Genomic DNA, 40,654 nt, shown 5'->3' on the forward strand with positions numbered 1-40,654 from the left:
GGAGCAGGAGTTCGGCAACTCCGTCATGGACGAGACCAACCTGATCACCAAGGGCGGCAACTACGGCTGGCCCGCCTGCGAGGGCACGTCCGGGACGTGCGGCACCGCCGGGTTCATCGCGCCCAAGCGGACGTACTCCACGGCGGACGGCTCCTGCTCCGGCATCGCCATCGTCCGCGACGTGCTCTACGTGGCCTGCGAACGCGGGACGCGGATGTACCGCGAGGTGATCAGCGGCAGCGACCTGACGAACGTCCAGGCGTACTTCAACGGCACCTACGGCCGGCTGCGCACGGTGGAACCCGCACCCGACGGCGGCCTGTGGCTGACCACGACCAACAACGGCGACAAGGACAGCATCCCCGACAACAGCGACGAGAAGCTCTTCCACGTCACCCTCGGCGGGTAGCCACGCGACCCACCAGCTGGCCGGAACGCCGCAAGGGACCCGACCTCCCTTGCGGCGCTCCGCGCCTCCCAGCGCAGCGAACTTCCACGCGCTTGAACGCAAGCGACAGCCTCACCCAATGACCAGCACACCGGTCCGGACAAGACACCACTTGTCAGGTCTGGACCAATTACACGGCGATGATTGACACCCATGGAACCCGGGGTGAAACTAGTTCAAAGAGCCTTGCCTTCCCCGCACCGCCGCCCGACTCGATGACGATTCGATGGCCCACAGGTCCGTGTCACAGCAACCTGTAACGGCAAGAAACCACTTGGGGCCGGGCCCTGATCCGCCGACAGCCTGAGTGCTATAACGACAACGCCAACAAGCTTGGAGATCTCCATGCGCACGCACAGACGTGATGTTGCCCGGCGATCGCTTGAGGCCACGTGCCGCCCTGCTATGAAACCTCGGCTAGCACCCAGCGTACTCCTTGCTTCCTCCTCTTTGAGGACCGCCACCCGCCGCTCAGTTCGCCGCGGTGAAACGAATCCGTAAACCGCTCACTGCCCGGACGTGCCATCGATCAGCAACGTGACTGTCCGCTTGGGAATTGTCGAAACCCGAATGACGTCCACTCCACCCACCGCGAGTACGAGGACAGAAAGATGAACGGATTCAGAGCGGTCTGCGCCGCCATCACGGCACTCACGTGCGCGGCCGTACTGCCGGCGGTGGCCGGCGCTGCGAACGGGGGCGCAACCGCCGCGGCGGCATCCACGCTCCGGGTGCTTCCCTTGGGCGATTCGATCACCTGGGGAATCGGCAGCAGCACCGGCAACAGCTACCGCTCCGCCCTGTACGACCAGCTGCGGTCCGAAGGGCACGCCGTCGACATGACCGGCAGCGTCCGCAACGGCGACATGGCCGACCCGGACAACGAGGGCCACTCCGGCTGGCGGATCGACCAGATCGCCGGCATCACCGACTACACCCTTGCCCGGTACCGGCCGAACGTCGTCACGCTGGAGATCGGCACCAACGACCTGGGACAGCAGTACCAGGTCCCCACAGCACCGGACCGGCTGCACGCGCTGATCGACCAGATCACCCGCGACGCGCCCGACGCGACCGTGCTGGTCGGCTCGCTGATCGTCTCCACCAGCTCCACCGAAGAACCACTCCGAGGCCCCTTCAACGCCGCGATCCCCGGCATCGTCCAGTCGGAGCAGGCGGCGGGCCGGCACGTCCGCTACGTCGACATGAGCGCGCTGACCCCGGTTGACCTAGCCGATGCTTTGCACCCCAACGATACCGGCTACCGGAAGATGGCCGACGCGTTCAACGCCGGGATCCAGGCAGCCGACAACGCCGGGTGGATCAAGCCGCCGGGCACGGTCGGCCGCGCGGTGCACTCCGGCGTGGCGGGCAAGTGCCTGGACGTGAACGCCGGTAGCAACGCCAGCGGCACCATCGCGCAGATCTGGGGCTGCAACGGCACCGTCGCCCAGCTCTGGAGCAGCTTCACCGACGACACCCTGCAAGCGCTCGGCAAGTGCCTCGACGTTACCGGATATGGCACGGCCAATGGCTCCCCCGTCGAAATCTGGGACTGCCACGGTGGTACCAACCAGCAGTGGCAGGCCTACAACGGCGGCTACCGCAACCCGGTTTCCGGGCGCTGCCTCGACGACCCCGCCTCCTCCAGCGTCGACGGCACCCAACTCGTCCTGTGGGACTGCAACGGCGGCCCCAACCAACAGTGGACGGCCGACGCGGCCTGACACGTCACGGCCCGGCCCGGCGCCGGCGAAGTAGCTCGGGGCGAAGTCAACGTGCGTGCGACACCCACAGGCGACCACACGCAGAAGTGTTTTCAATTACCTACTGGATGATTGACCGCTCGAACTGTGACTGTGGCGAGGAACGCAGCAGGTTCATGATCTCTTGGAGACTGCCGGGATGGCTAAGTGGACTAGGTTTGGACAGCGGCGCCGGAGCACGTTCGTCACCGCGTGTGCGGTGCTGCTGGCGCTGGTTTCCGGAGGGTTGGTTGCCACGCCCCAGGAGGCGTCCGCCCTTGGGCTGGGCGATGCGGAAGCCATGTACAACGCGTTCAACAACGCCTTCCTGGTGAGATCCGGGGGCGATGTCTACTACAAGGCAGCATTGAACGACGGAAAACCTGACGGAACGTGGGCAGGGTCGCTCGACATTCTCGGAGCCGAAGATGCCTATGAATGGACCGGTGATGTCGCGAAGAAGGCCTTGATCAACGATCTCCTGACGACGTGGCTGAAGAACACTCCGCCGCCGTGGAGCTGGGACGGCTGGAATGACGATATCGGCTGGTTCTCCCTAGCGCTCGTTCGCGGCTACCAACTGACGGGCAACGCTACCTTCCTCGCCCAGGCAAAGTACGGCTTCGACTACGCCTACGGCCGCGGGTGGGACACCCAGTACAACGGCGGCGGCATCTGGGAGGAGAACCCGGAGTACGCGGCACGCGAAAACCCGCCGCGTGATCCGGCGAAGGAACCTTTGTCGAACGACAGCCTCGGCAAGGTCGCATGCATGATTTACCAGAGCACCCATGACGCAAGTTACCTGACGAAGTGCCGCCAGATCTACGACTGGGTTTGGAGTCACCTCTACAACGCAGGTAACGGCCAAGTATACGCAAGGGTCGACCGGAGCGGAAACGTCAACACATCGACGGCTGCGTACAACCAGGGCACCTTTGCAGACTTCGCCAACCTGATCTATGAGATCACTGGCGACGGCAATGTTTACAACGACGCGAAGAGAGCGATCGACTACGCCCGGAACAACCTGACCGTCGGCGGTATCTTCAGCAACGGCGCAGACTACCTCAACACCTGGGCGGACGAAATGGCGCGCGGCGCCGGACATTTCGTGCGAGACAACCGTCAATGGGACGACTACTACGACTGGATGGTGCAGAACGCCAACGCCATCCAGGCCAACCGTCGCACGGACCTCGGTATCACCTGGAACGCCTGGGACCGACCCACATCATCCGATAACAAGCTGACGGCGAACAAGTTCGTCAGCGCGATGGCGTGGCTCCAGTTCACCCCAGCCACCCGGCCCAACAAGATCGCCGGCATCCACGTCATTACCAACCAGAAGACCAGCTTGGCCGTAGACAGTGCCGGCACTTACGGAAACGGCAACGGAGTCGTGCAATGGGGCACGAACTTCGGCCAGAACCAGCGATGGCTGTTCACCCAAAACTCGGACACCTCGTGGAACATCATCAACCTCTCGACCTGGGAAGCGCTGGACTGCCCCGGCGGCTCTGCCCAAGACGGCCTGACGATGAACCAATGGCAGCCCAGCCGTGATGCCAATCAGCGGTGGTGGGTGGATGAACAGCCGGACGGGACTTTCAAAATCTGGAACCAGGCGAGCGCTAAGGCGCTGGACGGTGCTTCGTCCGCGACCAACGGTGCACCACTGATCCAGTACGCCTGGAACGGCGAGACGCAACAGCGCTGGATTCTGCAGTAACCCCTCTAGTGAGTGGTTCGCGGCCGACACGGCGTCGACCTGCGGCCCAGCGCACATCCAGTCCCTGACCGTGACGTCATCGTTCGCGACGCCGGCAGGTGCCTACACGGCGCCTGCCGGTGCGTGCGGCGATCTCGGGCGAGGTCCACCCCGTGCGAGGAGTTGACTGGGTCGCGGTGGGGAGTCGGGCGCGGACGGTCTGGCATGACGCGGGGGCAGTGAGGACGACAGGTATCCGCGTCTTCAGGCCGCCGCAATCGCGGCGATGCCGCAGAGCACGATCACGGACCCGGCCAGCCGGCGAACGGCGTCTTGTTCGCCCAGCACCAGCCACGCGGCGAGGCTGCTTAGCACGATGCTCAGCTCCCGCGCGGGCGCCACCAGGCTGACCGGCGCCATCGTCAACGCGAACAGCACCAGAATGTAAGCGACAGGTGACAGCAACCCGACGAACACCACCTCACGGCGATGCTCATACCAGATCCGGGACACGTCGGCACGGCCGGCCAGCGCGCCAGGTAGAATTATGACGCTCTGGACCAGCGAACTAATGCCGAAGTAGACGACCGGCGGCGCCCCGATGCCGGTCACTGAGTGCGCGTCCCACAGCGTGTAGCCGGCGATGCACGCGCCCGTCAGGAGACCATAGAAGACCCCTGCGCGGCGTGCTTTCGCGGCGCCCGGGTTTGCTGTTACGGCACCACTGCGGCCGGTGCTGATCACGAGTACTCCGCCGACCAGCAGGAACGCCCCGAGCAGGCCGAGCCAGCCCGGCCGTTCGCCGAGCACGACAACGGCGGCCAGCACCGACAGCAGCGGTCCCGTACCCCGCGCGACCGGGTAGACGACAGAAAGGTCTCCGACGCGGTATCCGCGCTGCAGCGCGACTCCGCAGGCGACGTACAGCACCGATGTGACCACCGCCGCCAGCAGCCAGCTCCACTGAGGCCGTTGCGGCTCGACCACCAGCAGCACGACCGTCACCGGTAGCAACGCGACCGCGGACACCGTGCAGTAGAGCCAGACGAACTGCGTGCCGCCGGACCGGATCCGCTTGGCGGCCAGGTTCCACGCGGCATGCACGACGGCCGCAACGAGAACGAGGGACAAGGCGGTGGCGTTCATGGGGCCCCTTACAGGCTTTCGCGCGCGGACTCAGCATAGGTGCTGTTGGCTTGTCGATCACGTGGGTCCGGGGTTCACCGGACGGTGCGCCGACACCGGTCGAGCGCGTCATGAGGTTCTCGACCAGTCAGCTCACGGTGCATCTTGAAGGTTGCCGAGTGGTTACGTCGATACGGAATGCGAAGTTCCCACCAACCGAACACGAAGCAGCACCTCGGCTGCTCCTCAACGAGTACTGAGAGTCCACCCCGGCGGTCGCCGCCTCACCACGGACGGGACGCGCCGGCCGGGCACCCGAACAGTCGACGCTCCGTACGACTTTGCTGCTGTCCTCACGTATCGGCGGCAAGCCCGCACCTATGCGCTACCGAATGGCGGTCTCGCTGCTGTAGCCACACCCCGAACCAACGACTGGTCTGGCGAGCACCAGTTCGCTCGCTTCACATTGTTCGGTGTTGTGTCTTGCTGGAAGGGTTGACAGCAAAACAAACACAACCGCACACTGAAAACTTACTTCCCGGCGGCGCACGGTCGCTCCTCGTGTCGAGCAGGCTCTCTGCCGTCCCCTCACGGCGAAGGATGGTCCTATGCACCGGATCGCACATCTTGCTCCCGTACTGGCGTTAGCCGCCGCGTCACTGATGGTCGGCGCCGGTCCGGCTGAGTCCGCAACCACGACCATCACCGTGGACGGCACTCAAGGCGGCCGGACGTTCGACGGGATCGGCGCCATCAGCGGCGGCGGAGGCAACTCACGGCTGCTGACCGACTATCCCGCGGCGCAGCAGTCGCAGATCCTGGACTACATGTTCAAGCCCGGCTACGGCGCGAACCTGCAGTTGCTGAAGCTGGAGATCGGTGGCGACGCCAACTCCACCGATGGCTCCGAGCCCTCCATCGAGCACACCAGGGGGCAGATCAACTGCAACGCCGGCTACGAGTTCTGGCTGGCCGAGCAGGCGAAGGCGCGCAACCCCAACATCGGCCTGTATGGCCTGGCCTGGACCGCCCCAGGCTGGATCAACGGCGGTTTCTGGTCCACCGATACGATCAACTACCTGATCTCCTGGCTCGGCTGCACCAAGCAGCACGGCCTGAACATCAAGTACCTCGGCGGCTGGAACGAACGCGGCCACGACGTCAACTGGTACATCCAGCTGCGCTCAGCTCTGAACAACGCCGGCTACGGCAGTGTGCAGATCGTCGGCGACGACTCCGGCTGGGGCGTCGCGGACGACATGTCCAAGAACGCCGCGTTCGACAACGCGGTGTCGATCGTCGGGGTGCACTACTCCTGCAACGGCGGCGATGGCGGTGACGCGACCTCCTGCCAGAGCACCCAGACCGGCCGGAACCTCGGCAAGCCGTTGTGGGACAGCGAAAACGGCTCCCAGGACATGAACACCGGCGCCCCCGCGCTGATCCGGGCGATCACCCGCGGCTACGTCGACGCGAAGATGACCAGCTACTTCAACTGGCCGCTGATCGCCGCGATCTACCCCAACCTGCCCTACAGCACCGTCGGCCTGGCCACCGCCGGATCGCCGTGGTCGGGCAACTACACCATCGGCGCCAGCACCTGGGCCACCGCGCAGGTCACCCAGTTCACCCAGCCCGGCTGGAAGTTCATCGACTCCGCCTCCGGCTACCTGGGCGGCTCGGAAGCCAACGGCACCTACGTCACCGTCAAATCCAGCACCGGCTCCGACTACTCCACCATCCTGGAAACCACGACGACCACCTCCGCGCAAACCGCCAGCTTCCACGTCCAAGGCGGACTGTCCACCGGAACCGTCCACGTCTGGGCCACCAACGTCAACTCCCCCAGCGCGGCCACGTCCTTCGTCCACACCCAGGACCTCACCCCGTCCGGTGGCTCATACTCGCTGACGATGCAGCCGGGCTACGTCTACACCGTGACCACCACCACCGGTCAGGGCAAGGGCACCGCGACCGCACCCGCCGCCCAGGCCCTCGCCTTGCCCTACAGCGACAACTTCGACGCCGACGTCAACGGCACCGAAGCGAAGTACCTGTCCGACATGCAGGGCTCCTTCGAAGTCCAGCCCTGCACCGGCCGCTCCGGGCAGTGCGTCCAGCAGATGGCGCCGGTCAAACCGATCGAGTGGCAGGACGACTCGGACTCCTACTCGCTGATCGGCGACACCCACTGGTCGAACTACACCGTCAGCTCCGACGTCCTGCTGCGCGGCGCCGGCACCACCGAGCTGCTCGGCCGCGCCAACACCCAGCTGCGCCCGCAGTCGCACATGAACGCGTACTACTTCCGGATCCGCGACACCGGGCAGTGGTGGATCGAAAAAATGTACACCGACGGCTCCAACCACACCCTGGCCACCGACACCACCACCGCCCTGGGCACCGGCCAGTGGCACAACCTCGCGTTCACCTTCCAAGGCTCCACCATCAGCGCGAAGGTCGACAGCCGGGAGATCGGCTCGGTCACCGACACCTCGTTCCAGTCCGGGCAGGCCGGGCTGGGCATCCAGGGCTACCGCACCGACCAGTTCGACAACCTGTCCATCACACCCGGTTCCGGTGGCACGGGCGGAACCGTGACCGGGCCCATCCCCTCCGCCCTGAACACCGCGAAGTGCCTCGACGACTACACCGCCTCCACCACCCCCGGCGCCGTCGTCGACATCTGGGACTGCAACAGCTCACCCGCCCAGCAGTGGACCGTCGGCAACAACGCGGTCACCATCAACGGCCTGTGCCTCGACGTCGTCGGCAACGCCACCGCCAACGGCTCAGCGGTGGACCTGTGGACCTGCAACGGCGCCGGCAACCAGCAGTGGACCGTCAGCAACGGAACCCTGCTCAATCCCGCCTCCGGTCGTTGCCTCGACATCCCCGGCTTCACCACCGCCAACGGGACAGCACTCGACATCTGGGACTGCAACGGCGGCGCCAACCAGAAATGGAACATCCCCGCATCATCGTGAACCAGACCAGCCGTGATGCCCTGATCTAGATCGGCACCTGCTCCGACCAATGGTCCGGTTGGGCGCGTCCGCACGGACTTGCGCCCAACCACCTCGCCCACTGCCCGCCAGAACACGGAAGTCGATGTGCACCGGGTCAAGCAACATGTGCGGGCGATGCTGGGCACCGGCCGGGTCAACGTCGAGGCGAAAGCCTTCTGCAGCGGCTTGGGGATCAACTGCCAGGTTCCTCGCCGCGAGCTTCCAAGCAACCCGTGCCCGGTCGCTCGCGGTCGTCGATGGTGCGAAGCTCGTCTTGACGACGGCCGGTTCGGCGCTGGTCATCGTTCTGTTGGCGAGCCTTCGACGAGAACGTGCTTCCAGCGGCGCTGATCTCTGCCTGAGAACGGAGCGGGTCCGTAGCCGCCCCCAGAGGGACCACGGACCCGCTCAGGCCGCCGCCCCCGTTGCCTGGCCGCTCCCGGGGACCACGGACTTCATCAGGCGGCCGAGAACGACCGCGTGGTCGGCGAACCGCTCGTATAGACAGCTCATTGCAGCGACGTCTCCGGGCTCGCGCAAGTGGCCAGGATCCGGCGTAGATTGGCAAGATCGTCCTCGACTCTGATCGCCCCGCGGACATGCATGTCGTTGTCGGCGGCCAGTTCCACCAGCCACACCACGATCCGCCCCAGCTCGACGAAGTCCGGTGTCACCGCGTGCGGCACGACCGGATGCGGATAGCAGCGCTGGACGGCGCGGGCGACCTGAAGGACAAGGCCGCTCAACCCTCCAGTTCGGTCGGTGCGTGGATCGTGGCGAGCACCGTCACCGCCGGCGCTCGTAGCGCCAAGACCGTGTGCACCCGCCCGATCAGCTCTTCGCGTTCACGATCGAGCCTTACCGAATCGGCCACGAGGTCGTCCGCCAGTGCGACATCGGGCTCCTCCGGGGCAACGGTAGCGCGCTCCATCGCGGCCGCGGTCGCCCGGGTCTGCCGCACCAGATCGCCGGTGGCGGATTCGTGGGAGGAGTGGCTGCGCATGCCTCCACACTGTCCAACCAGACGGCCGCGTCCAGCAATTTGACGGGAATCCAACGCCGGTGGGCGGAACGGGTCAAGATGCCGTCAGGTCAGCCGCCGCAGTGTGAAGAAACCATGCCTCAGGGCGGGCGCACGCCCGCGGTAGCACGCCAGCAGCGCGGCCTCGGTCCGCGCTTCGAACGAAGCGTCCGCCCGCCGCGAGGCGCGGTCCACCACGAGCGCGAACGCCACCGCGACGACGACCATCGCGATGAGCGTGATGACGTTCTGCTGGGCGTCGACGGTCAGGGTGTATAGCGGCGGGGTGAAAGAAGACGTTCAACAGCAGCGCGCTCGCGAAGTGGCGAACAGCGCGAGCACGCCCAGTCCACCTCATCCACCCCGGTGCCGACACCGATCTGCAGCGGCCAGCATCGACCCTCGGCTCCAGTCGACCATGACGATCCGGTAGCCGGACGCGCCCATCCTCTCGACCGGAACAGCAACACTAAAGCCGTGTACATGCCCCGAAATTGTTCAACAGCCGCCTGGCGAGATCCAGGTGTTTCTTGTCTGGATAGCCGGTAGTCGGCGACACCGGGAGTGCCCAGGATGGATGGTGATCGCTTCCGGCGAAAGGACCACCGATGCCCCACCCGCGAGCCCAGTTCGTGCTCTTCGACGGCTTCGACCCACTCGACGCCATCGCGCCGTACGAAGTCCTGTCCGCCGGACGCGATTTCCTGGGCGGCGCGCTCGATATCGAGTTCGTGTCCGCAGAGGGCCCGCGGAACGTCCTCTCCGGAACCCCCGGCATCACGCTCACCGCCACCGCCACCCTGGACCCGACCACCTCCGGATACGTCGTAGTCCCTGGCGCGGCCGGCCCAGTCGACGGCGACCCGGACGAAATCGACGCCATCCCCGTGCTGCTCTCCCGGTTCGCGGCGAGCGCCGCCGCCCCGCTGCTGCGCGAATGCCTCGACAACGTCGCCGTCACCGTCGCTACGGTCTGCGGCGGCTCGCTGGGGATGGCCATGGCCGGGCTGCTGAAGGGTCGCACCGCAACCACGCACATCCTGGGCGTCGAACTGCTAGCTGCGGCTGGCGTCACCGCCGTACGCGCCCGTGTCGTCGACGACGGCGACCTCATCACGGCCGGCGGCGTCACCTCCGGTCTCGACCTCGGGCTCTACCTGCTCGAACGCGACTTCGGGCCACGAATCGCGCACGCTGTCGAAGAACTGTTCGAATACGAACGCCGGGGCACCCCCTGGAAGAACACCGGGCTCGCCACGACGGGAGCCGCGCGATGACCGACATCACCGGAAACTGGCACCTGCACATGAAGACGCCAATCGGCACCATCGACGCTCATGGCACACATCGCCGGGTTGAGCCTGAAGTATCGCTGGGCAGACTGGGACCGCTCGGAACTCACTGCAGAGAGCACCAAACATGTGTCGATCTGGGAGACAGACCCCGAGTAAGCAAGAGTGCACTACAAGCAACCTGCCCGGACTTCCACGGATTCTCGAGGGCTCGACTGGTCGGTTCAGACTGGTCCCGATCGCGCGTTCAGCCGAATCTAGCTGAGCAGATCCAGGAGCATGCCGACGCCCGGCCGAGTGGCTGACCGGCACTGGAGTGACGGTCAGCCACCTGGCCGAGTCGGTGCCTTACGACCGCACACTTCAGGGCCAGGCGCGGCCTACTTACTAACGGTGACCTCGGTTGGACTCCCCCGGCCAGGTCGCATGCCCAAAGCCGCCGGCGCACCACCTTAGAGTCGCGGCATTTCAGCTCTGCAGCAGCCGGGCCACCGATTCGCGTAGCGAAGTGGTGGGCCTGCCGGCGAGTTTACTGAGGTCGCGAGTGTCGCTGGCCAGTTCACCATCGTCGATGCCACGATCGGAGTCGACGAGAATGGCGGCGAACCCCTCGGGTACGCCTGCGTCTTCGAGGATCTGCTGGTGCTGCTCGGCGGACACGGTCTGATAGGTGATGGTCTTTCCCGTGGCAGCGGAGAGTTCTGCTGCGAAGTCGACGTAGCTCCAAGGCTCGTCGGCCGCCAGTTCATACGTCCTGCCTTCGTGGCCCTCGGTCGTGAGAACACCCACCGCGGCGTCGGCGTAGTCAACGCGCGGCGCACCGCCCAGCTTGCCTTCGGTCGCGCTGCCAGCGAAGGAGCCGGCTTCCACGGCGTGGGCGACTGTTGAGGCGTAGTTCTCGGTATACCAGCCGTTCCTGAGGAACGTAAACGGAATGCCGGACTCTCGGATGACCTGCTCAGTAGCCTTGTGGTCGGCAGCCATGAGCATCTTCGTAGTGTCGGCATTGAGGATGCTGGTATAGACAAGATGCCTCACGCCCGCCGCTTTCGCGGCCCGTACGACCGCTGCGTGCTGGGCCACGCGCTGTCCCACCTCGGAGCCGGAGATGAGCAAGACCTTGTCCACCCCCTCGAAAGCGGCGATCAAGCTTACCGGGTCGCCGTACTCGGCTTTCCTGACCTGCACGCCGCCGACGGCCAGTTCGGTCGCTTTGCCGGGAGTGCGGACAGCGGCAACTACCTCGTTTGCCGGAACTTTCTGAAGCAGGCCTTCGACGACCAGCTTGCCCAGGTGCCCGGTGGCTCCGGTGACGACGATCATGGTGCTGTACTCCTCGCGAAAGATTGGCGTTACTCCTCAATATCACTCATTGGGCGAAGATTCGAACAGATAGTGAGTACCGTCACCGAGATTGTGTTTGAAGGAATAAACAGGTGAAAGCGGCCCTGGACGAGCTGGGCCAGTCTGGTGGGTCAACCCGTTCTTCCGTCACGAAGTCGGCATTGACGATCGGTACAGCGCCTCCGAGACGGCGTTGTGGAGAGCCTCGTCGAGCCCACCGAAAACGTCCTTGAAGCGGGCAACGACGTCGGGCCCCGCCCCTTCGGGAGATCCGGCGGCGAACGGTGGCTGAGGGTCGTACTCCATCGCCAGCTGTGCGAGCTTCGCCGTGTCCTCTCCGAGGACATGGGCGATCAACGCGAGCCCGTAGTCGATGCCTGCTGTGCCACCTCCGCCGGTGATCCTGTTCCGGTCGATGCACACACGCTCTCTCGACACCTCGACACCGAACCGGGCGAGCTGATCACGCGTGGCCCAGTGCGTCGCCGCGCGGTAACCATCGAGCAATCCCGCGGCAGCGAGCGCGAGCGCACCGGTGCAGACGGACGTGACGTACGTGGCTGTCGCGCCGCGTTCGGCCAGGAAGTCCATCAGAAGTCGATCGAGCAGAACGTTTTCCACCGCTCCGCCTGCCACGAACAGGATGTCGAGTCGCGCGGGGCACTGACGCAGGGTCGTGGTCGGCAAGATAGAGACGCCGGTGTCGGACACGACAGGGTCAGATGATTCTGCGATCAAGTGGACCTTCATCCCTGCGGCCGTGAAAGCCAGCTGCGGGCCGATGAAATCGAGCGATGTATGACCGTTGTAGACGAGTATGCCGATTTCTAGCGAGCGTGAACTGCTTGCTTGTGTGTCGTCGCGCGACATTGTTCGGTTCGCCATGTCATCCAACTCCTATACAGGGTTGCGAAGGGATCTTGCTGCACCACGCGACACGTGCGTTCTGGCCTCATTTTCCAAAGAGTCGAGCCCCAGTCGTTTCGGCGTGGCGAAACCAGTCTCTCGTTGTCGACGACCGAGCGTCGGTCGCGACGATGCCACAGGCGTAAACACGTCCAGTCTCATATGGTGGGCCGTTGTGGGCACCTTGAGCGGGCAGTTCAACGGTAGCTGCGCGGAAGGTTCAACGGAACCGGCCGGACTGCCATGATCCAACGGATTCTCGCCAGGTCGTCTTCCGGCCGGAGCCGCCCGCGGCTTGGGCGCGGCCATCGCCCGGCGCCTGGGCGCCCAGGGCCACCACGTGATCGTCAACCTGGCCAGCCGGAGCGCCCGTGCTCGGGGACGTCGACGTCGAACAGCACCTGGCCGTCCGCGGTCTCCCGGACGTAGTCTCTCGAGCATCCGCTCATCTCGCCGAGTGCGTCGCCGATCCCGGCCGCGGCGAGGATCCGCGCGGACTCGTCGTCGAACGGTACTGCCCGCGGCATCGGTACGGCCGGGGCCAGCGCTCGAGCACGGTCGCCCGCCAGCCCTGCCGGGCGAGCAGTGGCGTCACCACCTGACCGACTGGGCCGTAGCCGACTACGAGCACGTCTGCGTCCACGGCCGACCCCTTCACGCCGGCCGCGGAGGATGTCCGCCAGCGTCTCGTCGTAGTCCGTCTGCGCGACCAGGCCCCGGATCGTGTCGCGGGCCGCCGTCGACGGTGAGCAGCCGGCGGCCGATGAGGTCCGCTGGCCGGTGTCGAAGCACGGCCGCGCAAGAGGGTGCCCGCGCTCAGCACCGGCCGGCGCCGGTCACTTCTGACGTGCGACGCCGTCGCAGACGAAACCGAGCAGGCGACGCGCGTCGCCCGGGTCACCCCCGCCGGCGTGCGCGACCGCCGCGACGAGGGCCATCAGCTCGTCCGCGTGCAGATCCGGGTGCGCGGTCCCGGCAGCCTGTGCGTCGTGCAGCAACGGGACGGCGGCGTCGTCGGTCATCCGATGCCACTCGGCCACCTGGGGTGTTCCGCCGTCGCCGCCGAGGTGGTGGGCGTCGGCGAACGCGTCCCGTAGGCCCCTGCTGCCGCTGATGTGCTCGACCACCGCGCGCAGCCAGCCGAGGAGCGCCGCACCGGGCGGTTCGGTGGCACGAACCTCCGTGGCCAGCTCACAGAGCGCGCGGATGCGTTCCTCGTACACCGCGTCGATCAACTGCCGCCGGGTCGGGAAGTGCCGGTACAAAGTCGCGTTGCCGACCCCCGCCGCGCGGGCGATGTCGTCCAGGGACGCACCCGCGCCCTCGGCGTTGAACGCGCTTTCGGCGGCCACCAGCAGGTTCTGGCGGTTGCGCCGGGCGTCGGCGCGCGGCCGCGGGTCGGGCATCGGACACCTCTTGCCGATCTGGGGACAGTCCCCGTATCGTACCGGCAACGAAACGGGGACGATCCCCGTTACTGCGATCCGAGGAGAGACCCATGACCCCACCGCCGAGCCCCGCCGAAGTGAACCGGGCGATCCTCGCCGCCCGCGCCGCCGGTGACTTCGAAGCCGCGGCGAACTACATCGCCGCCGACTCGCGGGACCAGGGCAGGCACGTCACCCGGGCCGACTGGCGCCGGAAGTGGGAGGGCCTGTGGGCCGGCGTCCCGGACTTCGACGTCGTCGTCGAGTCCAGCGTGGAGAACGGCGAATGGGTGGCCAACCGCTACACCGTGCGCGGCACCCACACCGGCGACTTCTTCGGCCGCCCGCCGACCGGGCAGCGGTTCGAGGTCACGGGCATGGACATGATCCGGGTGGTCGACGGCCACCTGGTCGAGCACTGGATGGTCGCCGAATCCTTCTGACGCCAGGGCGCCCGGCCGCTCACGATCCGGGAACACCGGCCCGGGCGTGGACAGGCCCGCCCGTGCGAACACATGCTTGGCCCGTGGCAGCACCCGGCAACGCGGCACCCCGTCCCAAGGAGGCCGGCCGTGCCCGCGCGTGACACCGACGTCGTCGTGGTCGGCGGCGGCGCCATGGGGTCGGCCGCGGCGTGGCAGCTCGCCGCCCGCGGAGTCGGCGTCCTCCTCCTGGAACGGTTCGCCACAGGCCACACCCGGGGCACGTCGCACGGCGCCTCCCGCATCTTCCGCCTCGCCTACCCCGATTCCGGCTACATCGGACTGGCCCGGCAGGCCGAGGCGCTGTGGCGTGAGCTGGAAGACGTCTCCCGCACCGATCTCCTCACCATCACCGGCGGCGTCAGCCACGGGCGCACCCCGGACATCGGCCGGGTCGCCACCGCGCTTGAGGCCGCGGGGCCTGCCCGCCGAACGGCTCTCGCACGGCGAAGCCGTCGAACGCTGGCCCGGGCTGCGGTTCGACGGCGAGATCCTGCACCTGCCCCACACCGGGCGGCTGCGCGCCGACAACGCGGTGTCGGCGTTGCAGGCCACCGGGACCACGACGTCTCGGTGCACACGATCGAGAGAGCACCTACCGCGCTCGCGCCGTTGTCGTGGCGGCCGGGGCCTGGACCACGACGCTCCTCGACGGGCTCGTCCCCCTGCCCCCGTTGCGGGTGACGCAGGAACAGCCGGCGCACTTCGCGCGTCGCAGGACGACCGTGGCGGGTTGAGGGGCTCAGCTACAGCCGCTGGCTGCGGGAGCGTGCCGGTCGAGCGTGAAAGGTTTCGGAGCGGTAAAGGGAACCCGTGTGTTTGTCTGCGGCGGTCGTCCACGTTGGCGTCACCGGCAGGGTGGACTTCGCCGCCGAACCGCAGCCGGGCCGGGTGCGCTGTTTGAAGGTTCTGGGCGCGGAGCCCGGTGGACCTCAGGAACGGCGGCCGCGGCGGCGCTGCTCGACCTGGTCTTCGAAGGTCAGGCTGCGTTCTGCCGCATCCAGCAGCTGGTCGTCGGTGATGACGTCGACACTACGTTTCACGATGCCTTGCGCCGTCGGGGATCAGCCGGTGGCAGATTCGTCCGGCGCTACCGACTGAGTCATCGCTCGGGCGCTCCCGAGGTAGGACGCGGGATCACACAGATCTCTGATCCGATCGGCTCCGAGGAAGTCCACAATGTCGGCTTCGCCAAGCAACACCGCTGTGAGGTCGCCGCCGGTGTCGATCGTCTGGCTGCAGGCTGCGTAGACGACCTCGTGGGCGCGGCGACGTCCCAGTTCAGGAGCCAGCGCCATCATGACCGCTTCCGCGACGATGAGCCCGCCGCTAAGACCGAGGTTGGCGCGCATCCGGGCGGTGTCGACGTGCAGGTCCGACATCGTGTGCACCGCTTGGCGCAGGGACGAGGCGAGCAGGAGGAATGCTTCCGGGACGACTGCCCACTCGACGTGCCACGGCCCGGTGGCGCGTTCGAAGTCCTGCATCATCGCGTCGAGCATTGCCGCGGCCTTCCCCCGGAGCAGCTTCGCGGCCGCGACCATGAGCTCGCTGGAGATGGGGTTGCGCTTCTGCGGCATCGTCGAGCTTGCGCCGCGGCCCGGGACGAACGGCTCGGCCAACTCGCCGAACTCCGTCGAGCACATCATCGCGACGTCGGCACCGATCTTCCCGAGCGTCGCGCCAACGGACGCGATCACTGTGACGATCTCCGTGAGACCGTCACGCGTGACGTGCCAGGTGATCTCCGGATCCCCGAGGCCGAGCTCGGCGGCGAGCTCACCGCGGACGCGCAGGCCCTCCGGCCCCGTCCCCAGCGACGCGAGCGTGCCCACAGCACCGCCGAACTGCACGACGAGGTTCCGCTCCCGAACGGTCGCGAGCCGTGTGGCGTGTCGGTCCAGCGCCGAGAGCCACACCGCCACCCGATAGCCGAATGTGACGGGCAGAGCGTGCTGTAGGTGGGTTCGGCCGGCAGTGACGGTGTCCTCGTGTATCTCCGCGAGCCGACGCAGGTGGCCCCGCAGCCGGTCGAGGTCTGCGGCAATGAGGGAGAGACCGGCGGCGCACTGCAGGATCACGGCAGTGTCCATGATGTCCTGGGTGGTGGCCCCCCAGTGCAGATAGCCGCCGGCATCACCGCACTGCTCGGTCAGCTGGGCGATGATCGGCAAGATCGGATAGCCGACGATGTCGGTCTCGCGCCGCAAGCGATCGCGGTCGAGAAGTGCGGCGTCGCACGAGGCGGCGATGCTTTCCGCCGCGGTGCGCGGGACGAGCCCGACCCGGGCCTGCGCCGCGGCCAGTGCGACCTCGACTCGGACCACGGCCTCGACGAACGCCTGGTCGTTGAAGATCGAGCGCATCTGCGACGTCCCGAACATGTCCCTGAACAGGAAGGAGTCGAACACACTGCTGCTGGTCATCGGGAACTCACGTTGATGGCGACGTACTTCTCCTCAAGGTACTCAGCGATGCCGGAGTTGCCGCCCTCGCGGCCGACGCCGGACTGCTTGACTCCACCGAACGGCGCGCTGGGGTCGGATACGTAGCCGCGGTTGAGCCCAACCATTCCCGACTCGATCCGCTCGCTCATCCGCAGCGCCCGGTCGAGATCGCGGGTGAACAGGTAGGCGACCAGTCCGAACTCAGTCCGATTGGCTTCCTGCAGCGCCTCCTCCTCGGTGGTGAAGGTGTTGACGGCCGCGATCGGGCCGAAGATCTCCTCCCGTGTGATCCGCGCGTCCTTGGGGATGTCGGTCAGCACGGTGGGGGGATAGAAGTAGCCAGGGCCATCAGGCAGCTCACCGCCGGCGCGCACGAGGGCACCGGCCGCAACGGTCTCGTCGACCAAATCGGCGACTCGTCGCCGCTGCCGTTCGTCGATCATCGGGCCGAGGACGGCGTCGGGATCCGTGCCAGGGCCGACGCTGATCGTGGCCATCCGCGCAACGAGCTTCACGCTGAACTCCTCAGCGACGGTCGCATCGACGTAGAACCGGTTGGCCGCGATGCAGGCCTCCCCGACGTTGCGCAGCTTGGCGGTCATCGCACCCTCCACCGCTGCATCGATGTCAGCGTCCCGGCAGACGATGAACGGCGCGTTCCCGCCGAGCTCCATCGATGTGCGTAGCACCGTGTCCGCGGCCTGGGAGAGCAGGAGCCGCCCGACAGGGGTGGACCCGGTGAACGACAGCTTGCGCAGCCGGCCGTCGCGCAGGAGCAGTTCGGTGATCGCGCCGGCCTGGGTCGTCGGCACGACGTTGAGCACGCCGTCGGGCAGGCCGGCCTCGGCCAGTAGCGAAGCTAGGGCGGCCGTCGTGAGCGGCGTCTGCGCCGCAGGCTTGACGATCATGGTGCAGCCGGCGGCGACGGCCGGTCCGATCTTGCGGGCCGGCATCGCCAGTGGCGCGTTCCACGGGGTGATCAGCAGGCAGGGGCCGACAGGTTGCCGCATGACGAGCACCCGGGCCGAACCGTCCTCGCTGACCTTCCAGCTGCCGTCGATGCGAACGGCTTCCTCGCCGAACCAGCGCAAATATTGGGCGCCGTAGTCGACCTCGGCCCGGGATTCGACCAGCGACTTGCCCATCTCGAGAGTGATAAGCAGCGCGAACTCGTCCCTGCGCGCGATCAAGAGGTCGTGGGCTCGGCGGAGGATCTCACCACGTCGCCGCGGTGGCACCCCCGCCCAGCCTGTCTGAGCCGCGTCAGCAGCGTCGAGAGCGGCGAGGGCGTCGGCCGGCGTGGCGTCGGCCACCGTGCGCAGCGTCCGGCCGGTCGCCGGGTCCTCCACTTGAAACGTGCCGCCATCGGCGGCGGCGCGCCAGCGTCCGCCGATGAGCAGCCCGCTCTCGACGCGTTCAAGCACCTCGGATTCGGGAACTGTTGCGATCACGGAGTTCATGTCTCTTCCTCGAACGATCAGGCTGGGATGCGGGGATCAACGCCGGAGGGCCCGACCGAACGGGCACCGTCCCGGACACCGGGTCGATGCGAGACAGTGCTCGTCCGGTCGACTTCTAGAGCTGTCCGATGGACGGGCGGCCTGGCGTCACTTGTCGAGCGCGGCGATCATGGCGTCGGCCATGGGTCCGCTCGAGGCCGGATTCTGGCCGGTGAACAGATTGCCGTCCTGAACGTTGTATGCCTGGAAGGCCGTGCCACCGGAGTGCTGCGCGCCCTTCTCCCGCAGCGTGCTGGCCAGCAGCCACGGAGCTCCCTCGGCGGTACCGAACAGCAGCTCCTCTTCATCAGTGAAGGCGGCCATGCGACGCCCGGCGAACAACCAGTTGCCCTCGGCGTCAACGGCCGAGAGGAGCGCCGCAGGACCGTGGCAGACAGCGCCGATCAGAGTGCCGGCTGCGTCGGCCGCGGTGAGCAGGCGCCCAAGGTCGGCGTCCTTGTAGAGGTCGACGACGGGGCCGTGCCCACCGGGCAGGACGACGGCGGCGTAGTCGTCGATGTCGATCTCACTGACCGGGAGCAGCGCTCCGAACTCGCTCAGGGCCTTCTGCGCGTGGACGACGAAGTGCGGCGCCTCCTCGCCGGCGATCGCCGGGTCCGCGCTGTGCTCGTCGAGCGGCTGCAGCACCCCGCCCGGCGACGCGAAATCGACGGCGTACCCCGCGTTCACGAACTGCTCGTGCGGCGCGGCGAGCTCTTCGGCCCAGTAGCCGGTCGGGTAGGCCGACCCGTCGATTCGCTCCCAGACGCTCGCGGCGGACATGATGATCAGGACCTTGCCCTTGCTCATGAGGGATTCCTCTCGGGTGGTGTGGGTGTAGACGGGTCAGGCGGTGGGGTGATCGGTCGTGGGCGCGGTCTGCGCGGTGGCGTCGAGGTTCACGCGCAGGGCCTCGACCTTCGCGGTGGCGTAGGCGTGCGCGTCGGACCCGAGCAGCTGGCGAAGCGCGCCTGCGCCACTGACGACCTGGTCGATGATCGCGGCGGCACCCTTGACCGGGTCACCGAGCTGGCTGCCCTGCAGGTCCAGGTGGCCCTGCGTCATCTCCCGGATCGCCGGGTAGGCGTCGGTCGTGTCGGCGGGCAGCGCGAGCGAGTCCTTGGTGAGGAAGTCGGCGCGGAAGTAGCCAGGCTCGACGATGGTGACCTTGACCCCGAAGTCCGCAACCTCGGCCGCGAGGGCCTCGGTCAGACCTTCCAGCGCGAACTTGCCCGCGCAGTAGAGACCCCAGCCCGGGACCGCGGTCAGCCCGAGGATCGACGAGACATTGACGACGTGCCCGCTCTTCTGCTCGCGCAGGATCGGCAGCGTCGCACGCAGGACGTTCCACACCCCGACGACCTGCACGTCGAGCATGTCGCGGACCTCGCGGGCGCTGGTCTCCTTCACCGCGGCCAGGAAGCCATAGCCCGCGTTGCTGACGACGACGTCGAGGTTGTCGAAGCGCCCGATCGTCTGATCGACGGCCTGCTTGACCGCGGCCTCGTTCCGCAGGTCAACGGTGAGGGGAAGCAGTCGCGTCGTGTCGACGCGCTCGCCGATGGCGGCCAGCCGGCGATCGGTGGACCGGGTGGTGGCCGCGACGTTGTCGCCGCGCTGGAGCAGCTGCGTCACCAGCTCCAAACCCGGACCGCGCGAAGTGCCGGTCACGAACCAGGTCGCCGGACGATCCGACGGGAAACTCATGGTGGTCCTCAATTCGAAGTTCTCGAAGGCGCCGACCGGCTTGGTGTCCGTTCTGGCGCCCCTTCAGATTGGTGCGCCGGAACGGGCCGTAGGGGCTCATCTCAAGCCCTGAGCAACCGAGGACTCGGCGACCTAGGACGCAGAGGTCCACTTACGAGCTGTCGGCGTCAGGAAGAATGGGATCTGTGCCTGAGACGAACCGCGAACTTGCCGATTTCCTGCGGCGTGCGCGCAGCCAGAGCGACCCCACGCGGGCCGGGCTGCCGCCCGACGGGCGCGTGCGCCGTGTTGCCGGTCTCCGGCGCGAAGAGGTCGCGCTGCTGGCCGGGGTGTCCACCGACTACTACGCCCGCCTCGAGCAGGGCCGTCGCATCACGCCCTCTCCCGCCGTGGTCGAAGCGATCGGGCGTGCACTGGGGCTCGACCAGGCCGGTCGGGCACACCTGCAGGACCTCATCGGGAGGACATCCGCCCCGGCGCGGCGGCGATCCCGTGCCGTCCAGCGTGTGCGCCCGGGGCTCTACCAGTTGCTCGATGCCCTCGACGGTGAACCGGCGCTGATCCTCGGGCGCCGCACCGACGTGCTGGCCGCCAACCGGATGGCGGCAGCCCTGTTCACCGACTTCGACCGACTGCCACCGGCGCAGCGCAACTACGCCCGCTGGATGTTCCTCGACGACGAGGCCCGCTCGCTCTTCGTCGACTGGTCCGACCAAGCGCGCGCGGCGGTCGAGAGCCTCCGGCTCGAAGTCGGCCGTGACCCGGACGATCGGGGCACCGTCGAACTCGTCGCCGAGCTGCGCGAGCACAGCCACGAGTTCGACCAGTGGTGGGAGCAGCACCGCGTCCACCAGCGGACCCACGGCTCGAAGCGACTGCGGCACCCAATGGTCGGCGACCTGACCGTCGAGTACGAGACGCTCGCCCCGCCCGGCGACCCGGGCACGACGATCTACGTCTACACCACCGAAGTCGACTCGCCCTCACGGCGGGCCATGGACTTGCTCGCAAGTTGGACGGCGACCGGCGGACCGGCTAGGGAGAGGCTCACCCCGGGCGGCAGACCGGACAATGGCTAACCAGACCGCGAACCGCCCGTACTCTTGGCTCGTCAGCTGTTTACGTCGCCGGCCGTTGCTGGTGACCGCGATGTGGCAGGCCGCGCCCGCGATCCTGTCCGCATCGGCGGTGAAGTCGAAGATGGTGTCGCTGGACCCGGCGTTCGACGAGGCCAATTACGGCTGTGCGAGCGTCCGTTAATTCCTGACTCGGCTCGGGCATCGCGTCCGCGTCGTCGGCCACAACGGTGGCGACATCACCCTGGCCCTCGTCATTTTCGCCGCGCAGCCGGTGAAGAGCTCCACCGTCGGCTGACCTCGGGCTGCCGCGACGAATCTGCTGTACGGAGACGTGAGGAAATGGGCGTTTGTGAGACGCTCGCGAGTCGCAAGGCCAGGCGGACCCTGGGGAATACCAAGACCCTGGCCTCATACATGTCCTGGTGCCGGAGCCCGATCGGGGGCTTGGTGTCGCCGGCTAGCTACGGGCATCGTGGACGATCGGGAAGCGCTCGAATCTCGGGTGCAGCTGACGGTGAACGTACCGCCGGGCAAGTACGCGGTCACATCAGACCGGCAGAACCAGGCCGAGATCGTCTCGGCCCTTCCAGGATCGTTCTGTTCGTGCGTCGCCGCCGTTCTGCGTCCGGTGGCACGACTGCTGCGGCCCTCGCGAATTGCCGGTTCCCGCACAGACCTTCTTGCGCCTGCTCGGTGCCCACCCGGCCTGCGAGTTCGACTTGGCGGCCGCTGCGGCCGTGGCTGGTGTCCCGCCGACGCGGGCGCGCCGGACCGTAGATGACCTCGGTGCCCTGCACCCGCTGCGGCGTGTGGCCGGGAACTGGCTGGCACGTCACGACCTCGTCCGCGCCTACACCGCCGAACTCCTGGACGAGGGTGATCCGGCCGACCGCGCGGCTGCGTGCCGTACTCCGCGAGTGTTCACATCCGGGTGAACGTCCGGCAGTAGGCGATCGGGCTGATACCGGTTGGCTTTGCGGAAACGGGCACGGAGGTTGGCTGCGGTGCCGAGGCCGACCCACCGGGCGACCTCGTCAATGCTGCCGGCACCGGATTCAAGGAGCTGCTTAGTACTCCAGCCGCACTTCGTGATCAGTAGCTTGTCTTCGCTGGTAGTGGGCTTGTCGGGCTCGGGGCTGGTGGCGTCGGCGCCAGTGTGACCAGGCCCAGGTCGCGAGGCGGTCGAGCGGGGTGGTGATCAGGTGTGCCAGGAGACGCTTGACCTCGCCCAGCGTGATGGGGATGAGGCCGCTGCTAGGGCTTTGGGGGCCATTGCGGCGGTAACGGCGAGGTAGGTGTGGGCGAGCATGGCCAGGGTGATGTGCCGGTACCAGGCGTCGTAGCGGCGGACCTGGTACTGGTCCAGGCCGACGTCGGTTTTCGCGGTCTGGAAACAGTCCTCGATCGCCCAGCGTGCACCGGCCACCCGGATCAGATCTTTATCGGTCGTTCCTGTTGGGGCGCAACACAGGTAGTAGGCGATCTCGTGCTTACCCTTGGCGTTGCCGGTCAGTGAACGGCGGGCCAGCAACCAGCGCCCCCAGCCGGGCGGGGTGGTGTCGGGATAGGCAGGCAGTTCGGCGACGGCCCAGTCGAACATTCGTGGTCCTTTGGCGCCGTCGCCGCAGCTGCGGCGTTTCCACGCCTCGGCGCGTGCGTGGGCGACGAGCGCGTCGGCGCGGGAGGTGCCAGCCACCGCGGGGATGGTCTGGCTGCTGGGCACAGCCACGACGTAGCCGATCCGGCGGTCTTCCAGCCAGCGACGGAATTTCGAGTCGCCGCCGTAGGCCTCGTCGGCGGTGACCCAGGTGGCGGGCACGCCGGCGTCCAGGGCGCGGGCGAGCATCCGCTGCGCGAGCACGGGCTTGGTCGCGAACTCGACCTCGTCGGGAACCGCCGCCTCGCGACAGCGGTCCCGATCGGCGGTCCAGGATTTCGGCACGTACAGCTCACGGTCGATCAAAGTCCGGCCTTTGCTGGTGGCATAGGCACAGAACACGCCGAGCTGGCAGTTCTCGATGCGTCCGGCAGTGCCCGAGTACTGGCGTTGCACACCGGCGGATCTGGTGCCCTTCTTCAAAAATCCGGTCTCGTCGACGATCAGCACACCGTCACGCTCACCCAGATGGTTGATCGCGTAGTCGCGGATGTCGTCACGGACACCGTCGGCGTCCCAGGTTGCCGCGCTGAGCAGGCGTTGCATCCCGTCCGGAGTGATGTCACCGGCAGCCTCGGCCAGCGTCCAGCCGTCTTGCCGGCCAGCGGCGCCAACAGACCACGCACGTAGGCACGGGCCCTGCGCCGAGGCTGAGCCCGATGGAACCGCCCCGCAACCTCCGCAAACAGGTCATCCAACCCGGACACCCAGGCGGCCAGGTCATCATCAGTCACCACAAGATCGACACACTACACAGCGTCCATTACAAAGTGCGGCTGGAGTACTAGCCCTCGCGCCGGCCACGAGTTCGAGATTTTCGGTGTGACCTCGCCGAGGGTCGGCGCCTGCTCGAGGACGGCATTTGTGATCCCGGGAGAGATCCATGGGCCGCGGGTGATCTTCCGCTGCGGGTTGATCAAGGAATTGAAGGCGCGGTCGATGTCCGGAACGCCGTGGCGGATCGGGACGAGGGCGATTTCGAGGATTGCTTCTCCGGTGGGGTCCTGAGGTCCGCTGCCTTCGAGGTCGACGGCGACCAGGTTGGCTTCGGTCCAGAGACCGGTGTAGTTGGTCACGGCAACTCCACCCGACTCGTCGCCGACCGGGCCTGCGGGCGCTGAATCAGCCAGCCGGTCCAGCGGCGGTGAGCGGCGAATAGCAGCGGGCAACGTAAACGCGTGGTGTGTGGGGTTCATGGTCAGCTCCGGGGCAGCAGTGCGGTGGCCGCCGCGCGAGCGAGGATGGCTTGGCTGGTGGCGGAGAGGCCGAAGCGGTTCCAGTGGAAGATCACCACGTGGGTGAGGATGGCGCGCAAACCTCGGCCCAGTTGCCCGTCTGCGGCGTCGTGGCCGAGCTGTTGGCCGCCGGCGTGCATGGCGGCGAGCCATGGTGTGGCGTGCGCGACCAGGCCGTCAGGGGCGAACAGCTCGCTGTCGGCGAGGTCGGTGATCGACAGGAGCAGGCGCGCGTTCTCGACCAGCTTGCCGAGGCGTTCGGTGTCGGCGTCGGTGGGTGCGGGTCGTAGCCGGGCGACCCGGTCGAAGACGTCGCCGCATTCGAAGGTGTCCAGCACGGCCGCACGCATCAGAGCGCTCACCAGTAGGAGGGACAGTTCGCGACGGCCGAGGCCGGGGGCGTCGTGGCGCAGGTAGTCGAGCACGCCCGCGCTGTCGGCGCAGAACAGCTGGTGAACGGTGTCGACGCCGTTCGCGCCGCCGAAGGCGGCGGTCTCCGGCTCGTACACTGTCGGCCACCACCGCGCGATGACACCGGTGTTGGTCAGCTCGTTGAGCAAGCCGTTGACCGCCGCGACGTCCGCACGCAGCAGGCGTAGCCGCCAACAGGGGTGTTTGCGCAGGAACCACCACCCCGCCATCGCTTGACGGGCGCGGAGATCGTCCAGGGCCGGTCCGAGCATCGTCGCTCCGACGGTCTCGGCGGCCGACCAGTCGGCGAACTGGACGCGCACCTGGTACCAGGCGTCTTCGGCACGTCGTTCCAGCGCGGCGACCCCAGCGGCCTGGTAAGTCCGCACAGCATCGTCGAGGTCTACCCGCCCCAGGGCGTGGCGAGCCGCGACGTCCGCGGGGTCGGCGTCGGCGAGTACCGCGAGCACCGCGGCGTTGAGGCCGGTGGGCAGTGTGGTCGTGTTGGGCGTGGTGATCAGGTGATCAGCAGGCATGCGTCCCATCCCGTGTGAGGCGGCGTGCTGCGCCGCGCGGTCTCAAGCGCCAGGTCCACTCCGGCACGTCCGGTCAGCAGCCCGGCCGTGTCCGCCTGGTCGCTGTCTTCAGCACCGTGTGCGTACTGCGTGAGCCGGTCGGCCAGCGTCGGGAGCCGGTCGGCCAGCTTCGGTCCGCGGGCGTCGCGGGCTGCGCGGTAGGCGGTCTGGAACACCCCGGCGATGCCGTGGCACAGGCCCGGGTCGGTGATCCGGTTGAGCTGGGTGTCGGTCAGGCTCGCGGCCAGGGCGTCTTCGGCGTCGTGCTGGCGTCGGGTGTCGCCGGTGGCCAGGGCGGCCAGTTGCTGGGCGCGGGCGATGCCGATCGTCCCGTAGCACCAGGAAGTCCGACCCGAGCCGGCGTGGGCGGGGCGGCCCGCGTTCAGCTCCTCGCGGGTGATCCATTGCGGCCACCACTGCTCCTCTGCTCCGTCCTGGCGCCACCGGTCGAACCAGGCTGTGAGCGCGGCGATGGCCTCGCGCTGGCCCTCGACCACACGACCGCCCACAGTGGCCAGGGCGAGGAAGGCCAACAGCCCGGCCGCGCCGTGAGCCATGCCGAAGTTCGAGTGCCCGCCGGGGGTCGGCAGGATCTCGTCCGGATCATGCGCCACCCACCAGCCCGGCAACTCGACACCATCCTCGCGGCGTGGTCGGGTGACGAGAGTGACGATGTACCGCAGGATTCCGGCCAGCTCGTCACTGCCGGGGTGATGGCGCAACAGCAGAGCGCCGATGCCCGTGAGCCCGTAGAACAGGTCGTACTCGGCGAACGCCGCGGGCTCCCCTCGGTCGATCCGGGTCGCGGCGGTGGCCAGGCGCCGCCGGGTCGTGCGCAACACGTGCTCGTCCATCGTCTGGCTGGCCGTGCGGTAGCGGGGATGGTGGTCGGCGGCGGCGTGCAGCAGGAACGCGACTGCGGGCGCCCCGTAGTACAGGCCGGCATGATCGGCGGCGTCGATCGGTCCTGCCGCCACCCGGCGGATGTGGTCCTGCGCGGTGGCCCAGCTGCCGGCGCCGGTCCACGCGCGTTCGACGTGCAGCAGCGCACCCGCGACCGCGCCACGGGCCAGGGACTGGCCGGTCACCTGATCGGGCTTCAACGACACCGCGCCGTCCGGGCTGAGGCTCGCGTCGGCCGTCATCGGGCACCGGCCGCGGCGAGCAGGCGCAGCGCGACCGCGCGGGCAAGGCGGCCAGTCTCCTTCTCGAAGGTCGGGTCGACGCCGACGGCGCGGATGTGGTGCTCGTGCAGCAACGTGCGCAGCACCCCGACCGGCTCTCGCCCATGGTGGATGAGGGCCTTGTGATAGGCGTACAGCGCGGCGTCGCGGGCACGCCAGGCGGCGGCGACGGCCTCGCCGCTGGGCAGCGCGCGAACGGCACGGTAGCCATCGGCGGAGTCGGCCACGGCGAGCGCGTGCTCGCGTAGTTCCCGGTCCAGCGGCCCGTGCTCTTGGCGCAGGCATCCCAGCAGCGCCCGGTATCCGGTGCGCGGATCGGGCGCGAAGGACGCGGCCAGATGCGTCATTGACGCCGCGGCCAGCGCTTGGGCGGGAATCCCGGACACCTGCGCCGTGGCGAGCTGGGCGATGGCGGCCGCGGTGTCGGTGGCGAAGACCTGCTCGGCCGCCGCGAGCACGAGGCCGTCGCCGTAGCGGGCGGGGTGCTGCGGCGCCGGGGCGAGCGTGAGCTGGCCGGAAAGCCCGCGGGAATCGAGGTCGGTCGCGAACGCGGCCAGCCGGGCGGCGACGGCGCCGTAGTGCCGCGGATGAGTCAGGCGCAGGAACATTGCGAGGTGCTGGTCGGCCTCGGGTCGGATCATGTCGCGGTGCCGCCGTACCCACCACGACGCGACCCGGCTGTCCGGTTCGCCGGCGTCGTGGAGTTCGGCGGCGAACCGGGGCAGGTGCGTGGTGAGGATCTCGTCGAAGAGTGCCGGGTTGCCGACGATCTGCGCGTGCACCAGGGCGGAGTCACCGGGCTGCAGGGCCGCACTGGGAGCTGCGGTGGCGGGTAACGGCCGGTCTGGCGGGGTGATCGCGGTCATCGGGATCAGCAGCTCTGCCGGTCGCCCGATCCAGCCTTGTCCGTCCGGCGGGCCGTCTTCGTGCAGTTCGACTCGGCCCGCTCGCTCCAGGCGGGCCCGCAGTAGTGAGCGGTCGAGTTCTTGGTCGAGGTCTATGGGCAGGCGAAGCTCGCCGTGGACCAGCACCACCCTGGCCGGTACCTGCCACCGCTGCCGCCACGCCCGCAGCCCCTCGTCATCACCTCCGGCTTTCGGGCGCGCGGCCAGATCGGTGTCGGAGATGAGCCAGCGGGCGGCGGCCAGAACTGTGCCGCGGTAGCGGAGGCGTGGCACGTAGGGCAGGACCCTGGCGGCGCCGAGATCGAAGCCGCGGAACACGGCGCTGCGCGCGTCGGCGACCTCGGCAAGGAACCGGGCCAGCGGCGGGCTCTGCACCGAGGTGTCCAGCGCGTGCGGAATCCGGGGTATCACCCGCCCTCCGGTGGAGATCTGCACCAGGTACAGCTGCTCGGCGTCGGCGGTGACCGCCAAGTCGTCCACACCGATGACGGTGAGGTCCGGGCGCATCGGATCGGGATGCTCCGACAGCGATACGACGTTCCCCAGCAGTGGCGGAACCCGCGCGACGTTCTCGTTATGCGGTCGGCGCGGTGGGAACGACAGCTGTACGGCCACCACGTCCGTGGCCGCCGTGGCCGGGACGTCCTGATCCGACGGAGGCTGCGGTGCACTGTAGGTCGCGGCCAGCCGGGCATGGTCGGCGTCGTCGAGCAGGTCGGCGAATCGGCCGGCCATGCTGGTGTACGCGCGGGGCGCCGCCGTGACCTTCAGCTGGAACTCGCCGCGGTCGATCGCCGCCGTCGATGCGGCGTGCACGGCGACGCCCAGTTCGACACGCTGAGGCAGGACAACGTCGGAATGGTCCCCGACGGTCAGCGCCTCCACGTCGCTGTCGGTCAGGTCGATCTCCTGCGCTCCGGACAGGGTGGCCTGCTGGATCAGCGCGAGGAGGGCGGCGTCGCGGTCGGTCAGCGCACGCCACGCGGGCCGGGCGCGGGGCGCGCCGAGGTAGCCGGCCGGGTAGCCCAGGCCGGACTCGGCGACCAGGTTCCGCACCGGCACGAGCGCGCCGGGACCGTAGCGGGCGAGGAAGCGTGCCTGGTAGTCGAGCCACGCGGCCGTCCCGAACGGCTGTGTCGTGGTCCGCAGCAGGATGGTGGCGGCTCGTGTGGCCTCGTCGAGCACCCGCGCGGGCAGGGTGATCGCCGCGTCAAGGCGCACGTCGACGGCCAGTACATCGCGGGCATCAGGCACCAGGACACGCATTCGGACCGCGACCGCGGCGCGGATGTCCCGCGCCTGATCAGGGTCCTTTGCGTGGTTGTGCCGGGCGAGGTCGACGGTGATGGCATCGAGGTCACGCAGGACTGCGGCGACGTCGTCGAGAGTTTCCGCGTTGGCCGCGCGCAAGGCTCCGACCAGGTGGGCCACGGTGTCAGCGCTGGTCATCGGCGGCCGCAGGCTCGTGATCAGGGCACCGGCGTCGACCAGGCCGTGCAGCAAGGCGTCGATCTTGCCGGGCGACGCAGACGGGAACTCGCCGGTCATCCGCTCGGCGAGGGTGTCGAAGCGAATCGGCGCAGCGGCCGCGGCCAACGCGAACCTGACCGGGCGGGTGAGCCGCACCGAGGACTCCCGCAACGGCCCTGGTGTGGCGGCGCCGACCCCGGCCCGGCAGTGCACGATCACGCGTCCATCGCGCACGATCCGCGCGTCGTCCACCACGACCGTAAAACGCCGGCGCAGAACGCGATGCCGTTCGAGCCGGTCGATCAGCGCGGTGAGCCATTCGCCGTCCACCCGTGCCACGGCCCGATGCCGCGTTCCGACGGCGGCCGTCGCGGGACCGATGTCGACAACGCCGACGCCGGCGAACAGGCCGAACGGCGTCGACCGCCGCTGCCATCGCAACAGGTAAGACGCCACAGACACCACGGCACGACGTAACTCCTTCGCTGTGGTCCTGGTGGTGCCATCGTTGACGATGCGGTCGACGCGGGCGCCGAGGACGGGGCTGGCCAGCGTTATCGCGTCCCGCACCTCCGGGCACGCCCACACTTTCGCCAGCCACACACTGCCTTCCTGCTCGACCGCGACCGGGTCGCCCGGGTGGAGCCGCGTCGGTGGGTCGAGATCACCGGGATCGGTGGTGACGCGGGCCAGAAGCAGGCCGGCGTGCTGGTAGCGCGGGGACACGGTCATGGCGGTCGGCTCTCCTCACCCGGTCACGATCAAGGGCACCCTTTGCTGTCGGCGCCCGAGCCAGACTCGGACGCCGACAGCAGGGGGTTGGATCAGTACGGGTCGTTGGAAAACGTGGTGCACGCGCTGGTGCTGCAGGTGCTGCCGCATCCGTCGCTCGTGTCGCACATCGTGATCACGAGCTTGGTGGAGGACTCCACCACGCGCAGGTCCAGCTCGAACTCCGCGTCATCGACCACGCCAACGGGCTCGACAGCCAGTGCTGCTGACATTCGGTTCACTCCTTCATTTCTCGGGTTGTGCCGGGCACCCGGTCACCGAGCGGCGGACGCCGCCGGGGGCCAGGAGATCGTGGCCACGCCGTGCGTCTTGACCAGCACGGCTGTGTCCTTGCCGAACTCGGGCCGGTCGGAGCCGGTCGGCCAGTAGATGAACGCGGGTTCGCGGTCGCGGGCTTGGGCGTCCCATGCCTGAATCTGCTCGATCAGCGCGGTCGCGGCGTCGTCACCGTGGGCCCCGTAGGCACGCGCGCCGAACTCCGATCCGCCGCCGTCCGGAAGTGGGCGGACGGCCAGGTAGGTGAACGAATCGCCGCGGACCGCACCGAAGGGGAACCAGCCCTTGCGCTCGGTGGCCAGGTCGGTGCCCTCGTCCGCAGCCAGCTTGCAGAAGCCGGGCAGGAACACGGCGAGCCACAGGTGCAGGTCGGCGAAGGACACCCCGTGCTTGATGGTGATACCGGACCAGGCTTCGGTGCGCTCGGTCGCCAGCACCCCGTCCAGCAGGTCCAGCCCAGCCGGGACGTCGCTCTCGAAGCGCAGCTTGACGTGGTGGCCGTTGCGGTCGGGCAGCAGGAAGACCCGTTCGTCGCGTGCGCCGGCTCCCTGCATCGGGACGAACCCGGCCACCTCGGACGAGGTGCTCACCAGGTGGTCGCCCTCGCGGCGGAAGCCGATGACGCGGGTGACTCCGTTCATCCGCAACGGAACGACGATCGTGCCGCCCTCGGCCAGGCCCGCCAGCCACGCCGGCGCCAGGTCCCAGGCCCCGACCGTCACCAAGATCGCATCGACCGGTTCGTACAGGCCCGGCAGCGGCTTCTCGGCGTCGGCGAGCACGACGTCAACGCGGTTGCCGTAGCCGGTCTGCTCCAGCAGTTCGCGGGCGCGGTCGGTCACGTCCGGGTCGATGTCCACGCTGATGACCCGCCCGTCCGGGCCGACGATCTCGGCCAGCAGGGCGGCGTTGAAGCCGCCCGATCCGACCTCCAGCACGCTCATACCCGCGGTGAGTCCGGCCTGCTCGATCATCCGGGCCTGGATGTAGGCCGCGCTGGTGGAGGAGATGATCACGCCGTCCGGATCGCGTTTGATCGCGACCGAGTTGTCGACGTTGTAGGTGTCCTCCAGCGGGGTGCCGTCGGCGACGAACAGGTGCCTCGGCACCGTGCGGAAGGCCCGCTCCACCTCTGGCGAGGTGATCATGCCCTTCGCGAGAAGAGTGTCAACCAGGGCATCGCGGAGCTTGGCGGCAATGGCGTCGCCGTGTCGGAGTGTGTTCACGTGATTACCTTTTCAGGGAGGTCTGACAGTTTCTGGGGCCTGTGTCTCGGTGGACCAGGAGCGCGCCGCGTCGAGGTTCACGGCGCTGCCCCTGGTCAGGAGGCCCCCAGCACCGCGACGGTCGACCGGCCGGTGGCAGCCGCATGCCTGCCGGCGCGGCCGACGGGAATGCCGTCGGCGGCGATCAGGTGCTGGTGGGCGATGTTCCATACCGAGCAAGGTCGCCGGCGAGATCGCCGCCGACCCGAACACTGCGGGCATCGGCCGCGTTCGTCCGGCTGGTGCGCGACCAGCAGACATCGCCACGCCCTGGTCAAGCGGGTGATTTCGGTGTCGGCGAGAGCGGCTCTTGAAGACTCGTCGCCCTCGCGGGCTAGCCGGTCGAGGTAATCCAGCCGGCCGAACACTGCGCTCTGCAAGGTTGAGCTGAGGACTTCATCCACGGTCGGTCACCTCATCAGGAGAGTCAGATGGCCACGCACGGGTCCCAGCTGATGCCCGACTCGCGTGCGGTGGCCACAAGCGAGGATGCAGCTCCAGGGGGACGACGTCGCCGACCCCGCAGCTGCGCGGTGTGCACGCGACAGGCGGCGTCATGAAAGTAGGTGCAGGGGCCAGAACCGGCCCGCGCACGTCGGGCAGACCGCCGGCGCATCGGGCTCCGGCAGGTGTCGGGTCAGGTCGTTGATCGCCTCGGCGGCCCGACCGGCTGGGCTGTCCGTCGCGACCATCACCCCGGCCACCGGCCGGATATCCACCCCCTCCATCCCGGTTCACGCTAATCTCGGCGACCCGGTCGGCGTGTGCAGCTTGCGGCCGGAACCGGACGGCCAGCGCGTTCCCACTCGGTGAAGTGCACGACGATCCGCTCCCACAGGAGGCTCTCGCCGATCTCTGCGACGTGCATTCGCACCCGATACGCACGGTCGTCCCAGCAAGCCATGACCCGCACGCCGGTTCCGGCCCCGATGTCGAGAAACAGGTGCTCGTCGAGGCGGCGGTGCAGTGTCCGGCGACGGTAGGTCACCTCTGGCAGCCCTGCAGCGACGATCGCGGCCGCATTCTGGCGCTCGATGCCGGGCACGAACACTGCCGGAACCAGCCGCGCGATCTGCAACGCAGTCACCAAGCCGTGACTGCGGTCTTCACCGCGGAGAACCTGGGTCACGGCGTGCAGAAACTCGGACAGGGACGTCCTCGGCGCCGGAAGAACCACGGTCATCGATCGCTCCTTCGCAGATAGAGGGCAGTGGCCCTGGACCAGCCCAGCGCTGGCTCGAATTCGCTGCTGGTCGCGGCGCACCGACCGGTTCGTCACCACCAGACCGACGCATCCGAGTAATGCTCTGCTTCAAGGCGGACGGCCCTAACACAGAGCGTGATCGCTTGAACCGTTCTGGGCACGGAAGCGCGAGCGTCACGTCCAGAGCTTCCGCGGTGCACTTATCGATCTTCATTGCCGCAAGGACGCACGCGGAGGCCACCATGAGGCCACGGCAGGCCACCTGAGGGACATTCGCCCTGTTCAGAAGCGCGGAGGCAGATTCGGCCAGCTACCGTGGACGCAGGAGGTAATCGACATGGCCGCCAGTAAGACGCCACGTTCACGGCTTGAGCAACTCGCTCGCGCATCTCATCTGTCGTTGAACGCGTTCATGAGGGAGTACTGCTCCCAGGCTGTCCGCGCTGGCGAAGGCGAGCTGCACGTCTCCGAGCGGACGGTCAAGCGCTGGTTTTCCGGCGACGCACCCACGCCGCAGGCTGTCTCGTGCCGGGTCCTGGAGCATTGGTGGCAAGAGTCAGTCGAACGCCTTCTTGGTCCGGCAGAACTGGCACTGAAGGGTACCGCTGTCACAGAAGAGGAACTCGTGGTGAATACTGGTCGCGAATCGGTCGAGCATGCGATTGAAGCTGCTTCTGCACTAGACCCGTCCGCGCTTGAACATCTCTATTCGGCAGCAGAATATGCCGCACAGGCTTACTACGTAACTCCTGCACTACCAATGCTGACCGATTTGATAAAGCTGAGGAACACTGTGTACGAGCAGCTTGACCGCACACATAAACCTCGCCAACAGTCGGACTTATATCTTGTCGCCGGCCTCGCGTGCGGACTTCTATCCTCGGTTTCATGGGACCTCGGCCACGCCGAAGTAGCACAAGAGCAAGCTCGCGCAGCACACACGTACGGCAGCGTCATCGACCATCCATCACTAATGGCATGGGCTCGTGCGCTGCAGGTAACCGTCGCGTTCTGGTCGGGTCAGCCCCGGCGCGCGGCGAATATCGCCTCCGCAGCCTTGGGTGCAGCGCCGGCAGGAACAGCACGGGCGCGACTGCATTCCGTCAATGCTCGTTCACTAGCGCTCATCGGCGCCCGACAGGAGGTTGAAATCGAACTTAGCAAAGCCGCCGACGAACTCGATCGCGCAGGCGGCGACACTTTCCTCGATGAAATCGGCGGGGAACTCGGCTTCGACCGCTCCCGTCGTGGCCTGTGCGCCGGAGCAGCGTACGTTGCGCTCGGCGATGGAGATCGAGCTGAGACTGAAGCTATGGCAGCGCTCGAGCTGTTCTCCCAGTTCCCGGAGGAGTCACGATGGGGTGCCGGCGAACTCGGAGCCCAGATCGACCTCGGTGTTGCCCGCACGCTTCGTGGCGATCTCGCGGGGGCCGAGGACGCCCTTCTTCCGGTCCTCGACATCGATCCCACGCGTCGAACTGAGGCGTTGTCGCGGCGCATGTTGGCCCTTGGACGACTTGTCGGTACGGCCCGCTATCGCGGCTCAACCGAAGCAGGTCGTCTCGGCGAAGCAGTCGAGGACTTCGCCGCAAGCAGCTTGGCTCGCACCACATCAACCAAGGCAATAATGTCAGGCGAATAAAAATGTTCTATCAATGACCAATTCGCGCGTTCCACGCCGCGATTATCTCGCGTTCTTTCACGGGATCGATTCCCTGCTCTGCAGCACGCTCGTGGCCGACAACTACGTCACCAGACTGCAACCACGACCATGTGTCATTGACTGTCGCGCGAATGTTCCGAGTTTCAAGCCCCGCAGCACGGGCCCGACTGGAGTCGACAGCCCAAGCGCCAGCATAAGACCGCCACAGGGGCAGCTCGGTCCATTGTTGGACACCTTGGCTGACCAGCCAATCTTCATCCGTAATCCATTCGAACTGCGCGTCAGAGCCCACCACTTCACGGCACGCGACCAAGAAGTCTTCCATCGTGTCTTGACCGGTGGCGGTAAGGTTGAAAACACCTACGCTACCCACGCCGGATTCGACCGCGAACTTGGCAACGTCGCGAACATCGATTGGTTGGATTGATCGCCTAGGGTGACCTGGCGCGAGAACTCGTCCACCGCGCTCGACTCGTCGCAGCCACCATGGCAGACGGCCAACGTATTCGCGCGGCCCGAGGATGACGCCCGGTCGGAGTAACACGGATCGGTCCGAGCCGAACACTTCGACTACTGCACGTTCGCAGCCAGCCTTAGTGAAACCGTAGATGGACGGTCCCGGGTCTCCGTCGTAGCCGAAATCGGGACCAGCGTCAGGAGGACAGTCCAGAGCAGAAGAGTCTTCTGTAAGCGGCTTCGTCGGCCACCCTTCATACACAGACACCGTAGACACAAACACGTATCGCTCTACAACTGGTTCGAGAACGCGGCTGATCGCCAGCGCTTCGCGCGGCACGAACCCTGACGTATCGATCACGACATCCCACGGGCCGGCACCAGCCAGACGGCGCAGATCAGCCGCGTTCGTTCGGTCACCGCGAACCGTCGTCACGCTCGGAGCGTCGTCGCCGGAAACGCCGCGCCGGAACGTCGTCACGTCCCACCCTCGAGCAATCGCTTCATCGACCACGGCACGCCCCAAGAACCAGGAACCTCCGAGCACCAATACACGCGTCATCCTCCCATCCTGACGAACTTGGTGTCGGCATTCCACTCCAACACCGACCACGGCATCCGACACCTCAGCGTTACCGCACCCACGAAGCAGCACTCTTTCGATTGTCACGCCTGTGACCAGGCCAGATGGCCTCTGACTGACCTCGAATGACCCCTCGGTGACCTCTTCCTGCTCCTCCACGGTGGCGAAGATCATCAGACGATGTTGGTCGAGCCGGCTGAAGGGTGGGAAGGTGCCGATGGCTACGACGCCGATCAGTCCAATCACGTCGTTCACCGGCGAGTTCATCTGGCGCAAAGCCGGGTACATCGACGCGATCTGTGTCGAGAGCGAGACCAAGGCGTGTGCCAAGCGCGTCGCCCGCGCTGGCGAAGCGGTGTGGGAACGACGCGGCGACGCTCTCGACATCCTCGACCACCTCGTACAACTGCCGGCGCCGAGCAGCTTGCTCGCACCTCGCATCGCGGGTGCCTCGCCTTGTCGGTCGGGGACGTCGTGAGGTCGCCCTTTGCCCGGCGTCTCATGCAACGGCGGCTCGCCATCGCGCGAGCGCGTCAGGCGCTGGCTTGCCTACCTGATATCAGCTGGCACGACGTCGAGTCCGAAGAGGACGCCCGGCAGCGACTTCTTGAAGTCGCGGCAACGATTGATCGTGCGTTGAAGTCAGTTCGAGCAAGCTCGCACGAAGCGCGACCGTTGAAGGACGCGCAGACCTGGCTGACGGCGTGGCTGGAGGGCTGGGGAGATCACGGACAGATCCCTTCCGCTCACGAGGCGGCGATGTACGAGCGGCTCAGGGCCACGATGCGCACACTCTCCGCCAGGTTGGCGCCAGAGGACAACGCCAACTCTGTTCGGGGACCAGACGACCCGCCACCGCCATCATGACCAACCCGACAGCTCGGCCCGGACGGGCGAAGTACACACGTCCCTCCCGCCCGGTCCGCGCGCCCCGGCCGCACGAGAACTCCCCGATCTCATGCGGCCGGGGCGCTCCACCGACGCCCTACCTGACGCGGAGTGTGATCACCGATGGAAACGCTGGCTCCGGCCCGACCGGCAACACCGGCCGATCGGCCAACGGCGACCGTTCTCCGCTCGCCTTCCACCAACCATCCGCGCGTCCACGGTGTCCACTTCACGACGTTCGATACCAGCGGCGTGCTCGCACCCGCCTGCTCGTCAGCGACGTCCCGCGGCGCCATCGTCGCGGCGGCACAACGCCGCACCCCGCGATACCGCGGCACCTCGGCTGCGGTCACCTGCGAGAACCCTGGCTGCGCCAACGATGACCTCGCAGACGCCGCGAACGACTCGGTCGAGCCTGCCGCTTCCACGAGGTTGGTTTGCCCGTGACCGGGTGCCCGACGCCTGATACCGACGACGGGCGCACAGCCCGCGGCCGGCAGGGACCTGACCACGGTCTCCCACGTTCCCCACGCCATCTGCCCTCAACAAGCCTTGGACGATCCTGATGAGTCCGACCGACACCGGCGAACTCGCCCACGCCGTGGGCGAGGAACTACAGCAGCAACGGGAGAGCCGCGGCTGGTCCCGCCCTGCGCTCGCCACATGGTCCGGCGACCGAGCGCTGGCGAGAACACTCCGCACGTGGGAAAAAGCCACCCGCTCGATGTCCCTGCGCCAGCTCGCCACAGCGAGCAAGATCTACCAGCTCCGGCCCTCCGAACTGCTGGCACGCGCTGAACGCCGCATCCGCTGGGATCCTGATCTCGCCGTGGACTTCATCGCCCTGGCCGCCACCCAGCACGACGCGCTCCGTCCCGCCGCGCGCTGGGCCCGACAACAACTCAACGCCGGAGAACCAGCGTTTCGCGCGCTGAGCCCGGGCGACCTCGCGGCACTCGCGGACCGCTGCCGTCTGAGCATTGCGCACCTGACCGTCCTGCTGTCGACCGAGGCACCGGTACGCCGATGACACAGACACGCAGCTCCTCCAAGTCTCCAGTCCGTCGGCCGGCCGCGGCGGTTCCGGCGTGGCGGGAACCCTGCGGGGCCGATCCTCGCCGTGTGAATCTTGCCTACCTCTATGACGCTTTCCGTGAGGCCCTCAGCGACGGCCGCCGCATCCCCTCCGGCAAGGACGCACACCTCCGAGAACGCAACGCCGCCAGGGAACTGTCGCGGCGCGTCCCGCACGCTGGGTTCGTGTTCCGGTCCGAGCGGGAATTCCTCGACCGCGCCGTCAACTACCTGATCAAGTACCACCGCATCGACACCATCGTGATCGCCGGTGCGGGGCTTCCCAGCCTGACCGGCGACGACCTGCACGCCTACATCCGCCGCTGCGAAGACAACCACCGCGCCCGAAACCGCGCCAACGTGATCTACGTAGAACGTGACCCGCTGACCCGCGCGGTAATGCGCACGATCGCCGACCCGCGAGGTGGCGTCTACGTCGTGGGCGCCGATCCCTGGAACCCCACGGCGATGTGGGACACCCTCTACGCACCCGACCACCACGGCTCGCCGTCGATCTCCCCACAGGACGACCGGGTCGCGCTGATTCTGGCCGGCGTGATGTCGTTTCACGGCGGAACCCGCGCCGAGGTCGCGCACGTAGTGCAGGAGCACATCGCGCACCTGCCCGTCGGATCGTTCCTGGCCCTGACGCACCTGCTGATGCCCGAGCACCCCGAGATGGCCGCCCACGCCATCGAACTCGAAACAGCACTGCACGACATCGGCCCCGGAACCGGAACGCTGGCCACTCACAGCGAGATCGCGGCGATGGTCGCCGGCACAGACCTCGTGCATCCAGGGATCGTTCCGGCGTTCGACTGGTACCCCGACGGGCCTCCCAGCCCACCGGTCTGCGGGTATCTCAACGCCGCAGTCCTCACCCAGAAACTCGAACCGGACGAGGCACTCCCCGAACCGCCATGGCGGCCACCACGCACCTGACTTCCTGACCGCCCGTTCCCCGACGTCGCGGATGGTCAAGGATCCGGCGCCGGCGTCTTCGCACGAATACACGGGTTACCTGCGCGAGGACACCTGTTGCCCGGACTCGACCGGCTACCCGGAGTTGCCGGTCACCTGCCCGCGATCACAGGTCGAGAAAACGGCCTGCCCAGATCGCGGGTGACCACCGGTGCCTGGTCGTGCTCACGGCCCCCCGAGCACGACCAGGCACCTGAGCACCGGACCCAGCGCATCCAGAGTGCCGCCGTTGCGCACCGAATGCGTTACCGAGAAAGGACATTCCTGATCGTGCGTCTCAGAACAACCGCCGCAGCAGTACTCGCGTTGCTGCCGATGCTGTTCGGCATCTCCGCCGCGACCGCCGACACCGACGCAACCCCGACTCCGCCGCCCACCGCCACGATGTCCCCGCGGATCGTCGGCGGCGATCCCGCCCCGGTCGCCTACGCCGGCGCCGGCTCCCTGCAGCTGCTCGACCACAACGACCCGGACTGGCACTCCTGCGGGGTCACCCTGCTCGCCCAGGGCTACGACGAAACCGGCCAGCCAGCTTCGGTGGCAGCGTCGGCCAGCCACTGCCTGAGCAACCCGGCCAGCCCCGCCGCGCAAGCGCGGATGAGCCCTGCCGAAAAGGCAATCTTCGCCAGCTTCCGCACCGACCTGCGCGACCCGACCATCGACCGCGGCGACCCCGCGATCTACCACGCACGGTTCGGGTCCACCAACCGCCTCCAGGGCGGTGTCGTCCGCACCGGCGCCAAGATTGTGGTCCCGCCGCACTGGGCCTGGGGAATGCCGGACCAGGACGGCAAGATCTGGGACGTCTCCCTCATCCGATTCACCGGCCAGATCGACGGCGTCCGCCCGGCCCGGATCGCGCCCGCACGATGGTGGCAGTCCGCCCTGGCGATCGGCTGGGGCATCACCACCGACCCGGCCGCCTGGACCGGCCCCGCACCGGCCCAGCTCAGCCAGCTCGACGTCCCGCTCCTGCACGCCGGCAAGTGCGCCCCGGGCGGCATCGGCGCCGGTGAGCTATGCGCCGGGGTCCCGCCGACCGGCGGCGGTGTCTGCAGCGGCGACTCCGGCTCCGGGCTGCTGCAGCGCCACGGCGACGACTGGTACCTGCTCGGGGAAGCCTCCCGCACCATCGCCGCCTTCTGCGGCAGCGCGGCCATCTACACCAACCTCAACGCCTACCGGTGGTGGATCACCCAGCAGATCCACCAGCTGCTGCCCGGCGCCCCGAACGCCACCACGCACACCGCGCCCGTCCGCTGACCCGCCACACCCCTCGCCCTGGTGTGGCCGCGGCACAACCGATACCGCGGCCACACCGCGGCCCCGGCCGCAAGCACGGCCACCGCGGGCGCCCGACCAGCACGAAAGCGCCTCGACATGTCACCACTCACCACAGCCACACCCGCTCACCCGCGCACGCACGAAGGCGAACACGTAACCGTCGACATCGAGAGCCCCCGCCGGGACGCCGTCGCCGACTACCTGCTCGACGGCCACTTCAACACCGCCGTCGACCGCATCTTCGCCGACCGCCTCCTCGCCGAACACCCACAGCTACCTCGCGTGGCAAGATCCGTCGCCACCTGGGACCGCCACGCCGCAGGGACCATGCTCGATCGCGGGCTGCGCCATTTCCTCGTCCTGGGCACCGGCGGACTACCCATCTGGGCCGGTTCGTCCACGCTGGCCGACCTGCACGAGGCCGGCGCGCGGATCGTGGTGATCGAGCACGACCCCGTCACCCAGGGCCTGCACGACCGTATCGACCGCGGCGCCGCCGCCGGCCGCTCCCACGTCCTCTGCCTACCCGCCCACCGCCACCACGACCTCGCAACAACACCGACGGTCACGGACCTGCTCGCCGACGGCGCACCGCTCGGGATCCTCGCCACCGGACTACTCCGACCGGCCGCGATCGGACTCACCGCCATCCTGGCGCTGCTCGACAGCACGCCCTGCGGCAGTCTCGCGGCGATCACCCAGCTCACCGCCCACGGGACCACCGATCCGGACGACACCGGAACGTCGGTGCTCGCTGCCCGGTTCGCCGAGGCCGGCATCCCCCTCGCCATCGAGGACCGACTCGCAGCCGATCAGCTGCTCGGCGACGTCCCGACGCACTCCGCGGCACCGGTCACTCTGGACCTGGATGCCGGTACCTCCGTCCTGTGCACGGCTCTCCGCGGCCGTCACCTGTGCACCGCCACCGCCGAGCTCCGCCCGGGCGAAGAGCAGACCCTCGACATCACCGGACACGGGGGTCGCCGATGACCTCGAGCATGGCCTGCCCGTGCGGCGTCGCTGTCCTGGGCATCGTCGAGGCGGCAACGGCCGAGGACGCGATCGCGGCCTACGAGGGCGCGGCGTTTCAGGCGCTGGCGGTCGGGGCCGAGCTCTACCTACGGCGACACGACGCCGGTCTCTCTCCAGCGGGGGCGGCTGAGGCGATCGACGAGATCCTGCGGCGGCTGCGGATCACCCTCGCACTGATGGAAACCCAGGTCGCAGACAGCCCGCCTGCACATCAGACCTCGGGAACGCTCGCCGGGTACCTGCGGTCGTGGGCGCATGCCACCGGCCAGATCACGGCGCAGCTCTACCGGCAGGCAGCGCACCAGGACACCGCACCCTCCGCCGAGCAACTCGTCGGCAAACCCGCTACTGCCGGCGACGTCGCGACGGGCGGTGGCCGGTGACCGACCAGGAATGGCACCCGACAAGGGTCTGCCCAGGGTCTGGTTGACACCTCACCTGTGAGGTTTCGGCCTCTCCTGGAAGGATGTCACCGTGC

Annotated in this window: 37 protein-coding genes and 1 pseudogene; 15 read left to right on the top strand and 23 right to left on the bottom strand. The window is 67.9% G+C overall.

Going from position 1 to position 40,654, the window contains the following annotated elements:
* The 3 genes from C2L58_RS45120 to C2L58_RS45130 form a co-directional block, all read left to right on the top strand.
* On the top strand, positions 1-409 hold a 409-nt coding region (locus tag C2L58_RS45120; RefSeq protein WP_146073807.1), incomplete at its 5' end, for a PQQ-dependent sugar dehydrogenase.
* Positions 410-1,188: 779 nt separating this feature from the next.
* Positions 1,189-2,175, top strand: a complete 987-nt coding sequence (locus C2L58_RS45125) for an SGNH/GDSL hydrolase family protein (RefSeq protein WP_199191735.1) — start codon at positions 1,189-1,191, stop codon at positions 2,173-2,175.
* A gap of 238 nt (positions 2,176-2,413) precedes the next feature.
* Positions 2,414-3,925, top strand: coding sequence for an RICIN domain-containing protein (locus tag C2L58_RS45130; protein ID WP_158264251.1), 1,512 nt, complete (start codon positions 2,414-2,416; stop codon positions 3,923-3,925).
* A gap of 243 nt (positions 3,926-4,168) precedes the next feature.
* On the opposite strand, the gene C2L58_RS45135 is transcribed toward C2L58_RS45130, so the two are convergent.
* Positions 4,169-5,050: a DMT family transporter gene (locus C2L58_RS45135; protein ID WP_103343768.1), complete on the bottom strand. Its 882-nt coding sequence runs from the start codon at positions 5,048-5,050 to the stop codon at positions 4,169-4,171.
* Between the two features lie 686 nt (positions 5,051-5,736).
* Between C2L58_RS45135 and C2L58_RS45140 the strand changes: the two genes are divergently transcribed.
* Positions 5,737-8,016, top strand: a complete 2,280-nt coding sequence (locus C2L58_RS45140) for a ricin-type beta-trefoil lectin domain protein (protein ID WP_233226291.1) — start codon at positions 5,737-5,739, stop codon at positions 8,014-8,016.
* Between the two features lie 530 nt (positions 8,017-8,546).
* Here C2L58_RS45140 and C2L58_RS45145 read toward each other — a convergent pair.
* The 3 genes from C2L58_RS45145 to C2L58_RS45155 form a co-directional block, all read right to left on the bottom strand.
* Positions 8,547-8,783 (bottom strand): hypothetical protein, encoded by a 237-nt coding sequence (locus tag C2L58_RS45145; protein WP_103343770.1) that lies wholly within the window; start codon positions 8,781-8,783, stop codon positions 8,547-8,549.
* Positions 8,780-9,040, bottom strand: a complete 261-nt coding sequence (locus C2L58_RS45150) for a hypothetical protein (RefSeq protein ID WP_103343771.1) — start codon at positions 9,038-9,040, stop codon at positions 8,780-8,782. Before C2L58_RS45150 ends, C2L58_RS45145 begins: the two co-directional genes overlap by 4 nt.
* Before the next feature lie 84 nt (positions 9,041-9,124).
* The gene (locus tag C2L58_RS45155) at positions 9,125-9,328 is read right to left on the bottom strand and encodes a hypothetical protein (RefSeq protein WP_103343772.1); all 204 of its coding nucleotides are present in this window, start codon (positions 9,326-9,328) and stop codon (positions 9,125-9,127) included.
* A gap of 338 nt (positions 9,329-9,666) precedes the next feature.
* Between C2L58_RS45155 and C2L58_RS45160 the strand changes: the two genes are divergently transcribed.
* Positions 9,667-10,335, top strand: a complete 669-nt coding sequence (locus C2L58_RS45160) for a DJ-1/PfpI family protein (RefSeq protein WP_103343773.1) — start codon at positions 9,667-9,669, stop codon at positions 10,333-10,335.
* 483 nt (positions 10,336-10,818) lie between these two features.
* Here the strand turns inward: C2L58_RS45160 and C2L58_RS45170 are convergent, their stop codons facing one another.
* The 5 genes from C2L58_RS45170 to C2L58_RS45185 form a co-directional block, all read right to left on the bottom strand.
* Positions 10,819-11,673: an SDR family oxidoreductase gene (locus C2L58_RS45170; protein WP_103343774.1), complete on the bottom strand. Its 855-nt coding sequence runs from the start codon at positions 11,671-11,673 to the stop codon at positions 10,819-10,821.
* A gap of 168 nt (positions 11,674-11,841) precedes the next feature.
* Positions 11,842-12,579 (bottom strand): DJ-1/PfpI family protein, encoded by a 738-nt coding sequence (locus tag C2L58_RS45175; RefSeq protein WP_233226292.1) that lies wholly within the window; start codon positions 12,577-12,579, stop codon positions 11,842-11,844.
* A gap of 368 nt (positions 12,580-12,947) precedes the next feature.
* Positions 12,948-13,127: a hypothetical protein gene (locus C2L58_RS51135; RefSeq protein ID WP_233226293.1), complete on the bottom strand. Its 180-nt coding sequence runs from the start codon at positions 13,125-13,127 to the stop codon at positions 12,948-12,950.
* The gene (locus C2L58_RS51655; protein WP_369904380.1) at positions 13,046-13,501 is read right to left on the bottom strand and encodes an FAD-dependent monooxygenase; all 456 of its coding nucleotides are present in this window, start codon (positions 13,499-13,501) and stop codon (positions 13,046-13,048) included. The genes C2L58_RS51135 and C2L58_RS51655 overlap by 82 nt, the downstream gene beginning before the upstream one ends.
* A complete protein-coding gene (locus C2L58_RS45185; protein ID WP_103343776.1) occupies positions 13,437-14,006 on the bottom strand; it encodes a TetR/AcrR family transcriptional regulator in 570 nt (189 codons plus the stop codon). The genes C2L58_RS51655 and C2L58_RS45185 overlap by 65 nt, the downstream gene beginning before the upstream one ends.
* Before the next feature lie 92 nt (positions 14,007-14,098).
* On the opposite strand from C2L58_RS45185, the gene C2L58_RS45190 reads away from it, so the two are divergent.
* Positions 14,099-14,470 (top strand): ester cyclase, encoded by a 372-nt coding sequence (locus tag C2L58_RS45190; protein WP_103343777.1) that lies wholly within the window; start codon positions 14,099-14,101, stop codon positions 14,468-14,470.
* A gap of 129 nt (positions 14,471-14,599) precedes the next feature.
* Positions 14,600-15,193 carry an FAD-dependent oxidoreductase gene (locus tag C2L58_RS45195; protein WP_233226294.1) on the top strand — a complete coding sequence of 198 codons (594 nt, stop codon included), beginning with the start codon at positions 14,600-14,602 and terminating at the stop codon, positions 15,191-15,193.
* Between the two features lie 380 nt (positions 15,194-15,573).
* Here the strand turns inward: C2L58_RS45195 and C2L58_RS45200 are convergent, their stop codons facing one another.
* From C2L58_RS45200 to C2L58_RS45215, 4 genes are all read right to left on the bottom strand, one after another.
* Complete coding sequence (locus tag C2L58_RS45200; protein WP_103343779.1) at positions 15,574-16,935, bottom strand: class-II fumarase/aspartase family protein; 1,362 nt, start codon at positions 16,933-16,935, stop codon at positions 15,574-15,576.
* On the bottom strand, positions 16,932-18,404 hold the full coding sequence (locus C2L58_RS45205; RefSeq protein ID WP_199191739.1) for an NAD-dependent succinate-semialdehyde dehydrogenase: 1,473 nt from the start codon (positions 18,402-18,404) through the stop codon (positions 16,932-16,934). Before C2L58_RS45205 ends, C2L58_RS45200 begins: the two co-directional genes overlap by 4 nt.
* A gap of 159 nt (positions 18,405-18,563) precedes the next feature.
* Positions 18,564-19,265, bottom strand: coding sequence for a type 1 glutamine amidotransferase domain-containing protein (locus tag C2L58_RS45210; RefSeq protein ID WP_103343781.1), 702 nt, complete (start codon positions 19,263-19,265; stop codon positions 18,564-18,566).
* 36 nt (positions 19,266-19,301) lie between these two features.
* Positions 19,302-20,162: an SDR family oxidoreductase gene (locus tag C2L58_RS45215; protein WP_103343782.1), complete on the bottom strand. Its 861-nt coding sequence runs from the start codon at positions 20,160-20,162 to the stop codon at positions 19,302-19,304.
* A gap of 176 nt (positions 20,163-20,338) precedes the next feature.
* Between C2L58_RS45215 and C2L58_RS45220 the strand changes: the two genes are divergently transcribed.
* Together C2L58_RS45220 and C2L58_RS49025 are read left to right on the top strand one after the other, a co-directional pair.
* A complete protein-coding gene (locus tag C2L58_RS45220; protein ID WP_199191736.1) occupies positions 20,339-21,241 on the top strand; it encodes a helix-turn-helix transcriptional regulator in 903 nt (300 codons plus the stop codon).
* Positions 21,234-21,422 (top strand): hypothetical protein, encoded by a 189-nt coding sequence (locus C2L58_RS49025; RefSeq protein WP_146073809.1) that lies wholly within the window; start codon positions 21,234-21,236, stop codon positions 21,420-21,422. Before C2L58_RS45220 ends, C2L58_RS49025 begins: the two co-directional genes overlap by 8 nt.
* Before the next feature lie 911 nt (positions 21,423-22,333).
* Here the strand turns inward: C2L58_RS49025 and C2L58_RS45225 are convergent.
* From C2L58_RS45225 to C2L58_RS45260, 9 genes and pseudogenes are all read right to left on the bottom strand, one after another.
* Positions 22,334-23,632 (bottom strand): annotated as a pseudogene (locus C2L58_RS45225) (IS701 family transposase).
* A 15-nt stretch (positions 23,633-23,647) separates the two neighbouring features.
* On the bottom strand, positions 23,648-23,974 hold the full coding sequence (locus C2L58_RS49030) for a 3'-5' exonuclease (protein ID WP_199191737.1): 327 nt from the start codon (positions 23,972-23,974) through the stop codon (positions 23,648-23,650).
* A gap of 122 nt (positions 23,975-24,096) precedes the next feature.
* On the bottom strand, positions 24,097-25,080 hold the full coding sequence (locus C2L58_RS45235) for a thiopeptide-type bacteriocin biosynthesis protein (RefSeq protein ID WP_103343784.1): 984 nt from the start codon (positions 25,078-25,080) through the stop codon (positions 24,097-24,099).
* Entirely contained in the window at positions 25,062-26,264 is a 1,203-nt protein-coding gene (locus C2L58_RS45240) for a lanthionine synthetase C family protein (protein ID WP_103343785.1), read from the bottom strand. The genes C2L58_RS45235 and C2L58_RS45240 overlap by 19 nt, the downstream gene beginning before the upstream one ends.
* On the bottom strand, positions 26,261-29,410 hold the full coding sequence (locus tag C2L58_RS45245) for a lantibiotic dehydratase (RefSeq protein ID WP_103343786.1): 3,150 nt from the start codon (positions 29,408-29,410) through the stop codon (positions 26,261-26,263). Before C2L58_RS45245 ends, C2L58_RS45240 begins: the two co-directional genes overlap by 4 nt.
* A 92-nt stretch (positions 29,411-29,502) precedes the next feature.
* Positions 29,503-29,682 (bottom strand): FxLD family lanthipeptide, encoded by a 180-nt coding sequence (locus C2L58_RS45250; RefSeq protein ID WP_103343787.1) that lies wholly within the window; start codon positions 29,680-29,682, stop codon positions 29,503-29,505.
* A gap of 42 nt (positions 29,683-29,724) precedes the next feature.
* Positions 29,725-30,972: a methyltransferase, FxLD system gene (fxlM, locus tag C2L58_RS45255; protein ID WP_103343788.1), complete on the bottom strand. Its 1,248-nt coding sequence runs from the start codon at positions 30,970-30,972 to the stop codon at positions 29,725-29,727.
* A gap of 95 nt (positions 30,973-31,067) precedes the next feature.
* On the bottom strand, positions 31,068-31,415 hold the full coding sequence (locus C2L58_RS49035; protein ID WP_146073811.1) for a hypothetical protein: 348 nt from the start codon (positions 31,413-31,415) through the stop codon (positions 31,068-31,070).
* A gap of 335 nt (positions 31,416-31,750) precedes the next feature.
* Entirely contained in the window at positions 31,751-32,194 is a 444-nt protein-coding gene (locus tag C2L58_RS45260) for a hypothetical protein (RefSeq protein ID WP_103343789.1), read from the bottom strand.
* 358 nt (positions 32,195-32,552) lie between these two features.
* Between C2L58_RS45260 and C2L58_RS49040 the strand changes: the two genes are divergently transcribed.
* On the top strand, positions 32,553-33,857 hold the full coding sequence (locus C2L58_RS49040; RefSeq protein WP_146073812.1) for a hypothetical protein: 1,305 nt from the start codon (positions 32,553-32,555) through the stop codon (positions 33,855-33,857).
* 10 nt (positions 33,858-33,867) lie between these two features.
* On the opposite strand, the gene C2L58_RS45265 is transcribed toward C2L58_RS49040, so the two are convergent.
* Positions 33,868-35,172: an NAD-dependent epimerase/dehydratase family protein gene (locus C2L58_RS45265; RefSeq protein ID WP_199191738.1), complete on the bottom strand. Its 1,305-nt coding sequence runs from the start codon at positions 35,170-35,172 to the stop codon at positions 33,868-33,870.
* A gap of 1,198 nt (positions 35,173-36,370) precedes the next feature.
* Between C2L58_RS45265 and C2L58_RS45270 the strand changes: the two genes are divergently transcribed.
* From C2L58_RS45270 to C2L58_RS45290, 5 genes are all read left to right on the top strand, one after another.
* Positions 36,371-36,835: a hypothetical protein gene (locus C2L58_RS45270; RefSeq protein ID WP_103343790.1), complete on the top strand. Its 465-nt coding sequence runs from the start codon at positions 36,371-36,373 to the stop codon at positions 36,833-36,835.
* Between the two features lie 92 nt (positions 36,836-36,927).
* A complete protein-coding gene (locus C2L58_RS45275; RefSeq protein WP_158264252.1) occupies positions 36,928-37,821 on the top strand; it encodes an SAM-dependent methyltransferase in 894 nt (297 codons plus the stop codon).
* A 309-nt stretch (positions 37,822-38,130) separates the two neighbouring features.
* Complete coding sequence (locus tag C2L58_RS45280) at positions 38,131-39,123, top strand: S1 family peptidase (protein ID WP_158264253.1); 993 nt, start codon at positions 38,131-38,133, stop codon at positions 39,121-39,123.
* A gap of 117 nt (positions 39,124-39,240) precedes the next feature.
* Positions 39,241-40,134 (top strand): SAM-dependent methyltransferase, encoded by an 894-nt coding sequence (locus C2L58_RS45285; RefSeq protein WP_103343793.1) that lies wholly within the window; start codon positions 39,241-39,243, stop codon positions 40,132-40,134.
* Positions 40,131-40,559 carry a hypothetical protein gene (locus tag C2L58_RS45290; protein ID WP_103343794.1) on the top strand — a complete coding sequence of 143 codons (429 nt, stop codon included), beginning with the start codon at positions 40,131-40,133 and terminating at the stop codon, positions 40,557-40,559. The genes C2L58_RS45285 and C2L58_RS45290 overlap by 4 nt, the downstream gene beginning before the upstream one ends.
* Positions 40,560-40,654 lie beyond the last annotated feature (95 nt).

This window comes from Amycolatopsis sp. CA-126428, assembly GCF_002904335.1.
In the GTDB taxonomy this organism is placed as follows: domain Bacteria; phylum Actinomycetota; class Actinomycetes; order Mycobacteriales; family Pseudonocardiaceae; genus Amycolatopsis.

Bases quoted from the DNA above. Each gene is read 5' to 3' on its own strand.
- C2L58_RS45290 (WP_103343794.1), top strand. From the start codon at position 40,131: ATGACCTCGAGCATGGCCTGCCCGTGCGGCGTCGCTGTCCTGGGCATC.
- C2L58_RS45210 (WP_103343781.1), bottom strand. From the start codon at position 19,265: ATGAGCAAGGGCAAGGTCCTGATCATCATGTCCGCCGCGAGCGTCTGG.
- C2L58_RS51135 (WP_233226293.1), bottom strand. From the start codon at position 13,127: ATGCCGCGGGCAGTACCGTTCGACGACGAGTCCGCGCGGATCCTCGCC.
- C2L58_RS45285 (WP_103343793.1), top strand. From the start codon at position 39,241: ATGTCACCACTCACCACAGCCACACCCGCTCACCCGCGCACGCACGAA.
- C2L58_RS45235 (WP_103343784.1), bottom strand. From the start codon at position 25,080: ATGCCTGCTGATCACCTGATCACCACGCCCAACACGACCACACTGCCC.
- C2L58_RS45160 (WP_103343773.1), top strand. From the start codon at position 9,667: ATGCCCCACCCGCGAGCCCAGTTCGTGCTCTTCGACGGCTTCGACCCA.
- C2L58_RS45220 (WP_199191736.1), top strand. From the start codon at position 20,339: ATGGGATCTGTGCCTGAGACGAACCGCGAACTTGCCGATTTCCTGCGG.
- C2L58_RS49040 (WP_146073812.1), top strand. From the start codon at position 32,553: ATGGCCGCCAGTAAGACGCCACGTTCACGGCTTGAGCAACTCGCTCGC.
- C2L58_RS45250 (WP_103343787.1), bottom strand. From the start codon at position 29,682: ATGTCAGCAGCACTGGCTGTCGAGCCCGTTGGCGTGGTCGATGACGCG.
- C2L58_RS45270 (WP_103343790.1), top strand. From the start codon at position 36,371: ATGAGTCCGACCGACACCGGCGAACTCGCCCACGCCGTGGGCGAGGAA.
- C2L58_RS45190 (WP_103343777.1), top strand. From the start codon at position 14,099: ATGACCCCACCGCCGAGCCCCGCCGAAGTGAACCGGGCGATCCTCGCC.
- C2L58_RS45185 (WP_103343776.1), bottom strand. From the start codon at position 14,006: ATGCCCGACCCGCGGCCGCGCGCCGACGCCCGGCGCAACCGCCAGAAC.
- C2L58_RS45240 (WP_103343785.1), bottom strand. From the start codon at position 26,264: ATGACGGCCGACGCGAGCCTCAGCCCGGACGGCGCGGTGTCGTTGAAG.
- C2L58_RS45245 (WP_103343786.1), bottom strand. From the start codon at position 29,410: ATGACCGTGTCCCCGCGCTACCAGCACGCCGGCCTGCTTCTGGCCCGC.
- C2L58_RS45200 (WP_103343779.1), bottom strand. From the start codon at position 16,935: ATGACCAGCAGCAGTGTGTTCGACTCCTTCCTGTTCAGGGACATGTTC.
- C2L58_RS45175 (WP_233226292.1), bottom strand. From the start codon at position 12,579: ATGGCGAACCGAACAATGTCGCGCGACGACACACAAGCAAGCAGTTCA.
- C2L58_RS45135 (WP_103343768.1), bottom strand. From the start codon at position 5,050: ATGAACGCCACCGCCTTGTCCCTCGTTCTCGTTGCGGCCGTCGTGCAT.
- C2L58_RS45150 (WP_103343771.1), bottom strand. From the start codon at position 9,040: ATGCGCAGCCACTCCTCCCACGAATCCGCCACCGGCGATCTGGTGCGG.
- C2L58_RS45260 (WP_103343789.1), bottom strand. From the start codon at position 32,194: ATGACCGTGGTTCTTCCGGCGCCGAGGACGTCCCTGTCCGAGTTTCTG.
- C2L58_RS45170 (WP_103343774.1), bottom strand. From the start codon at position 11,673: ATGATCGTCGTCACCGGAGCCACCGGGCACCTGGGCAAGCTGGTCGTC.
- C2L58_RS45215 (WP_103343782.1), bottom strand. From the start codon at position 20,162: ATGAGTTTCCCGTCGGATCGTCCGGCGACCTGGTTCGTGACCGGCACT.
- C2L58_RS49025 (WP_146073809.1), top strand. From the start codon at position 21,234: ATGGCTAACCAGACCGCGAACCGCCCGTACTCTTGGCTCGTCAGCTGT.